Source organism: Pedobacter aquatilis, from assembly GCF_030409415.1.
Classification (GTDB): domain Bacteria; phylum Bacteroidota; class Bacteroidia; order Sphingobacteriales; family Sphingobacteriaceae; genus Pedobacter; species Pedobacter aquatilis.
Genome location: NZ_JAUFPW010000004.1, coordinates 1 through 57,671 on the forward strand (window position 1 = coordinate 1; position 57,671 = coordinate 57,671).

General features: G+C 35.6%; 48 protein-coding genes and 2 tRNA genes (1 of these 50 running past the window's edge). 32 read left to right on the top strand and 18 right to left on the bottom strand.

The window, feature by feature from the left end; translation table 11 throughout:
* Positions 1–186 precede the first annotated feature (186 nt).
* Positions 187–2,985 (top strand): lantibiotic dehydratase, encoded by a 2,799-nt coding sequence (locus tag QWY86_RS00460; RefSeq protein ID WP_290237476.1) that lies wholly within the window; start codon positions 187–189, stop codon positions 2,983–2,985.
* A 2-nt stretch (positions 2,986–2,987) separates the two neighbouring features.
* On the opposite strand, the gene QWY86_RS00465 is transcribed toward QWY86_RS00460, so the two are convergent.
* Positions 2,988–4,115 (bottom strand): sensor histidine kinase, encoded by a 1,128-nt coding sequence (locus tag QWY86_RS00465; RefSeq protein ID WP_290237478.1) that lies wholly within the window; start codon positions 4,113–4,115, stop codon positions 2,988–2,990.
* Between the two features lie 154 nt (positions 4,116–4,269).
* Between QWY86_RS00465 and QWY86_RS00470 the strand changes: the two genes are divergently transcribed.
* Genes QWY86_RS00470 through QWY86_RS00495 form a run of 6 tightly spaced genes read left to right on the top strand, consistent with a single transcriptional unit; the run spans position 4,270 to position 5,202 of the window.
* A complete protein-coding gene (locus tag QWY86_RS00470; protein WP_290237480.1) occupies positions 4,270–4,416 on the top strand; it encodes a hypothetical protein in 147 nt (48 codons plus the stop codon).
* Between the two features lie 4 nt (positions 4,417–4,420).
* Positions 4,421–4,564 carry a hypothetical protein gene (locus QWY86_RS00475; protein ID WP_290237482.1) on the top strand — a complete coding sequence of 48 codons (144 nt, stop codon included), beginning with the start codon at positions 4,421–4,423 and terminating at the stop codon, positions 4,562–4,564.
* Positions 4,565–4,568: 4 nt separating this feature from the next.
* Positions 4,569–4,712 (top strand): hypothetical protein, encoded by a 144-nt coding sequence (locus tag QWY86_RS00480; RefSeq protein WP_290237484.1) that lies wholly within the window; start codon positions 4,569–4,571, stop codon positions 4,710–4,712.
* A 4-nt stretch (positions 4,713–4,716) separates the two neighbouring features.
* Complete coding sequence (locus QWY86_RS00485) at positions 4,717–4,860, top strand: hypothetical protein (protein WP_290237484.1); 144 nt, start codon at positions 4,717–4,719, stop codon at positions 4,858–4,860.
* A gap of 4 nt (positions 4,861–4,864) precedes the next feature.
* Positions 4,865–5,008: a hypothetical protein gene (locus QWY86_RS00490; protein WP_290237487.1), complete on the top strand. Its 144-nt coding sequence runs from the start codon at positions 4,865–4,867 to the stop codon at positions 5,006–5,008.
* A gap of 47 nt (positions 5,009–5,055) precedes the next feature.
* Positions 5,056–5,202, top strand: a complete 147-nt coding sequence (locus QWY86_RS00495) for a hypothetical protein (RefSeq protein ID WP_290237489.1) — start codon at positions 5,056–5,058, stop codon at positions 5,200–5,202.
* Between the two features lie 2 nt (positions 5,203–5,204).
* On the opposite strand, the gene QWY86_RS00500 is transcribed toward QWY86_RS00495, so the two are convergent.
* Positions 5,205–5,945, bottom strand: a complete 741-nt coding sequence (locus QWY86_RS00500) for a LytR/AlgR family response regulator transcription factor (protein WP_231464519.1) — start codon at positions 5,943–5,945, stop codon at positions 5,205–5,207.
* Positions 5,946–6,300: 355 nt separating this feature from the next.
* On the opposite strand from QWY86_RS00500, the gene QWY86_RS00505 reads away from it, so the two are divergent.
* Positions 6,301–6,798 (top strand): type I restriction endonuclease, encoded by a 498-nt coding sequence (locus QWY86_RS00505; protein ID WP_290237494.1) that lies wholly within the window; start codon positions 6,301–6,303, stop codon positions 6,796–6,798.
* A 76-nt stretch (positions 6,799–6,874) separates the two neighbouring features.
* On the opposite strand, the gene htpG is transcribed toward QWY86_RS00505, so the two are convergent.
* The 6 genes from htpG to QWY86_RS00535 form a co-directional block, all read right to left on the bottom strand.
* The gene (gene htpG, locus QWY86_RS00510) at positions 6,875–8,761 is read right to left on the bottom strand and encodes a molecular chaperone HtpG (RefSeq protein ID WP_353958884.1); all 1,887 of its coding nucleotides are present in this window, start codon (positions 8,759–8,761) and stop codon (positions 6,875–6,877) included.
* A 611-nt stretch (positions 8,762–9,372) separates the two neighbouring features.
* Positions 9,373–9,762, bottom strand: coding sequence for a response regulator (locus QWY86_RS00515; protein WP_290237496.1), 390 nt, complete (start codon positions 9,760–9,762; stop codon positions 9,373–9,375).
* 91 nt (positions 9,763–9,853) lie between these two features.
* On the bottom strand, positions 9,854–10,717 hold the full coding sequence (locus QWY86_RS00520; protein WP_290237498.1) for an N-acetylglucosamine kinase: 864 nt from the start codon (positions 10,715–10,717) through the stop codon (positions 9,854–9,856).
* 17 nt (positions 10,718–10,734) lie between these two features.
* The gene (locus QWY86_RS00525; protein ID WP_290237500.1) at positions 10,735–12,045 is read right to left on the bottom strand and encodes a TolC family protein; all 1,311 of its coding nucleotides are present in this window, start codon (positions 12,043–12,045) and stop codon (positions 10,735–10,737) included.
* Positions 12,046–12,050: 5 nt separating this feature from the next.
* Positions 12,051–15,164, bottom strand: a complete 3,114-nt coding sequence (locus QWY86_RS00530) for an efflux RND transporter permease subunit (RefSeq protein ID WP_290237502.1) — start codon at positions 15,162–15,164, stop codon at positions 12,051–12,053.
* Positions 15,165–15,166: 2 nt separating this feature from the next.
* Complete coding sequence (locus QWY86_RS00535) at positions 15,167–16,255, bottom strand: efflux RND transporter periplasmic adaptor subunit (protein ID WP_290237504.1); 1,089 nt, start codon at positions 16,253–16,255, stop codon at positions 15,167–15,169.
* A 378-nt stretch (positions 16,256–16,633) separates the two neighbouring features.
* On the opposite strand from QWY86_RS00535, the gene QWY86_RS00540 reads away from it, so the two are divergent.
* Positions 16,634–18,463 carry a M61 family metallopeptidase gene (locus tag QWY86_RS00540; protein WP_290237506.1) on the top strand — a complete coding sequence of 610 codons (1,830 nt, stop codon included), beginning with the start codon at positions 16,634–16,636 and terminating at the stop codon, positions 18,461–18,463.
* A 380-nt stretch (positions 18,464–18,843) separates the two neighbouring features.
* Here QWY86_RS00540 and QWY86_RS00545 read toward each other — a convergent pair whose 3' ends face one another.
* Entirely contained in the window at positions 18,844–19,311 is a 468-nt protein-coding gene (locus tag QWY86_RS00545; protein WP_290237508.1) for a hypothetical protein, read from the bottom strand.
* Positions 19,312–19,560: 249 nt separating this feature from the next.
* Here QWY86_RS00545 and QWY86_RS00550 point away from each other — a divergent pair, with 249 nt between their 5' ends.
* The 3 genes from QWY86_RS00550 to QWY86_RS00560 all read left to right on the top strand — a co-directional run bounded on the left by QWY86_RS00550 (position 19,561) and on the right by QWY86_RS00560 (position 24,450).
* Positions 19,561–21,336: an AMP-dependent synthetase/ligase gene (locus QWY86_RS00550; protein ID WP_290237510.1), complete on the top strand. Its 1,776-nt coding sequence runs from the start codon at positions 19,561–19,563 to the stop codon at positions 21,334–21,336.
* Positions 21,308–23,026 carry a gamma-glutamyltransferase gene (gene ggt, locus QWY86_RS00555; protein WP_290237512.1) on the top strand — a complete coding sequence of 573 codons (1,719 nt, stop codon included), beginning with the start codon at positions 21,308–21,310 and terminating at the stop codon, positions 23,024–23,026. Before QWY86_RS00550 ends, ggt begins: the two co-directional genes overlap by 29 nt.
* 98 nt (positions 23,027–23,124) lie before the next feature.
* Complete coding sequence (locus QWY86_RS00560) at positions 23,125–24,450, top strand: OmpA family protein (RefSeq protein WP_290237515.1); 1,326 nt, start codon at positions 23,125–23,127, stop codon at positions 24,448–24,450.
* Positions 24,451–24,497: 47 nt separating this feature from the next.
* Here QWY86_RS00560 and QWY86_RS00565 read toward each other — a convergent pair whose 3' ends face one another.
* Complete coding sequence (locus QWY86_RS00565; RefSeq protein ID WP_290237517.1) at positions 24,498–25,472, bottom strand: hypothetical protein; 975 nt, start codon at positions 25,470–25,472, stop codon at positions 24,498–24,500.
* Between the two features lie 123 nt (positions 25,473–25,595).
* Between QWY86_RS00565 and QWY86_RS00570 the strand changes: the two genes are divergently transcribed.
* The 9 genes from QWY86_RS00570 (at position 25,596) to QWY86_RS00605 (ending at position 34,378) form a co-directional block, all read left to right on the top strand.
* Positions 25,596–26,030, top strand: coding sequence for a MarR family winged helix-turn-helix transcriptional regulator (locus QWY86_RS00570; RefSeq protein ID WP_290237519.1), 435 nt, complete (start codon positions 25,596–25,598; stop codon positions 26,028–26,030).
* A 9-nt stretch (positions 26,031–26,039) separates the two neighbouring features.
* Positions 26,040–28,445: a 3-hydroxyacyl-CoA dehydrogenase/enoyl-CoA hydratase family protein gene (locus tag QWY86_RS00575; RefSeq protein WP_290237521.1), complete on the top strand. Its 2,406-nt coding sequence runs from the start codon at positions 26,040–26,042 to the stop codon at positions 28,443–28,445.
* An 86-nt stretch (positions 28,446–28,531) separates the two neighbouring features.
* Entirely contained in the window at positions 28,532–28,657 is a 126-nt protein-coding gene (locus QWY86_RS20040) for a four helix bundle protein (RefSeq protein ID WP_353958885.1), read from the top strand.
* Between the two features lie 299 nt (positions 28,658–28,956).
* Entirely contained in the window at positions 28,957–30,132 is a 1,176-nt protein-coding gene (locus tag QWY86_RS00580) for an acetyl-CoA C-acyltransferase (protein ID WP_290237523.1), read from the top strand.
* A gap of 47 nt (positions 30,133–30,179) precedes the next feature.
* The gene (locus tag QWY86_RS00585; protein WP_290237525.1) at positions 30,180–30,530 is read left to right on the top strand and encodes a four helix bundle protein; all 351 of its coding nucleotides are present in this window, start codon (positions 30,180–30,182) and stop codon (positions 30,528–30,530) included.
* A gap of 61 nt (positions 30,531–30,591) precedes the next feature.
* Positions 30,592–32,373 (top strand): acyl-CoA dehydrogenase FadE, encoded by a 1,782-nt coding sequence (locus tag QWY86_RS00590; protein WP_290237527.1) that lies wholly within the window; start codon positions 30,592–30,594, stop codon positions 32,371–32,373.
* Positions 32,374–32,554: 181 nt separating this feature from the next.
* The gene (locus QWY86_RS00595; RefSeq protein WP_290237529.1) at positions 32,555–33,055 is read left to right on the top strand and encodes an FKBP-type peptidyl-prolyl cis-trans isomerase; all 501 of its coding nucleotides are present in this window, start codon (positions 32,555–32,557) and stop codon (positions 33,053–33,055) included.
* Entirely contained in the window at positions 33,056–33,511 is a 456-nt protein-coding gene (locus tag QWY86_RS00600; protein WP_290237531.1) for an FKBP-type peptidyl-prolyl cis-trans isomerase, read from the top strand. It begins immediately after the preceding gene.
* Positions 33,512–33,514: 3 nt separating this feature from the next.
* Entirely contained in the window at positions 33,515–34,378 is an 864-nt protein-coding gene (locus tag QWY86_RS00605; RefSeq protein WP_290237533.1) for an FKBP-type peptidyl-prolyl cis-trans isomerase, read from the top strand.
* On the opposite strand, the gene QWY86_RS00610 is transcribed toward QWY86_RS00605, so the two are convergent.
* The 3 genes from QWY86_RS00610 to QWY86_RS00620 all read right to left on the bottom strand — a co-directional run bounded on the left by QWY86_RS00610 (position 34,375) and on the right by QWY86_RS00620 (position 38,558).
* Positions 34,375–35,673 (bottom strand): cryptochrome/photolyase family protein, encoded by a 1,299-nt coding sequence (locus QWY86_RS00610; RefSeq protein ID WP_290237535.1) that lies wholly within the window; start codon positions 35,671–35,673, stop codon positions 34,375–34,377. The two genes, QWY86_RS00605 and QWY86_RS00610, sit on opposite strands and share 4 nt — an antisense overlap.
* A gap of 30 nt (positions 35,674–35,703) precedes the next feature.
* Positions 35,704–36,609 carry a TIGR01777 family oxidoreductase gene (locus QWY86_RS00615; RefSeq protein ID WP_290237538.1) on the bottom strand — a complete coding sequence of 302 codons (906 nt, stop codon included), beginning with the start codon at positions 36,607–36,609 and terminating at the stop codon, positions 35,704–35,706.
* Positions 36,610–36,947: 338 nt separating this feature from the next.
* Complete coding sequence (locus QWY86_RS00620) at positions 36,948–38,558, bottom strand: DUF4139 domain-containing protein (protein ID WP_290237540.1); 1,611 nt, start codon at positions 38,556–38,558, stop codon at positions 36,948–36,950.
* 167 nt (positions 38,559–38,725) lie between these two features.
* Between QWY86_RS00620 and QWY86_RS00625 the strand changes: the two genes are divergently transcribed.
* The 4 genes from QWY86_RS00625 (at position 38,726) to QWY86_RS00640 (ending at position 44,841) form a co-directional block, all read left to right on the top strand.
* Positions 38,726–40,000 carry a DASH family cryptochrome gene (locus QWY86_RS00625; protein ID WP_290237542.1) on the top strand — a complete coding sequence of 425 codons (1,275 nt, stop codon included), beginning with the start codon at positions 38,726–38,728 and terminating at the stop codon, positions 39,998–40,000.
* Positions 40,001–40,184: 184 nt separating this feature from the next.
* Positions 40,185–42,983 carry a 2-oxoglutarate dehydrogenase E1 component gene (locus QWY86_RS00630; RefSeq protein ID WP_290237544.1) on the top strand — a complete coding sequence of 933 codons (2,799 nt, stop codon included), beginning with the start codon at positions 40,185–40,187 and terminating at the stop codon, positions 42,981–42,983.
* Positions 42,984–43,089: 106 nt separating this feature from the next.
* Positions 43,090–44,316: a 2-oxoglutarate dehydrogenase complex dihydrolipoyllysine-residue succinyltransferase gene (gene odhB / locus QWY86_RS00635; protein ID WP_290237546.1), complete on the top strand. Its 1,227-nt coding sequence runs from the start codon at positions 43,090–43,092 to the stop codon at positions 44,314–44,316.
* Positions 44,317–44,481: 165 nt separating this feature from the next.
* On the top strand, positions 44,482–44,841 hold the full coding sequence (locus tag QWY86_RS00640) for a ribosomal maturation YjgA family protein (protein WP_290237548.1): 360 nt from the start codon (positions 44,482–44,484) through the stop codon (positions 44,839–44,841).
* A gap of 379 nt (positions 44,842–45,220) precedes the next feature.
* On the opposite strand, the gene QWY86_RS00645 is transcribed toward QWY86_RS00640, so the two are convergent.
* From QWY86_RS00645 to ileS, 4 genes are all read right to left on the bottom strand, one after another.
* Positions 45,221–45,748: a DUF4269 domain-containing protein gene (locus QWY86_RS00645; RefSeq protein ID WP_290237550.1), complete on the bottom strand. Its 528-nt coding sequence runs from the start codon at positions 45,746–45,748 to the stop codon at positions 45,221–45,223.
* 411 nt (positions 45,749–46,159) lie between these two features.
* Complete coding sequence (locus tag QWY86_RS00650; RefSeq protein ID WP_290237552.1) at positions 46,160–46,762, bottom strand: lipoprotein signal peptidase; 603 nt, start codon at positions 46,760–46,762, stop codon at positions 46,160–46,162.
* Positions 46,762–47,145 carry a TraR/DksA family transcriptional regulator gene (locus QWY86_RS00655; protein ID WP_290237554.1) on the bottom strand — a complete coding sequence of 128 codons (384 nt, stop codon included), beginning with the start codon at positions 47,143–47,145 and terminating at the stop codon, positions 46,762–46,764. Before QWY86_RS00655 ends, QWY86_RS00650 begins: the two co-directional genes overlap by 1 nt.
* A 30-nt stretch (positions 47,146–47,175) precedes the next feature.
* Positions 47,176–50,586, bottom strand: coding sequence for an isoleucine--tRNA ligase (gene ileS / locus QWY86_RS00660; RefSeq protein ID WP_290237555.1), 3,411 nt, complete (start codon positions 50,584–50,586; stop codon positions 47,176–47,178).
* 269 nt (positions 50,587–50,855) lie between these two features.
* Here ileS and QWY86_RS00665 point away from each other — a divergent pair, with 269 nt between their 5' ends.
* Positions 50,856–51,128, top strand: coding sequence for an isoleucyl-tRNA synthetase (locus QWY86_RS00665; RefSeq protein ID WP_290237557.1), 273 nt, complete (start codon positions 50,856–50,858; stop codon positions 51,126–51,128).
* Positions 51,129–51,440: 312 nt separating this feature from the next.
* Here the strand turns inward: QWY86_RS00665 and QWY86_RS00670 are convergent, their stop codons facing one another.
* Positions 51,441–53,792, bottom strand: a complete 2,352-nt coding sequence (locus tag QWY86_RS00670) for an efflux RND transporter permease subunit (protein WP_290237559.1) — start codon at positions 53,790–53,792, stop codon at positions 51,441–51,443.
* A gap of 124 nt (positions 53,793–53,916) precedes the next feature.
* On the opposite strand from QWY86_RS00670, the gene recO reads away from it, so the two are divergent.
* From recO to QWY86_RS00700, 6 genes are all read left to right on the top strand, one after another.
* Positions 53,917–54,642 (top strand): DNA repair protein RecO, encoded by a 726-nt coding sequence (recO, locus tag QWY86_RS00675; protein WP_290237560.1) that lies wholly within the window; start codon positions 53,917–53,919, stop codon positions 54,640–54,642.
* 63 nt (positions 54,643–54,705) lie between these two features.
* Positions 54,706–54,780, top strand: a tRNA-Val gene (locus QWY86_RS00680).
* 61 nt (positions 54,781–54,841) lie between these two features.
* Positions 54,842–54,916 (top strand) — tRNA-Val (locus tag QWY86_RS00685).
* Between the two features lie 294 nt (positions 54,917–55,210).
* Positions 55,211–56,122 (top strand): UbiA prenyltransferase family protein, encoded by a 912-nt coding sequence (locus tag QWY86_RS00690; protein ID WP_290237562.1) that lies wholly within the window; start codon positions 55,211–55,213, stop codon positions 56,120–56,122.
* 28 nt (positions 56,123–56,150) lie between these two features.
* Positions 56,151–56,783 carry a class I SAM-dependent methyltransferase gene (locus QWY86_RS00695; RefSeq protein ID WP_290237564.1) on the top strand — a complete coding sequence of 211 codons (633 nt, stop codon included), beginning with the start codon at positions 56,151–56,153 and terminating at the stop codon, positions 56,781–56,783.
* Between the two features lie 58 nt (positions 56,784–56,841).
* Positions 56,842–57,671, top strand: the 5' portion of a protein-coding gene (locus QWY86_RS00700) for an NAD(P)/FAD-dependent oxidoreductase (RefSeq protein ID WP_290237567.1). 73 nt of this gene lie beyond the right edge of the window; only the first 830 of its 903 coding nucleotides appear in the window; it begins with the start codon at positions 56,842–56,844; its stop codon lies off the right edge, out of view.

Genomic DNA, 57,671 nt, shown 5'->3' on the forward strand with positions numbered 1-57,671 from the left:
ATCCGAAAATCGAGACTACGCAAGATAGTTCAGTAGCTGAACCTCTTTAGAATACAAAAATACTTTTTTGTCTAAATATTTGGAATTTATAACAGTACCTTTTTTTATGCTTTGATTCTAAATAATGATAATCTTTTCTCATTAGATTAAATTAAAACTTTGTAATTTTCACCTGAAATCTACTTTATGAAATTAAAAATACATCCTAACATCATCTTCCGTACCCCTAAATTTTCTTACCTATCAAATCTGGAAGATTGCTGGGATGAGCTTAAAACAGCGATTTCTATTTCTTCTTCATCATTCTATGAAACCATTAAAGATGTTAAATCAGAAGAAATACATACCTTGCCACCAAAGATATTCTTTACAATTTGGAAGTATTTTAATCGGTCAAAATTCAGGTCAACGCCATACGGTACCTTTGCTGGTTTTAGCATTTTTAAGGATGGTTTCAATAACGCTACACAAAATCAAATCATTGTGGAGGAGGAGCAAATTGTACATGAATTTTTAGATTGGCCAGAAAAAAATAAAATTCAATTTTCGATTAGTAGATTAATAGAAAGCAATAGTTTGCTATTTGCAAACAGCAGTTATTACTTTACATCAAACAGTATTCGGTACATTGCCTGCTCAGATGGTTTATTTGAACTTGCAGAAATTGACAAGGATGATTTCGTTTATAAAATTTTGCAGGAATGCAAGAAGCCAATTCATTTTAGCCAACTTTTAATCAAACTTGAAGTAGACCAGGAAAATAGAGAAGACGTGATTTCCCTGCTTGAGGATATGTTATCACTACAACTATTATTTTGTGAAGCAGATGCAAATATCATCGGACAGGATTATTTTCAAAGAATTGGATATGGTATTAATTCAGAATCGCCAAAATATTTAATAGCAGAAAGAAACGTAAAAGGTGGCGGATTAAATGCAGATCTATTTAATGCAGTGCCAGGTTTGGTAAATTTAATGCAGCGTATTTTGCCAATTGATAGTAAGGATGCGCTTGTAAACTTTATAAATAAATTCAGAATTAAATTTGAGCAAAAGGAAATCCCTTTGTCTCTAGCTTTAGACCCCGAAATGGGCGTTGGTTATGATGAATTAGAACAGGCTGGACATGATGATGATTTTGTTACCCAGTTTAGAGGTAAAAGGTTAATTAAAAATGATGATTGGCGTAAGAAGATAAAGGGGGAACTACAAGATTTTATTTCTGCCGAAAAGTTCCAATCTGGCAAAGTTATTCAGTTAGAAAAACTTGGAATTCCATTAGATGAAAAACCAGCTCCAATTCCGAATTCTTTCAGCATGTTGCTTACATTGGTAGATGACTTAATTTGTGTAGATCAAACTGGAGGAAGTACGGCAAATGCACTTAGTGGTCGGTTTACTTTAGCAAGTGATAAGGTTTTGGAGCATTGCAAAGCCATAGGAAAAATTGAAGAAAGTGCAAATCCTGATATTATTTTCTTTGATGTAGCCTATATGGTAGAAACTAATGTAGATAATATTAATAGGCGCAAGCTTGTTTATAATAAACAGCTTTCTATATTAAATTTTGATACTTCGGCAGATCCGCTTACACTTGATGACATTATGCTTTCTGTGCAGGGAAGCGAAATTTTTCTAAGATCAAAGAGTTTAAATAAAAGATTAGTTCCTAGAATGGCTTCTGCCTATAACTATAGCCGCTCAGATTTATCAGTTTTTAGGCTATTATGCGATTTGCAACATCAAAACGTACAGACAAACCTTACACTTTTTCTCGAAAATCTATTTCCAGAGCTTTCCTATTATCCAAGAATTCAATATCAAAATATAGTGCTTGCTCAGCAGAAATGGCAAGTTAGCAAAGCTGATTTTAAGTCATTAAACATAAATGAGAGCAGAGATTTTTTAAAGAAAATTGGGGTAAATCGCTATTTTCGATGTGGCCTTTCTGATCAAACCTTGTGCTTTGATTTGCATAGCGATGCTGATTTATTTGCTTTCGAGTCTTACATGCAAAAACAGGATAAGGTTTATCTGGAAGAAGTATTATTGCCAGAATTCAGCGCTATTATTGATGAATCATCAAAGCCTTATCTTGCGCAGTTTATTCTAAATCTGTACCATGATGATAATGTTTACCGGGGATTTAGTAATGATAAGGTAATTCTAGAAACTGATGTAAAACAGTTTTTTCCACCTGGTAAAGAATGGTTGTACTTTGAGATATATTGCCATCAACAGCGTTCTGATGCTTTACTTTTAGGTCCAATTGCACATTTTGTTGAGCAATATCAAGCATATATTAAAAAGTGGTTTTTTATACGTTATAATGAAAATGGTTACCACATCAGATTTAGAATCTTATTAAACGATGAAAAGGAAAGTTATTTGCTTGCAAGTGCTTTTTCTGAGTATTTGGATGCCGATATTTCTAGCGGGCTGATTTCTGATTTGCAGATTAAAACATATAAAAGAGAGACTCAACGTTATGGAAATGACATTATTGAAGCTGTAGAAACACATTTTAATACCGATAGTAATTTTGTGTTATCACTATTAGAAAGTCAACCAGATGCATTGAGCAAATACAAATACTGTGCAGATTTGGTTGAAGTTATCCAAAAATCAGCAGTTTTTGAGGATAATAATTTTGTTGAAATCATAAAATTGATGTCAGATTCTTTTAATGAGGAACATAATTTGGATCCAACAGATTTTAAAAAGCTTAATAATCAGTATCAAACTTATCGTAAAACCGAATTTCAGTCATTAAGTGATGAGCAGTTAGCATCGTTCAACTATTTTGCTGCCTCATTCGTAGCGATCTTAAATAGTGTTAATTTATCAAGAAGAGGGCAACTGTTTAGCGACTTATTACATATGCATGTGAATCGCTTATTCAACAAAGAACAGCGAACACAAGAAATGATTATATATTACTTTTTATTAAAGGATGTGCAACGAAGAAAAGCAATGAGCAAATAATTTTAATTGCTTACCATTTGATTTAATCCTGCCATCGGATTTTCTACATCAACACGTATTTCTGTAATGTATCTATTGGTATCGTCTTTATAAAATTTAAAAGAGTATCTGTCTTTATAGAAGTTATTTAAACGCTTATCTATATTTTCCATACCAACATGGTGACTTTCAACTTCTCTCTTTTTCACATCATTTATCATATTGATGGTTGATACAACAAGGTTTTTTCGATCATAATTAATCTGAACAATACACGGTTGTGAAGAATGAGCAATATTACCATGTTTAAACATGTTTTCGACCAAGGTTAATAATATTAGCGGGGGAAACCTTAAGCCGAACAAATCATCATTAACTTCAAGATTGAAATTAATAGTATTTGCGGTACGAAGCTTGTGTAAATTAATTAAGTGTTCAATTTGCTCTACTTCCTCACTTAAAGGCACCAATTCTGAAGCCTCAGGGCGTTTTAATGCATACCTCATCATTTCCGATAAATTCATTATCGCATCTGCAGCCAAGGGTGCTTTCTTTCTTGCATCGTTATAGATAAAATTAAGCGTATTAAATAAGAAATGCGGATTTATTTGGCTCCTTAAGAAGTTATTTTGAGATTGAACTAAATCATTTTCTAATGCTTGTTTCTCAATTGTATTAACTAAGTTTTGTTTCTCAAGCTGCTGAACTCGTCTTTTTTCTCTTAATGAATTTAATAAGAATACGTATCCTGTACTAAATCCAATGAAATATAAAGCTCTCCAAACACTTCGCAAAACATAAACTTGATCAAATGATTCCAAGGTTGCTTTTGGATCAAAGTATATATAGGTAGACATTAAATAATCTATAGGGAAAGCAATACCTATATATAATGATAATTCTAATATCAGAAATGGTATAAATAGCCAATTTTTAAACCTTATTTGGCTATCCATTATTTTTCTTGTTCCAAATGCATGGAAATAAAACAAAAGAATGTTTAGTGAATAGTGAAAAATGTAATCACCTAAATTTCCCCACCTGCCACTAACAATTCCGGTAATAAATATCTCGTAAAGCATGAAAAATGCCCAAGCCTGGAGATGAATGATGTTCTGTCTATACCAGTTTTTTATTTTTTGAAAGTTCATTTAAATGGGTTTTATCTACTAAATCGAGGGTTTTATCTGTAAAAACAATAGGTTCATGTAAAAATTTCTGCACGCCCTCAATTTCGCTGCACCTTTACATCAGTTAATCGAAACAACAACAAATTAATTTAACAGCAATAAATATGTACATAATATGAAAGCGCAACACACTACAAAATTAAAAAAGAACACTGCATTTGTTTACAAAAATGTTAAGGCTCAAAATAACTTCAGCACCGACCCAACTGCAAATACAATTTTAATGACTCAATCTTCTTTATCAAACATCTTCAACAAGTAATACCATGAAAACTCAAAATATCAAATTAAAAAAGCACACTGCATTTGTTTACAAAAACGTTAAGGCTCAAAATAACTTCAGCACCGACCCAACTGCAAATACAATTTTAATGACTCAATCTTCTTTATCAAACATCTTCAACAAGTAATACCATGAAAACTCAAAATATCAAATTAAAAAAGAATACTGCTTTTGTTTACAAAAACGTTAAGGCTCAAAATAACTTCAGCACCGACCCAACTGCAAATACAATTTTAATGACTCAATCTTCTTTATCAAACATCTTCAACAAGTAATACCATGAAAACTCAAAATATCAAATTAAAAAAGAACACTGCTTTTGTTTACAAAAATGTTAAGGCTCAAAATAACTTCAGCACTGACCCAACTGCAAATACAATTTTAATGACTCAATCTTCTTTATCAAACATCTTCAACAAGTAATGCCATGAAAACTCAAAATATCAGATTAAAAAAGAACACTGCATTTGTTTACAAAAATGTTAAGGCTCAAAATAACTTCAGCACCGACCCAACTGCAAATACAATTTTAATGACTCAATCTTCTTTATCAAATATCTTCAATAAATAATTTTTCAGAATTATTTGAAATGTTAAAAAAAAGTGATAACTAGCAGTATGAAAGCTAATAACATTAATAAACTAAAAAAGAATGTTGCATTTGTTTACAAGAATGTGAAAGCTGCATCAAACTTCAGCACCGACCCAACTGCAAATACGATTTTAATGACCCAGTCATCATTATCAAATATCTTTAACAAATAGTTTTAACTTCTCCCAGATTTTAATAAACTACTTTGTATATAGGCGAAAAAAGCTTCTTTATAGCCTTCCCCAATTTGAATCATTTCATTATTTACTAATCGTATAATGTTCCCATCAACCTTCTTTATGGCCGCTTTAGCAACAATATTCGACTTGTTTACACGTATAAACGCGTGATTCTCCAAAGCCTTTTCTATCTCTTTTAAAGTTAGGTAAGTGGTGTTTGTTTCGGTTTTTGTAATAATTTGAATATAATTTTGCAATGCCCTGATGTACAAAATATCATCAATCAAAATATTTGAGAAAGCATATTTGTGATCTCCCTTTATGTAAAGCGCAGCAACCTGTTCTGTTTCTTTGGCTGCATTTTTAGCATTATTGGCTTCTTTCTTTAAAATTCTATCAATACCTAGCGCAAATTTAGCAAACGATATAGGTTTTAGCAGATATTGATCTGATTGAACATCAAAAGCTTGTAAAGCATAATCTGGATGTGCTGTTGTAAAAATTAAATATTTGGCCTTTTCACGGATATTTTTTGCAAGTTCGAGTCCATTAATTCCAGGCATATCAATATCCATAAATAACAAATCAATTTCATCACCCACACTAATTTCTGTTAAAGCCTGTACCGGACTAGTAAAAGTTTTGAAGACAGTTAAGCCAGGCATTTCAGCTATATGGTCAGTTAAAACCTCAATAGCATGCTGCTCATCGTCAATAACAACGCATTTTAAATTCATGATGTTTTACAAAGTGTGTTTGGAATGATTTGATCGCAAGATAACTAAAAAAAAAATTTCTTCATATAGCTCATTTGAAAATCTTTTCTGAGCTTTTTGGTCAATAATTTTAATGTTCATGTAAAATTCTGGATGGTTCATGTAAAAAAATAATCGGTTTTGCTTGATTTTTTAATCTTTAATATTGTTTGCCAAAAACGAATAATTGTTAGAGAACTCATTTTCTTTCAGTTAACAACATTTACCTATTCCTCGTTCTGTATAGCCTGTAAAAATTTATGTTTTTAAGGCCATACAAACTTGGGAAATTAGTGCAAAGAAAGAAGAAATACGTAGAATCTAAAAAATTTTTATCATGGAACTTAAAGACGAAATTGGTGAATTTGCCGTGAGAATTAAGAAAATGCTGCCTCAAGTTCAATCTGAAGATTTGACTAGAAATGCATTGGTTATGCCATTTATTCAAATTCTAGGCTATGATGTTTTTAATCCTTCTGAAGTTCAATCTGAAGCGGTTGCTGATTTTGGTGTAAAAAAGAGTAAAAAGGTTGATTACACAATAATGAAGGATGGTGAACCGACTATTCTGGTTGAATGTAAGCATCATGAAGATAATTTAGATATTAACGATTCACGTTTATCTAAATACTTCCGTAAAACAAAAGCTAAATACGGCTTACTAACAAATGGCTTAGATTATCGCTTTTACACAGAGAAAATGGTTAAAAGCAAAAAGAATCACGAACCTTTGTTTGAATTTAATATCAAAGATATGAAAGCAGCAACGATTGCAAAGTTGTTGGAAGAGCATAAAGATTATTTCAACGTAAATAAAGAAAATATTGCTGTATAGCAAAAAAGCCCTGATATTCTCGGGGCTTTTTTACAATATAATTAAAGGAGAAACCTTATGTTTCTCCTTTTTTATTTTAAATCAATTCAACACTTCTGCTTACAAATGCAGTTAATTCTGCACCAGTTAACATTCCTTGCGCCAACAAAGCTAAATCTACTGCTTGTTTTGCTAAGTTGCTTTGCTCTTCACCTTCTGCTTTTAAAATTTTACTCACCAATTTGTGGTTTCCATTAATGGCAACTTTGTAGCTGTCTGGCATTTGGCCGTAAAAACCCATTCCGCCGCCCATTGCAGCCATGTCTTTCATACGGCGCATAAATTCATCCATAGTAATGGTAACTGGTAACTCTTCTGGATTTAAGGCAACAACTTCTACTTGCATACCAGCCTTAGTTATTGCTTTCTCGAAAATTGAGGTTACTTCCTTAACCTGGTCTTCACTTAACACATGCTCATTAACTTCGTCTTTGTCTATTAGTTTATCAGCTACACTAGAATCAACACGCTTGATAGATGTTTTCTCTAACTTTTGCTCTAATTGCTGAATAAAGTGATTGTCAATTGGAGAATCTAGCACTAAAACATCGTAATCTTTTTTGTTAGCCGATTGGATAAAAGCGTCTTGTTTAGAAGCATCATTCGAATATAGATAAACAACAGTTCCGTTTTTATCAGTTTGTAAAGGCGCAACTTTATCTTTGTATTCGTTTAGTGTAAAAAGCTCATCTTTGGTGTTACCAACCAAGGCAAAATCTTTCGCTTTATCGTAAAATTTTTCTTCGCTAATCATACCATATTTAACGAAAAGACCAATGTCTTTCCATTTATCTTCAAAAGATTTACGGTCTTTAGCAAAAAGCTCAGCTAACTTGTCAGCTACTTTTTTAGTAATATAGTTGTTGATTTTTTTAACATTACTATCTGCCTGTAAGAAACTACGAGATACATTTAACGGAATATCTGGAGAATCAATTACACCGTGAAGCAGCATTAAAAATTCTGGAACAATATCTTTAACTTCATCCGTAATAAATACCTGACGAGAATATAGCTTGATTTTGTTGCGTTGCATTTCAAAATCGTTTTTCAACTTAGGGAAATACAGCACGCCAGTTAAATTAAATGGATAATCAACATTTAAGTGAATCCAAAATAATGGTTCTTCGCTAAATGGATATAACTCACGGTAAAAGTTTAAATAATCCTCGTCTGACAAATCTGCAGGAGCTTTCGTCCAAATAGGATTTATTGTATTAATGATATTATCAACTACAACATCTTTATACTTTTTCTTGCCTTCTTCATCCTCACCATCTTCTTCTGATTCTGTTTTAGTACCAAACTTAATTGGAACAGGCAAAAATTTAGCGTATTTATCAAGAATTTCCTGCAATTTCGATTCTTCTAAAAATTCTTCAGAATCTTTATTTACATGAAGAATAATATCAGTACCGCGAGTAGTTTTTGTGCCTTCAGTAATTTCAAATTCGGTACTTCCATCACAAACCCAACGAGCAGGTTCAGCTCCATCCTGGTAAGATAACGTTTGAATTTCTACCAAATCTGCAACCATAAACGCAGAATAAAAGCCTAATCCAAATTTACCGATGATTTCGTTAGCATCCTTTGCATCTTTAAATTTTTCAACAAATTCACTTGCGCCAGAAAATGCAACCTGGTTAATATATTTTTTAATTTCTTCGGCCGTCATACCCAAACCATTGTCGCTAATGGTAATGGTTTTTGCCTCCTTATCAACAGCAACCTGTACTAAAGGTGCACCAACTTCGCCATTAAACTGGCCTAATGAACCAAGTCTTTTAATTTTCTGAACGGCATCAACTGCGTTAGAAACCAACTCACGAAGAAAAATCTCATTATCTGAGTATAAAAATTTCTTAATAATTGGAAAAATATTTTCGGTATGTATCGATATATTTCCCTTTTCTTGAATGCTCATATGTAAATAAATTGTTTAATCTAGCCGAAACCTATCAAGGCTTGTTCCAAATCTATTTATTTGCCAAATTGACAGGGAGATAAAATTAGGGAATTAAATAAGTTTCATCGTATAGCTCTCTATGTCTATAGTTAATATGAGGTTTAGGTTAATTTATACGTATATCCGTCATTTCGAGCGCAGCCGAGAAATCTTTTAAATTAGGTACATATTGCTCGACTTCGCTCGAAACGATGATTCAGTAGTGATTATTAATCAAAACTATTTTTTTAAAACTCAGCCATTCCAAAAATTAAATCGCAAAAAAAAGCCGGCATAAATCCGACTGTATTTATTTTGGGGTAAATTTTAATTCATTAAATAAGTTTCATCATATAGCTCTCTATGTTTATAATTAATATGAGGTTTAGGTTAATTTATACGTATATCCGTCATTTCGAGCGCAGCCGAGAAATCTTTTAAATTAGGTACATATTGCTCGACTTCGCTCGAAACGATGATTCAGTAGTGATTATTAATCAAAACTATTTTTTTAAAACTCAGCCATTCCAAAAACTAAATCGCAAAAAAAAGCCGGCATAAATCCGGCTGTAGTTATTTTTGGGTAAAGTCTAATTCATTAAGTAAGTTTCATCTTGTTCTAAAGATAAAATTTTGCTAATTTTTTTCAAAAGCACATCCATTTGGAACGGTTTCGATAAGAAATCATCTTGTCCGTAATTTAAAGTCGTAAAATCTTTTGGGTCGTACAATCCAGAAATTAAAAGAATAGGAATTTTTGATGTACTATCGATTGATTTTAACTGTTCACACAATACACGCCCATCAATATTGCCAAGAGAGATGTCTAATAATATTAAATCAGGCTTAAAACTTTCAATTCGATTAAAAACTTCTTCACCATCGAGTAGCGCTGAAACTTTGAATCCACCTATTTCTAAAATTAATTGTATGGTTTCTAAAACCTCAACGTCATCATCAACTACTAGTATTCTCTTCATGTTATTCTTCCATTAGATGCTTTTGTAATTATAACAAAATGTTTGTTGTTATGTTTACAATGTTTTAAGATTTAATTAATACCTAAAACCGTTAATTTACCGCCTTAATTATTCCTTCTTTATTCAAAATATAGTTAAAGAGGTCTTCAATCGGCTTTTGTAAAATTTTGCCGGTCTCAATTCCATTATCAGCAAGTACACGCTTTAAGGTATTTTGGTAATAATAGGCAATTGAACCAACAAAATGGCATGGGAGAGATTTATAGTTGGGATAATCTTTAACGTTTGTATCAACAAATTCTTGAAAGCCTTTTCTCAAAATTTCTTCAATAAAAGGATGCTCTTGATTATCAGCCATGAATCTGCTAAAACCTGCTAAATAGATGTTAGGAAATGGTTTTTGATAAATATTAGTAATTATTTGTTCTTTTTCTACCGGGAAAGCTTTTTCAAATTCTGCTTGCAAATCAGATGGCATTTTCTTGTACAGATAACTTAACAATACTTTTTTGCCAAAGAAAGTGCCCGAGCCTTCATCACCTAAAACATAACCCAAACCATGATGGCCATCGTGGATTTTTTTTCCATCGAAATAACAAATGTTTGAGCCTGTACCTAAAATACAATTTAAGCCTTCAGTATCACCACAAGTTGCATAAACCGAACCTAATAAATCATGCTCTACAGAGGTAAAAGCATTTTGGAAAACTGCCGACAAACCATTTGAAACTACCTCATGCTTATCTGGCGAAGAACAGCCTGCGCCAAAAAAGTAAATCTCTTTAACGCTTTCTGCTAATGGTGCAATTATTTCGTTTTTTGAAATGATATTTGTGATTTCATGCTCATTTAAAAAGTATGGATTAATACCTTGGGTATTAAATTTAATTACTTTACCATTAAAATAACCCATCCAATCAGTTTTTGATGAGCCGCTGTCTGCAACAAGTATCATGGCAATAAATATAAAAATTAATTAGTTAAATCTATATTTCCGGTAATCTCTTTCAAAATAGTCTCGGCAATTTTTGCTTGAAATTCCATTTCAATAAAGCGATTTTGAGCATCGATGGAATTTCTTTGCGCTTCCCTTAATTCTAACGGTGGGATGCTACCAAGTTTATATTTGGCTAATGTAATTTCAAGATTTTCTTTAGCAATATCAACGTTTTTTTGCTCTAGCTTTACCAAATCTAAATAGGTAGCATAGTTTTGGTAAGCAGTAAGCAATTGTGAACTTACATCGAGTTTGGTTTTACTTAAGTTTAGGGTAGAATTTTCTATCTCGATTTTGGCATTTCTTTCCTGTTGTCTCTGTAAAAAACCATTAAAAATATTCAAGCTGGCAGTTACACCGTAGGTAAAACCATTTGCAGCAAATTTCTGGTTAAAGCCAGTTGGGCTGGTACTATTTGTTCTGCTGTAGCCAGAATTTAAGCTTACAATTGGATATCTTGCACCTTTTATCGATTTTAAATTTAATGATGCTACTCTTTGATTAATAAAAGCATTTTGAACGTTTGGATTTTGTTTATCGGCTAATTCTGCAAGTTTACTGTAAACTAAACTTTGGTCAATGTTTACATCATTAGTAGCAGAGAAAGTTAAATTCACATTTCTAGCCATAATCTGGTTTAATCTAACCTTTGCCACTTGCAAAGCATTCAATTGTTGCAAATAATTCGAAGTATCTGCGTTATAATCAACCTGAGCCGTAAGCACATCCAATTTGGAACCCCTGCCTAATTGAAGTTTAGTTTTCGCAATCTGCTCTCTAAAAACGGAAACATCAATAGCGCTATCTGCCGCTACTACTAATTTTTGTTGTCTTACAACATCGTAATAAGCAGTAATTACATCTGCTATGGTAGTTAAAATTGTTAAACGAGCATTTACTTCGCCTTGTTTTTCGAGTTCTTTTAACCTGTCGAAATTCGCAAACATTGTAAAACCATCGAAAATTGTCCAGTTTAAATCTGCACCAAGGTCGTTATTGGTACTTCTTGCTCCAGTAATAACCCTATCTGGTCCGGTTGCTGGTGTTTGGCGTGTATTTTGAAGACTTCCACCGTTTGCATAAGTTGCAGTTACATTTGGCAACATACCCGCATTGCCAATATTTGCATTGTTTTTGGCAATATTTATATTATTTTTGCTGATTTTAATATCGTAATTATTTTGCATTGCAATCGTAATCGCATCTTGCAAAGTCAGTATTTCCTGCGCCTTCGCAAAAGAAATAATGCTCAATAACAATACAAATAGATTTATTTTTTTAATCATCTTATTTATTTTGATGCGGCCTCCAAAGCTTCATGTTCAAAACGCTCTGCTTCTTTTAAATCTTTGTTTGGTTTGTAAGGTTTAGCCCAGTAAGAGTATATCGCCGGAATAACAAATAAAGTTAAAACTAACGAAAACATGGTTCCACCCACAATCACAGTTCCCATACTCATTCTACTTTTAGCAGCTGCACCTAAAGCCATGGCAATTGGTAGTGCGCCAATGGCTATAGCTAAACTTGTCATTAAAATTGGGCGCAAACGCGAAACTGAAGCTTCGCGAATTGCTTCCGGAATTGGAATGCCTCTTTCCTTTAACTGATTGGCAAATTCGACAATTAAAATACCATTTTTGGTTACCAAACCGATTAACATAATTGTTCCAATCTGGCTGAAAATATTCCAGCTTTGTCCGCATAGCCAAAGGGATAAAAATGCACCTGCAACCGCCATTGGTACGGTTAGGATAATGATTACAGGGTCTTTAAAACTTTCAAACTGTGCAGAAAGAATTAAGTAAACCAAAAGCAAAGCAAGGCCAAAGGCGAAAAATGTATTTGATGAACTTTCTTTAAAATCTCGGGATTCTCCACTTAAATCTGTAGAAAATGTTTCGTCCAAAACTTTGGCTGCAATCTGATCCATCGCATCGATGCCTTCGCCAATGCTTTTTCCAGGTGCTAAACCTGCAGAAACCGTTGCAGAAATGAAACGATTGTTTCTGTACAATTGCGGCGGACTACTTTCTTCCTTCGCAGCAACCAAATTGTCTAGTTGTATAAGTTCGCCTTTATCATTTCTTACATAAACGGAGCTTAAATCTAAAGGGTCTGCACGGTCTGCTCTATCAAACTGACCAATAACTTGATACTGCTTGCCATTCATAAAGAAATATGAAAAACGTTGTCCGCTCAAACCTAAATTTAAGGTTTGTGCAATTGCCGAAATTGAAACGCCCAGATTTTTTGCCTTGTCTCTATCAATAGTTAAATTAATCTCAGGCTTGTTGAATTTTAAATTCACATCTGATACAGTAAAGGTTGGATTTTTAGCAACCTCATCCATAAACAAAGGCACTTTCTCCCTAAGTTTTTCGAAATTCTGCGCCTGGATGATGTAGCTCACAGGTAAGCCACCCCGTCTACCAACCGAAATGGTTGGCTGCTGATTTACAATGGTTTTACCTTCACTATATTTTTTAGTGATTTTGGTAAGCATATCAGCAATTTCCTTTTGTGTACGTTTTCTATCGCCTGGATCTACCAAACCCATTCTAACGAAACCAGAGTTTGTGGCTCCAGCACCGCCAAAACCTGGTGAAGTGATGGTAATGTTCACATTTTTCTCTGGCACAGAATCTATTACCATCTGATTAATCTTCATAATAAATTTATCAGTGTAGGTAAAAGATGCACCTTCGGGAGTAGATACGTTAATGTTTATCGCACTTCTATCATCGTATGGAGCAGTTTCTTTCGGTAGAATTTTCCAAAAAAGGAAAATCATTCCCATACAAATCAAAATTATTGGCGCCGCCAACCATCTTTTATCTAGGAATTTATTCAGGTTCGATTCGTAGGCATCATTTAACTTTACAAAATATGGTTCAGTCCAATTGTAGAATTTGGATGGTTTATGCCCACCTTTTTTCATCAGGTAAGCATTTAACATTGGCGTTAAGGTTAACGATACGAAAGCCGAAACCAAAACCGCTGCGCCAATTACAACGCCAAACTCCCGGAACAGCCTGCCCACAAATCCTTGTAAGAAAATTACAGGAAGAAATACAGCTGCAAGGGTAATCGAAATTGAAATTACCGCAAAGAATATTTCATTAGAACCTTTAATTGCAGCTTCAAATGGCGACATGCCTTCTTCAACTTTCTTAAAGATGTTTTCTGTTACCACAATACCATCATCAACCACTAAACCGGTTGCCAAAACAATTGCCAGCAAGCTCAGTACGTTTATCGAAAATCCGAAAGCGTACATGATAAAGAAAGTAAAGATTAAGGAAACCGGAATATCAATTAACGGCCTAAACGCGATGCCCCAATCTCTAAAGAAAAGATAGATAATTAGGATTACAAGCACTAACGATAAACCGATTGTTTCTGCAACTTCGGTAACCGAACGCTTTATGAAAAGAGTAGTATCAAGTGCTACTTTAAGCTTAATATCTTGTGGGATATCTGCCTTTAACTTATCAAAACGCTTATAAAATTCCTTACTGATATCAAGGTAATTTGCACCGGGTTGTGGTATAATCGCAACTGCAACCATTGGTTTGCCCGATTCGCGAAGAATGGTTTCTTCATTCTCAGGGCCTAAAACCACAGTTCCAACATCCTTTAGTTTAACAACCTGATTACTATCTGATTTTAAAATTAAATTGTTAAACTGTTCTTCGTTAACCAATTTTCCCAATGTTTTTACCGTAAGTTCAGTCGTTGCTCCCGTAATTTTTCCTGATGGTAATTCAACATTTTCGTTATCAAGCGCCGTAACAATATCTTGGGAGGTTAGGCCGTAAGCACTAAGCTTATTTGGGTCCATCCAAATGCGCATGGCATATTTTCGCTGCCCTTGAATTTGTACGCTACTTACACCAGGGATAGTTTGAATCCTATCTGCAATTACATTTTCAGCAAAATCGCTCAATTCTAGCGTGTTTCTTTTGTCGCTCTGAATGGTCATTGATAAAATCGGGTCAGAGTTAGCATCCGCTTTGCTAACAATTGGCAAACCGTCAATATCTCTTGGTAAATTCCTTGCCGCCTGCGAAACTTTATCACGCACATCGTTTGTAGCTTCCTCAATGTTTTTATCGAGGTTAAACTCCACCGTAATGTTGCTGGTTCCCTGATTACTTGATGATGAAATGTTTCGGATGCCATCAATTGAGTTAATGGATTTTTCCAATGGCTCTGTAATTTGCGATTCAATAATATCTGAATTTGCGCCCGGATAAGAAGTTCTTACCGAAACTACGGTAGGGTCGATAGATGGATATTCTCTAACGCCTAAAAAATTATAGCCGATTACCCCGAAAAGAACAATCAAGAGATTCATTACAATGGCCAGAACCGGCCTTTTTATACTCGTGGTCGAAATGCTCATACTTAATTTTTTGCCAGACGAACTTTAACTGGTGAACCTTTTTTCAAAGACATTGAACCTGTAGTTAAAACAGTATCGCCAACTTTTAAACCAGATGTAATTACAATTTTTTCATCTGTACGAGTTCCTGCTTCTACACTAACTTCTTCAGCTTTTCCATCTTTTTGAATATAAACCACTTTTCCTTTCAAAACAGGGATTATCGCTTCATTAGGAACTAAAATTGCATCCTGTAATGTATTTAAAGCCATTTTAATTTTAGCAAAAGAGCCAGGAAGTAGCTTGTTTTCGTTGTTCTGAGCCAAGGCTCTAATCTGCAAAGTTCTGGTTGCTGCATTTATTCCGGGTTCTATTGCGTAGATCTTCCCAATGTTTATCATTGAAGAACCATCTGTTGTAAAAGAAATGTTGCCGCCCATTTTTATTTGTCCGGCGTATTTTTCTGGTACCGAAAAAGTAACCTTAACAGGATTTGTACTTACCAAGTTTGCAATCACAGTTGCTGGTGTTAAATAGGTTCCTGATGATATACTTCTTAAACCTACTTTGCCACTAAATGGTGCTCTAATTGTTGTTTTCGCAAGTTGAGCACGGATGAGTTGCGATTGTGCTTGTAGAGATTTTAAATCTGCAAGAGAAGTATCGTATTCTTCCTGACTTATAGCGCCCTTTTCTAACAGTTGTTTCGCCCTGTTTTCGTTTGTGCCCGAAAGTTTTTGTTTAGTTAGCGCTTCCTGTAATTGCGCCTGAATATCTCTATCATTTATTTTAACTAAAACGCTGCCTTTAGTAACATTAGAACCTTCCTTAAAATAAATTCCGGTTACTAAACCCGAAACCTCACTTTTTAATACAACAGATTCATTTGCTTCAATTGCACCTGTAACCTCTAAATCACTATCAAATTTTGATTGCTTAACAACAATTCCTTCAACGACTGTTGGCGGTGCCGAATTTCCATCTTTACCACCTTTGCTCGGTCCGGATGCTGCGCCCTTACCTTCTAACTTTTTATTTGCACTAATTCGATAATAAACAAGGTAAGCTAAACCTATTGCTAAAATCGCGTAAAAAATATACCTTTTCTTCATATTCGTTTGTGTATTGCTTCCTAAACACTATTTAAATGTATCAATTTAGAAAACAGAGCGTAAAAATATCTAATTAGTTCTTCCTAAAATTGTTGTATTAAGGATGTTACAGCATCTTGGGTTATTTATAAATTGGCAGTGTTTTATCTTGCAAGAATCATAGCTGATTTTGAAGCTAAAAGCCATTTGCATTACTAATTTTATATACCGACAACAATTTATTCTTCGGGTTTAAATATTCACAATTATTTTACAAGAGAAACAATTAAACTTTTTGCAACCACTTTTGTGTTAAACCACAATTATTTTACGCCACTTATTGTAATTTAATTTTAATCCATCGGCATAAAATATAAATTTGCGACAAAACAAATCAATATGTTTATTAAGAAGTCAATTTTAAATTTAGTTTTAATACTATTAGTGGTTATGGGAGCGAAGGCGCAGGTAAAAATAGGTTTTGAGGTTTCCTTTAAAGAGCCACAAGCACATTATGCCGAAGTTCAAATGAATATTTCGGGCATAGCAAAAGATTATGTTGATGTAAAAATGCCAGTTTGGACTCCTGGTTCTTACTTAGTTCGTGAATTTGAGAAAAGTGTTGAAGGATTTACTGCATCAGCTTCTGGTAAAAGCTTAAAAGTGCTAAAGGTTAGAAAAAATACCTGGAGGGTTTATTCGGCAAAAGCGAACAACATTAAAATCAACTATCGTGTTTATGCTTTCGAAATTTCTGTACGTACGCCTTTTATTGATGAATCTCATGCATTTTTATCGCCAACAGGAATTTTCATGCATCCTGATGGGATGATTAAATCGCCAAGTACTGTGAAAATTATTCCATTTAACACCTGGAGCAAAGTTTCTACAGGTTTAACACCAGTTGCTGGCGAAAAATTTACTTATACTGCCCCTGATTTTGATTGGTTATATGATAGCCCGATTGAAGTTGGGAACCAGGATACATTTGAATTTATGGCTTCGGGCGTTCGCCATGAAGTGGCTATGTATGGCGGTGGAAATTACGATAAGGAAAAGTTAAAAGTTGATATGGCTAAAATTGTTGAGCAAGCTACAGCCGTTTACGGAGAAAATCCAAATAAATATTATTTGTTCATCGTTCATAATTTTAATCGCGGTGGCGGAGGTTTGGAGCATTTAAACTCAACAACGTTAGGTGCAACCAGAAATGCATATAATACTGCAGCCGGTTACAAAGGTTTTTTAAGTTTAGTTGCACACGAATATCATCACCTATGGAATGTAAAACGTTTACGTCCTGTAGCCTTAGGCCCGTTTGATTACGATAATGAGAACTATACAACCAATTTATGGATTGCTGAAGGTTTTACATCATACTATGAAAATAAATATATCTTAAGAGCTGGTTTTGAAGATCCGAATGGTTTTGTTAATGGTTTGGCTGCGGCAACTGCAACGGTTCTAAATACACCGGGTGCAAAAGTTCAGTCTGCGGCTTCATCAAGTTACGATGCATGGATTATCGGCTACCGGCCGAATGAAAATTCAAAAAACAGCGCAATTTCTTATTATAGTAAAGGCGAAGTTGTTGGTATTTTGATGGATTTGGAGATTATCAATGCAACTAAAGGTGCTAAAAGTTTGGATGATGTGATGAAAGCTATGTATTTACAATGCAAAACTTTAAAAAGAGGTTACACTGATGCGGAATTTAAAGCAATGGTTGAGAAAATCTCAGGCATTAGCTTTACCAATTTTTGGGAGAAATATGTTAATGGTGTAGTGGATGCTGAATATGTTAAATATTTCGGTTATGCAGGCGTCAACGTCTCAACAGAAAATGCTACACCAGATAAACCAGTTACAGGTGCAGCTGCGCAATTAACAAATGATGGTTTAGCCATTACAAGTACAATAAGAGGTTCTGCCGCTTGGGATGCAGGCTTAAATGTGAACGATGTAATCATTTCGCTTGATGATGTTACTGTTAGTGATGCATTATCAAATATAAAATTGCGTACGCCAGCAGTTTCTCTAGAATCTTTGCCTTTGGTTGCAAAAAAGAACATTGGCGATACATTGAAGCTTAAAATTAAACGCGATGGCATTGATAAGGAAATTTCATTAACCTTAAAAGCAAATCCAAGTGTACGTTTAAAGGCAACTATTGATGAGAACGCAACGGCAGCACAGAAGGCTGTTTTGAAAAAATGGATGGGGATATAGTAAGAAAGTCACCTGCCTAAATCTGGCAAATATCTAAGAAAAAGCATCGGTACATTTTGTTGCCGGTGTTTTTTTTTTGGTCTTAATTTTTTGAGTTTATAAATACACCTTTATCATCAACTCAGACTAAAATCCGACTTCGTATAATGTTGTTTTTTCTATTGTTCTTTGGTATGCTTTATTGCACCTTATAGGGTACTTCTTCGAACGTTCTTCGAGAAATAGGTGCTTTTTTCGAAGAAGTCTCGAAGAAGCTCCGAAGAAAATGCATCTTTTTTGTGTTTGATAATTAATTTTAAACAGGAATTTTAGTGCTGATAGAGCAAAAAAAATCCCATTAGAACATTTGCCTAATGGGATTTTTTTTAGTTTTATTAGATTTAGAAAGTATATCTGAAACCTAAACCAAATCTTCCAGCGCTAAAATCGCTACCATTATCTCCTAAATAGATTCTAGGTCTCCAATCTAAAGCAATAGCCAAAGGTGCACCACTAATTTTGTAATCTAATCCAGCCATCGGAACTAAATAGAAACTAGAACCTCCATCATATAACTGAAGTGATGGACCACCGCCAGCATAAAAATCTAATCCGTTAGCACCTTTTATCGGTGTGTTGTATTGAAGAAACGCTTGGATAAATGTTGAGTTTCCTCCGAATAAAACCTCACCTTGTAGAGCAGCATGTCTGCTAAAATGGTGTCTTAAAGATGGTCCAACTAATGTTGCTCCATCCCCGAAATCGATGCCTAAACCTACACCAGTTTTGTAATTCTGAGCTTTAACATCAGAAGTCGTTAATACAAATAATGCAGCGCATCCTAATAAAGTAAAAAATAATTTTTTCATAATAAGAGAATTATAATGTTTTTTAAAGTAATATCTGCCTAACAACTTTAATGCCGTTTATGTTTTCTAGGTAAAAATTATAAATGATAAAAACAATGCTTGCATAGTAAATTTGTAATTGCTAAGTTTATTCCAATAATTTGTACATCAAATTCGTTTTAATCTAAATAGGAATAAATTATAGATTTATTTATAATAAATTGATTGCCCATTTAGATGAAATTTTAAACTTAACCAAATACTATTCATATGGCTGCTGAAATCACACGTGTATTCGATTTATTGAAATTTAGTCTTGAAAAACCGAAGGCAGAATTTATTAGCGGTAAAATAAATGGCAAGTGGATAAATTTCAGTACACAAGAATTTTGTGCTGCGGTAGATAATTTAAGTCGCGGTTTAGTTAAAATTGGCATCAAAAAAGGCGGCAGAGTGGCTGTAATGTCGCACAACCGTCCGGAATGGAATATTGCAGATTTCGCTGCAAATCAAATTGGTGCTTATCAAATTCCCTTATATCCAACATTAGCCGATCACGATGTTCAATTCATTTTAAAGGATGCGGAAATTTCCATCATTTTTGTGGCTGATGAGGATCTATACAAAAAGGTTAAGCCAAATGTTGAGGCTATAAATCCCCAGATAAAAATATACACCTTTAATGAAGTTAGGGGTGCAGAGAATTGGAAAGCGCTAACTGAAGATGGTGAGAAAAGCTTTGAAATTAATTTAGATGAATATCGTGAACAGATTAAACCTGATGATATTCTTACCCTAATTTACACATCAGGTACAACAGGAACACCAAAAGGTGTAATGCTAACGCATAGCAATTTGGTTTGTAATTTTGTACACTCTGCTGTAGTAATGCCGGAGGGTGTTAACAAAGGTTTGAGCTTTTTACCGCTTTCCCACATTTTCGAACGGATGATTATTTATTTATATCTGTTTAATCGTACAGATGTTTACTATGCAGAAAGTATGGAAACAATTGTTGCCGATATCCAGCATGTAAAACCAAATGCATTTTCCACTGTACCCCGTTTACTCGAAAAAGTGTACGATAAAATCATGGAAAAGGGTAAATCCTTAACTGGGATTAAGAAAGGCATTTTCTTTTGGTCGGTTGCGCTAGCCGAAAAATATAAAATTGATGCCGGAGCTTGGTATAGCTTCAAGCTGTCCATCGCCCGTAAATTGGTATTTAAGAAATGGCAAGAGGCATTGGGCGGCGAAATTGTGGTAATTGTTTCTGGTGGTGCGGCCTTAAATCCTCGATTGGCAAGAATTTTCTGGGCTGCCGGAATGCCTGTATTTGAAGGTTATGGTTTAACAGAAACTTCGCCGGTAATTACGGTAAATCATTTCGGTGGAACAATGTTTGGCTCTGTCGGTGAGGTTATTGATGGAGTAGAAGTGAAAATTGCCCAAGATGGCGAGGTATTAACCCGCGGTCACCAAGTAATGAAAGGTTATTATAACCGCCCTGATTTAACAGATGAAGCCATTGATAAAGATGGTTGGTTCCATACTGGTGATATTGGCGAATTGGTAGATGGTCGTTTCTTAAGAATCACCGACAGGAAAAAGGAGATGTTTAAAACTGCCGGAGGTAAATACATTGCCCCGCAAATGCTCGAAAATAAATTTAAAGAGTCGATTTTTATCGAGCAGATAATGGTTTTAGGCGAAAATCGAAAATTTCCATCGGCTTTAGTTGTACCAAATTTCGAAACGTTAAAAACCTGGGCCGGACGTAAAGGGATATCTTTTACCAATAATGACGACATTATTAAAAATGAACAAGTTTTAACAAAATACAACGAAGTAATAGAAGCGGCAAATGTTGGTTTTGGTAAATGGGAGCAAATTAAACGTATTGCACTACTTCCAAAAGAATGGAGTATCGACGGAGGAGAGCTCACACCTAAATTAAGCCTGAAAAGAAAAGTTATTACTGAGAAAAATAATGCTATAATTGAAAAAATTTATAAAGATGCAGAAGACTTTAAAGCTTCAACTTAGTGTAATCCTTTCAGGATATTTTATAATCGTTTCAATATTATCTGGTTGTGTTAGCGGGCAACTCAGTAAAAGAAATAGCGATGAATATAGAAATGGGATGGTGGTTTCTGCGCATCCAAAAGCATCAGAAGTAGGTATTGAAATTTTGAAAAAAGGCGGTAATGCTGTAGATGCAGCGGTTGCCGTTCAGTTTGCCTTAGCTGTAGTTTATCCAAATGCGGGTAACCTTGGCGGCGGAGGCTTTATGGTTTATCGCTCATCAAAAGGAGTGCTAAATACACTCGATTTTAGGGAAAAAGGGCCTGCTGCCGCGAGTAGAGATATGTATTTAGATTCTGTTGGCAACCCGATTGTAAGCAAAAGTTTGTATGGCCATTTGGCAGCTGGTGTTCCTGGTTCTGTAGATGGTATGATTGAAGCCCATAGTAAGTATGGCAAGTTAACATGGGCACAAGTTGTTCAACCTTCTATAGATTTAGCCCAAAATGGCTTTCAAATCACTAAGCGTCAATCTGGTGAACTAAATGGACTACACAGAAGTTTTATGAAGTTTAATCCGGATGGAACGGCTTTTGTAAATTTACAAGGCACCTGGAAGGAAAATGATATATTGGTACAGGAGGAACTTGCAAATACCTTAAAATTAATTCGGGATAAAGGGAGATCAGGATTTTATGAAGGCGATGTTGCCGATTTTATAGTTGCAGAAATGCAAAAGGGAAAAGGCCTTATCACAAAAGAGGATTTGAAGAATTATCATTCTGCATGGCGTAAACCACTAACCGGAAATTACAGAGGATATAAAATTATAACCATGCCACCAACTTCAAGCGGCGGTATTGCACTAATTCAATTGTTACAATCTGTAGAACCTTATCCACTAAAAAAGTGGGGTCATAATGCAGATTCTACAGTTCAACTGATTGTTGAGGCGGAGAGAAGGGTTTATGCAGATAGGGCTACACATTTAGGCGACCCAGATTTTTATAATGTTCCTAAAAATGAATTAACCAGCGCTAAATACAATAAAAACAGGATGGCAAATTTTAACTGGTCCAGAGCAACCTTGAGTAGTGAAGTTAAAGCAGGCGAAGTTAATGCTAAAGAACACGAAGAAACTACGCATTTTTCTATTGTTGATAAAGAGGGTAATGCAGTATCAATAACAACTACACTTAACGGTTCTTATGGTTCGATGGTGGTGGTAAAAGGCGCAGGCTTTCTCTTAAATAATGAAATGGATGATTTCTCTGTTAAGCCAGGTTCACCAAATATGTATGGTTTAGTTGGTGGTGAAGCAAATGCTATTGCTCCTAATAAAAGGATGCTAAGTTCCATGACACCAAGCATTGTAGAAAAAGATGGTCAACTTTTTATGGTAGTTGGTACACCTGGAGGCTCTACCATAATAACATCAGTTTTCCAGACAATTATTAATGTTATCGATTTTGATATGTCGATGCAATCTGCGGTAACAGCGAAAAAATTTCATCATCAGTGGTTGCCAGATGAAGTGTCTGTAGAACCACAGGCTCTGGACAGTTTAACAATTGAAAAATTAAAGACTAAAGGTTATAAAATTGTGCCTCGCGGGCCCATTGGCCGTATTGACGCAATACTTAAAACCAAATGGGGATATTATCAGGGAGGGGCAGATCCAAGAGGAGATGATAAGGCTATAGGATACTAATTGTTAAAAAGTTAAAAAAATATTTAGCCATCTTAAACATTTTGGTATGACGATTGTAATAAGTGGGCAACGCTTACTAACGTTAAAACTAAAATAAGATGAAATCAAATTTATTTAAATCCCTACCGGTGGTATTAGCCGGATTATTAGTTGGATCGGCAGCGATGGCTCAGGAGCCTACTGCATCAACAGCAACTCCTTTCAGAACCTGGTCGATTGGCGTTAACGCCGGAGGTTTAACTCCATTATCTCCATTAGGTGGAAGAAATGATTTTAGCAACAACAAAACAAGTTTTGGTTACGGATTATACGTTAAGAAACAATTAACTAACTACTTCTCTTTACGTTTAGATGGGGTTATGGGCAAGTTAAAAGGAGATAACTCTGAAGCTTATGACAGTGGTTTTTCAAACACAAGCACTGTTTCTGCTTTTGACACTAAATTAAACTATTCTGCAAGTTTAAACGCAGTTTTCAATATGTTTAATATTGATATGTTTAGAAAAGAAAACGCCGTTCAACTTTATGCATCAGCAGGTGCTGGTTTAGCTGGTTACAAACCAACTATTACAACTGCAGGCGGTTCATCTGCCTATGCTGGTGGCAAAACTATTAACGAATTAATCATTCCGGTAGGTGTTGGTGCAAAATTCAAAGTTTCTGATGGTGTTAATATCGATTTAGGTTGGACAATCAATTATGTTGATGGCGACAACTTAGATGGATTATACAGAAACGGAAATAATGATAAATACAACTATGCTTACGCTGGTTTAGAGTTTGCTTTAGGTAAAGGAAAACAATTGGCTTTCCACAATCCGGTAGCTGCTACTTATGATGAAGCGCTTGCTGCAAAAAATACAGCTAATGCATTAAAAGGTGATTTAGATGCTCAGAAAGCTGAAAATGCTAAATTACGTTCTGAAATGGCTGATTTATTAAAAGATACAGATGGTGATGGTGTGGCTGATAAATTAGATAAATGCCCAGGTACACCTTCAGGTACAGTTGTAGATGGTTCTGGTTGTCCTTTAAAAACTCCTGAAAAAGTTGTAGAGAAAGTTGTAATTACTGATGAAGATCGTAAAGTTGTTAATGAGGCGATTAAAAACTTAGAATTCGATTTAAATAAATCTACTATCCGTGCTAAATCTTTCGCATCGTTAAACAGAGTCGCAGGATTATTAGTTCAGAAAAACTTCAGCTTAAAATTAGCTGGTCACACAGATAACACTGGTTCTAAAGAATTAAACTTGCGTTTATCAAAGGCTAGAGCAGAATCTGTAAAAGCATACTTAGTTTCACAAGGTGCAAATGCATCACGTATCGAAGCTACAGGTTACGGAATGGGCCAACCAATTGCAACTAACAAAACTGCAGCTGGTCGTCAGAAAAACCGTCGTGTAGAGTTTACTTTATACTAGTAATCTTTAAGCGAAAAAAATGCCCCTCGATTTTCGAGGGGCATTTTTTATTTAATTGTTTTTATCAATTTTTGAATACTACTTAAATCATTCATCTCGAAATTTAAGGTATTCGGAGAAAATTTTTGATAGATAATCTGATGATCCCGGCTATCATAAACACTAATAATTTTATCGTTTCCACGCTGTGTGTAAATAACATACTTAATCGGGGTGCTTTTATCCAGAATCAAATTATCTAATTCATTGTATAAGGCAAATTTTAATTTGTATGTGTAGGGTTCTTGTATGGTCGAGGCGTTGTAATTGCTTACAGCACCAGGGGTTGTAATTGTACTAAATGCTCGTTTTATATATTCAGGAACATAAAGCGTTTGCGTGGCCAGTTGTGGTAACCTTACTTTGTTGTAAAATTCCAGTTCCAAAACCCTGTCATCATTGGAGTTTATGCCATCATTTATTTGCTTTAAGTATCCTGTCAAAATCCCTGGCGACCAATTATAAAACGTTGCCCGGTTAAATAAATCGCCTAATAATCTCGATTTTTTTGCTCGTTTCGAACCTGATTGTTCATCCATTGTATTAACTTGGAAGTTTGTATAGGTATCTGCAAAAAGCGTTACGGTAGCTAAAATCGATTCTTCTTTTTCTTTTGGCTTTTTGCCAGGGGTTGCCAATTTTAAAACATAAACAACATTCGCTTTAGCAGTTTCATCAATCTTTTCGCTGTAAGCATCAAAATAAAAGAAAGAATAATTTGCCGTTGTATCATACTTCGCCAAATCTTCCGGTTTAATAATTTTGTAAGGTGTAATGGTCCAACTTTTTTTTATCGCTTCATCGAATTTTTCCAATTCAGCGTAATCTTTGTATTGTAAGGTAAAGAGTGTTGTTGTCTTCTTAAATATCTCAAATTTATCCGCTGGGATAGATTGTTTTCCAAAGTAAGATACCTGCGCAACGCAAATACTATGGAAAAAAATAAACAAGCAAAGTGTAGAAATTTTTCTTAAAACTGGCATATGGTATTTTTCATTTGTGTTAATTCAATTATAAGCATCTTTTGACAAATATTTTCAATTTTCCTATTGCATTAACAAAATACATTCATTAGCTTTGTTATGCAAGCATAATAAATTACTTAAATGAAGCAACAGCAAACGATTGATTACCATGTTAAGTTTGCATGGCAAAACATGTTTAATAAGTACAATCAAATGGCATCAAGTTTTGGGATAACCCAGGCCATTGGTTACATGCTTATTAACATTAACGATGAAGAGGGGACTGCTGTTTCAAACCTTGCAGGCTTGCTTGGCGTTAAGGCTACAAGCCTGTCTCGTATGTTAAATAATATGGAAGATGCGAATCTTATTTACCGTGAAACATCAGTAGGAGATAAGCGCTCGGTAAAGGTTTTTTTAACTGATTTTGGGAAGGAAAAGAAACAATTGGCCAAAGGCGTTGTTCGGAAATTTAACGAATACTTAGATGAACATTTCACCAAAAAAGAGAAGGAAACGTTCATCAATTTATTAATAAAACTAAATGATATAACTGTAGCATATACTGTTGATTAAACATTACTTATGAAACGAAGCATTAATAAAGTTGCTGTTTTAGGTTCAGGGATTATGGGTTCGCGTATTGCTTGCCATTTCGCCAATATTGGTGTAGAGGTTTTGCTTTTAGATATTGCCCCAAAAGAACTTCTTCCAGAAGAGCAAGCAAAGGGGTTAACTTTAGATAAACCAGCGGTAAAAAATCGAATCGTAAACACTGCTTTGCAAACGGCTATAAAAACCAATCCGTCGCCTGTTTATTCTAAGAAGGTATTAAACAAAATTAAAACTGGGAATTTCGATGATGATATGTCGAAAATTGCAGGTTTTGATTGGGTGATTGAAGTTGTGGTTGAAAATCTTGACATCAAGAAAAAGGTTTTCGAACAAGTTGAGCAATTTCGGAAACCTGGAACTTTAATTACATCAAACACCTCAGGTATTCCAATTCATTTAATGGCCGAGGGTAGAAGCGATGATTTTAAAGCACATTTCTGTGGCACACACTTTTTTAACCCACCACGTTATTTAAAATTGTTGGAAATTATTCCAACGCCACATACTAAGCCAGAAATTGTAGATTTCCTGATGCATTACGGCGATAAGTTTTTAGGTAAAACCACGGTTTTATGTAAAGATACGCCCGCGTTTATTGCCAACCGTGTTGGGGTTTATTCAATTATGGCTTTACTTCATCTGGTTGAAAAATTAGATTTAACCGTAGAAGAAGTTGATAAATTTACTGGTCCAGCCTTGGGCAGACCAAAATCGGCAACTTTCCGTACTTCGGATGTGGTAGGTTTGGATACCATGATTAAGGTTGCCAAAGGACTTTACGATAATTGTCCTGAAGATAAAGCACACGATTTATTTAAACTTCCTGCTTATGTGCAAAAAATGGAGGAAAATAAATGGTTGGGCGATAAAACCAAACAGGGTTTCTATAAAAAAACTAAAACTGCTGATGGTAAAACAGAAATTCTGGCGTTAGATTTAAAAACACTGGAGTACAAACCTCAGCAAAAGGTTAAATCGGCCACCTTAGAAATGACTAAGCCCGTTGAAAATCTTCGCGAACGCATGAAGATTTTTGCGAAAGGAAAAGATAAAGCAGGTGAATTATTCCGCCATTCTTCTTTTGGTTTGTTTGAATATGTTTCGGATAGAATTCCTGAAATTTCTGATGAATTGTATCGTATTGATGATGCCATGCGTGCAGGTTTCGGCTGGGAGCTTGGTCCTTTTGAGCTTTGGGATGCCGTTGGTGTTAAAGAAGCAATTGAAGGAATGGAGCAGTACGGAAACAAAGCTGCAGGTTGGGTTCATGAAATGCTTGATGCGGGGAATACTTCATTCTATAAAGTTGAGGGCGGTATTAAAAAGTATTACGATATTCCATCAAAAACTTATAAAGTATTACCAGGAACGGATGATTTTATCATTTTAGATAACATCCGCGAAAATAAAACGCTTTGGAAAAATTCTGGCGTTTCGATTATCGATTTAGGTGATGGCATTTTAAATGTAGAGTTCCATACCAAAATGAATACTATTGGTGGCGATGTAATATCGGGTATCAATAAAGCCATCAATATGGCCGAAAAAGATTATCGTGGTTTGGTAATCGGTAACGATGGTGCGAATTTCTCTGCCGGTGCAAACGTAGGTATGATTTTCATGATGGCGGTAGAGCAGGAATGGGATGAGTTGAATATGGCCATCCGAATGTTCCAGAATACTTCGATGCGCATTCGTTATTCTTCTATACCAGTTGTGGTTGCACCGCATAATTTAACTTTAGGTGGTGGTTGTGAATTTAGTTTGCATGCCGACCATGTTCAGTTATCAGCAGAAACTTATATGGGTTTGGTTGAGTTCGGTGTGGGTGTAATTCCTGGTGGTGGCGGAACGAAAGAGTTTGCTTTACGTGCTTCTGATGAGTACAAAGACGACCAGATTGTTCAAAATGCGTTAAAAGATCGTTTCCTAACCATTGGAATGGCGAAGGTTTCTACTTCTGGGTATGAGGCTTATGAATTGGGTTACCTGCAAAAAGATAAATTCTCGATTTCGATGAACCGCAATCGTTTATTGGCTGATGCAAAAGCAAAAGCAATTGAGTTGGCTGATGCAGGGTATACAAAACCTGTTCATCGTACAGATATTAAAGTGTTGGGTAAACAAGGTTTAGGAATTGTTTATGCAGGTGCGAATAGTATGTACGCGGGTCATTACATTTCTGAGCATGATAAAAAAATCTCCGAAAAATTGGGCTACGTAATGTGTGGTGGTGATTTATCATCTCCTACAGAAGTAAGCGAACAATATTTACTGGATTTGGAACGAGAAGCATTTTTATCGCTGGCAGGAGAAAGAAAAAGTTTAGAGCGAATTCAATCGATAATTACAAAAGGGAAACCGTTGAGGAATTAGTAGGATAAAGGAGTAAGGAGCAAAGAACAAAGACAAACAACTAATAGGATGCACAATTTTAGGCAGTTACAAATTTGGAAAAAGGGTTGGCTGTAGCAAAGTCAATCTACTTATTAATTGGTGATTTGCCTTCAACAGAGAAATTTGGCCTAATAACTCAAATTTCTCGATGTGCAGTATCTGTTTCCTCTAATATTGCAGAGGTCTCTTGAAGGTCTTTAAGTACAGAATTTGCTCATTTTTTATCAATTGCTTTGGGCTCGTTGTTTGAACTTTAGACGCTAAATACTACTCTCAATTGATTTGGGCTTTATATCGTTTGAAAAGGTATAACCATTATTAAGTGAGATTATACAATTGCAAAAGAAAATATCAACATTTAAGAAAACACTTATATAACTAAAACGTATTATAGAACTTGGCCTTATTCCTTGTTCTATAATCTTTAATCCAAAATTTGATTAAGCACTTGGTCCTTATTCCTTGTTCCTTAATCTTTAATCCAAATTAAATGGAAGCATACATTATAGCAGGATATCGTACAGCAGTGGGCAAGGCGCCACGTGGCGTATTTCGTTTTACAAGAGCCGATGATTTGGCTGCGGAAGTGGTTAGGGCTTTGGTGGCGTCGGTTCCGAATTTAGATAATGAACAAATTGACGATGTAATGGTGGGTAATGCTACGCCAGAAGCGGAGCAGGGCTTAAATATTGCCCGTATGATTTCGCTGATGGGCTTAGATACCGACAAAGTTCCAGGCGTTACGGTAAACCGTTATTGCGCATCGGGCTTGGATACCATTGCGACTGCAGTTGCGAAAATTAAAGCTGGTATGGCCGATTGCATCATCGCCGGTGGGGTTGAAGTAATGAGTGGAATGCCCTTTGGTGGTTGGAAATTGGTTCCAAATGCCGAGGTGGCTAAAAACAACCCTGATTGGTATTGGGGAATGGGTTTAACAGCTGAAGCCGTTGCGAAAGAATATAATGTTAACCGTGATGACCAGGATGCTTTTGCTTTGAAATCTCATGAAAAAGCCATTCATGCCATTAAAAATGGTCATTTAAAAGATGGTGTTCTGCCAATTACGGTAAACGAAAATTATCTTGATGAAAACCTGAAAAAGAAAACGCGTTCTTACCTGGTTGATACAGATGAGGGTCCGCGTGCAGACACAACTTTAGAGAAATTGGCGAAATTAAAACCAGTTTTTGATGCGGTTGGAAGTGTTACGGCTGGTAACTCCTCACAAACATCTGATGGTGCAGCATTTGTTTTAGTCGTTTCTGAAAAGAAAATGAAAGAACTAAATGCGGAGCCGATTGCAAGATTGGTGAGTTATGGTGTTGCAGGTGTTCCGCCAAGAATTATGGGTATTGGTCCGATTGAGGCGATACCAAAAGCGCTAAAACAAGCAGGTTTAAAACAAAGTGATATTGATTTAATTGAACTGAATGAGGCTTTCGCTTCACAATCTCTAGCAATTATCAGAACCTTGGATTTGAATCCTGATATCATTAACGTAAACGGTGGTGCAATTGCATTAGGTCATCCACTGGGTTGTACTGGCGCAAAGCTAACCGTGCAAATGATGAATGAGCTGAAAAGACAAAACAAAAAATATGGCATGGTAACGATGTGTGTTGGTACTGGACAAGGTGCAGCGGGGATTTTTGAGCTTTTATAGGATGAAGGAACAAAGAGCAAGGAACAAAGATAAAATAGCTTTAACGAATGCATAATTTTAGACAGCTACAAATTTGGAGAGAGGGTATGGTTATTGCAAAAGCGACATATTTGCTCATTAATAATATGCCGTCGGTAGAAAAATTTGGTTTAATATCTCAAATTTCTCGATGTGGAGTTTCTGTTCCTTCTAATATTGCGGAAGGCTCTTCAAGGTCTTCAAATAAAGAATTTGCCCACTTTTTGTCAATTGCTTTAGGTTCATTATTCGAGCTTGAAACTCAGATATTACTATCTGTTGATTTGGGTTTTCTCACTTCTGAAAATGTCGAATCATTATTAAGTGAGATTATTCAGTTACAAAAGAAAATATCAACATTTAAGAAAACACTTATATAACTACAACAGGTTAAGGAACAATGTCATTATTCTTTGCTCCTTAATCTTTAATCCTAACTAAATGGAAAATAAAATTAAAGGCGGCGAATTCTTAATTAAAGAAACCGTTTATCAGGATGTGTTTATCCCTGAAGAATTTGATGAAGAGCAACAAATGATTGCGCAAACTTGTCGCGATTTTTTAGAGGCTGAGGTTTATCCTAATTTAGATAAAATTGATAAACAGGAAGACCCAGAATTAATGCCAACGCTTTTAACCAAAGCGGGTGAATTAGGCATTCTTGGCGTTTCTGTTCCAGAAGAGTATGGCGGTTTTGGCAAAAACTTCAATACCTCAATGTTGGTTGCAGATGTTGTGGGCGCTGGTCACTCTTTTGCGGTAGCACTTTCGGCACATACCGGAATTGGAACTTTACCCATTCTATATTATGGTAATGAAGAACAAAAAGCTAAATACATTCCTAAATTAGGTTCTGGAGAATGGAAAGCGGCTTATTGCTTAACAGAGCCGAACTCGGGTTCGGATGCAAACTCTGGAAAAACCAAAGCCAAATTGAGTGACGATGGAAAACACTATATTATCAACGGCCAAAAAATGTGGATTACCAATGGTGGTTTTGCTGATATTTTTATTGTTTTTGCGAAAATCGATGATGATAAAAATCTAACCGCTTTTATTGTGGAGAAAGATTTTGGTGGCATTACCATGAATCCCGAAGAACATAAAATGGGTATCAAAGGTTCTTCAACCCGTCAGGTTTTCTTTAACGATTGTGCAGTACCTGTTGAAAATATGCTGAGCGATAGAGAAAATGGTTTCAAAATCGCGGTAAATATTTTAAACATCGGTCGTATAAAATTATCTGCTGCGGCAATTGGCGCTTCAAAGGCAACTTTAAGCACAGCAATTAATTATTCAAACGAACGTATTCAATTTGAAAGACCAATTTCAAAATACGGTGCAATTCGCTTTAAAATTGCAGAAATGGCATCAAAACTTTACGCTGTGGATGCAGCGAATTATCGTGCGGGTCAAAATATTGATGATACTTACGATGCTTTGGTAGCTGGTGGAATGGAATCGGGCAAGGCCAGGTTAAAATCTGTTGAGCAATTTGCAGTTGAATGTGCGATTTTAAAAGTTTGGGGTTCTGAAGCGCTGGATTACACCGTTGATGAAGGTGTTCAAATTTACGGTGGTATGGGCTTTAGCGCAGATGCGCCGATGGATAGAGCGTACAGAGATGCCCGAATCAACCGAATTTTTGAAGGTACGAATGAAATTAATCGTTTACTAACGGTTGATATGATGCTGAAACGTGCCATGAAAGGGGAACTGGATTTAATGACGCCTGCTACGGCTGTAGCTGCTGAATTAATGAGCATTCCTGATTTTGGAGAAGAAGACACCACATTATTTGCAGCGGAGAAAAAAGTTTTGGCAAACCTTAAAAAAGCAACTTTAATGGTTGCTGGTGCTGCGGTTCAAAAACTAATGATGACCTTGAGTAAGGAGCAGGAAATTTTAATGAACATTGCCGATATGGCTGGTTATGTTTACGTTTTAGAATCAGCTTTGCTTAGGACAGAAAAGTTAGTTTCGATACGTGGCGAAGCAGCTTGTTCAGGACAATTAGATTTATTAAGAATTTATATGGTTGAGGCTGTTGATGGTGTATCAAAAGCAGGTAAAGAAGCGCTTTGGGCTTTTGCCGAAGGCGATGAACAACGTATGATGTTAGTAGGCTTGCGCAGATTTACAAAAGTAGAACCATTTAATGTTAAAGATGCTCGTCAACGAGTTGCACAACAACTAATTGATGCGAATAAGTATATTTTTTAAAGGCTAAAAAGTCTAGGCTAAAAGGTTTAAGGTTTGGGTGCGAGATATCTAAACCTTAAACCTTTTTTTGTTAACACACATTACTTTAAACATTTAACTTTTTAACCTTCAACTTTTAACTGGAATGTTAAATTTGGTTAAAAATTGCCGCAACCACATTAAAAGCTTATTTTTGCAAACTATGCTTAAGATAAAACATTTTTTAATAATGGTTTGCATTGCAGGATGCTTTGCAGCCTGCAAAAAAATAGACGCTGGTGCGCCCTATGATCCAATTCCACAATTTAAAGCGGATACAACTGCCATTAGAGCTTATGTTAAGGCCAATAATATTGCAGTTTTAAAAAATGAGCAGTATGGTGTTTTCTACCAAATTATTGCACCAGGCTCTGGAAATATTGAATATAAAACCACCACAGCAATATCTGTAGATTATGATGGCAAAGTAATGAATGGTGGATTATTTGATTCATCCAAAGGCGTAACAAAATCATTTATTTTGGGTAATCTAATTCCTGGCTGGCAGATAGGTTTACCATATATTCAAAAAGGTGGTAAAATCAGACTTTTCATTCCTTCGTATTATGGTTATGGTGATGTAGCCAGAAATGCACCAGAATCAGTTATCCCAGCTAATTCAGTGCTCGATTTTACAATTACATTAAATGATGTTTCCAACTAAATGAAGAATAATTTTTTAAAATTCGCAGCATTCAGTTTTTTAATCGTTTCCGTTTTATTTACATCTTGTAAAAAGGATGAGGATGCTGAAAAACAAATCACAGAATTCATTGAGAAAAACAATATACAGGCTACTAAACATGCTTCAGGATTATATTATCAGATTGTAAAACCTGGTACTGGCTCTTCAACTTATCCTTCGGGAACTAAAATCACCATAAAATATGTGGGAAAATTACTCGATGGAACGGTAATAGATGATGGGGGGAAAGTAGAAAACACATTTGTGCTTGCACAACTAATAGAAGGCTGGAGAATTGGAATCCCTCTTATTCAAAAGGGTGGAGAAATTCGGCTAATAATCCCATCAGAACTTGCTTATGGAAGTCAGGCTACCGGACCTGTACCAGCAAACTCTGTTTTAGATTTTACGATACAATTAATAAACGTACAATAATTAATGAAAAACTTCACAAAAATCAGCCTTCTTGTTTTATTAGCGGCTGTATTATTTACTGCTTGTGAGAAACAATATGATTCGATTCAGGTTGTTGATGACAATGTTATACAAACTTACATTAAGCAGAATAATTTAACCATGACAAAAGATGTTACCGGTTACTATTATAACATAATTACCCCAGGAATAGGAAGCGACTTAAAAAATCCCGATTCTATTTTTTACTCATACAAATTTAGATTGTTCAATGGAACTGTATTAAATAATACTTCTGAATATAGAATACCAGGAACTTTCTTGGGCTATACAGATAGATTTACAATTGGAGGAACTAGTTATATGTTCACTCCTGTGAGAGAAGTTTTATCTAAACTGAAAAAAGGTGGAACTGCAACTTTAATTTTACCATCAAATTTAGCTTTTGGTAGAAATGGTTTAACTGCAATAAATGTTGGCTCAAATGAAAATATTATTGTTGATTTAGGTATTTACAATTTATCAAAAAAACATGAAGTTGATGAATTCGAGATTAATAAGTTTGTTTCAAATAATAATTTAACAGTAATAAAAGATCCATCTCGTGCACGTTATAACATAATAACTCCTGGTACTGGAACCGATATAATTAATACAAATTCAACAATTGTTGCAAAATATACCGTTAGATATTTGGATGGTTCTGTTCTTGAATCCAATACTGATGGAAGTTTTAGTGCTGTACTTAATTCATTATACAAAGGCTGGCAATTGATATTGCCCGGAAAAGTTACAGCAGGCGGTAAACTACGTTTAATTTTACCTTCTGATTTAACAAATGGTGAGGCCTTAGATTTTGATATTGAAATTGTAAGCGTTACGAATTAAGATAATGCATCTTTAAAAACTTTAAGCACTCTTTCTCGTGCAAATGTATGCTCAACTATTGGTTGGGCATATTTTTTTGTTCCAAATTCGGGCACCCATTTCTTTATGTATTCAAATTTCGGGTCAAATCTTTTAGCCTGCAATTCAGGATTAAAAACCCTGAAATAAGGTGCTGCATCATTACCAGAACCTGCTGCCCATTGCCAGCCACCAACATTACTTGCCATTTCATAATCAAGCAGTTTTTCAGCAAAGTAAGCTTCACCCCAACGCCAGTCTATCAATAAATGTTTAGATAAAAAACTTGCAACAACCATTCTAACCCGATTATGCATCCAACCAGTTTCATTTAGTTGTCGCATACCGGCATCTACTAACGGATATCCGGTTTCACCTTTGCACCACATTTTAAATTCTTCTTCGTTATTTCGCCATTTAATTTTATCGTACTGCTTTTTAAAAGAATCGAAGCCGGCATATGGGAAATGCCAAAGAATCATCATGTAAAATTCCCGCCAAGCCAATTCAGATAACCAAACATTAGATTTTGCTTCAATGGCGTCGGCAACGGCTTTCCTGATGCTTAAAGTGCCAAAACGTAAATGCAAGCCAATGTGGGTAGTGCCATTTACTGCAGGAAAATCCCGTTGCTTTGCATAATCATCAAGTTTGGATTTATAACTTAAGGCAGGAAATTTTTGCTCGCTTTTCTCAAAGCCCATATGTTTAATTGATGGCATTGGTAAGTGAGTAGTTTGAAAAAGATTTTTAAAGTATTTTTTTGTGGGATATTCCTTATAGTAGAATTCTTTAATTTTCGCTTGCCATTGTTTGTAATAAGGCGTAAATACAGTGTATGGTGTTTTATCGGCCTTTAAAATTTCATTTCTTTCGAAAATTACCTGGTCTTTATAGGTTTTAAAAAGAATCTTCTCGCTTGTTAAAAATTCTGCAACACTATCATCACGCTCTTTTGCATATGGTTCATAATCATGGTTGGTGTAAACTTCCTTAACCTCATAATCTTTTAAAATTTTAGGCCATATTTTTTCAGGTTTGCCATATTCTATTAAAATATCAGAGTGTTCCGTTTGAAGTTCGCTTTTGATATCCTCTAATGTTTGAAAAATAAAGCTAACTCTTGCATCATTTTTAGGCAGCTCATCTAAAATATTCTTATCAAAAATGAATAGCAGAAGAACCGGATTTTCACTCCTTAAAGCATGATACAAAGCAGCATTGTCTTCTAATCTCAAATCTCTACGTAACCAACAAATGTTAACGGGTTTCTTCATTATAACTAAACTTTTTCTTTGGGGATAAAATTAACCTTTATAGATGTTTTTTAGGGCATCTTGAAGTTGGGTAAATTTAAAAATATAACCAATATCCAAAAGTTTCTGAGCGGATGTATTGTTGCTCATAATTATGGCTTCAGTTCTTTCTCCCATTACAATTTCCAAAACTTTTTTAGGAACATTAATCGGCCAAACTGGTCGGTTTAATTCTTTAGCTATGGCTTTAGTCAGGCCTTTATTCGTTACAGGAAAAGGAGCGCAAGCATTATAACTTCCCTCCATTTCAATGTTTTCCAAGGCTTCAACATAAATCGAAACCATATCATCAATATGTAACCATGGCACCCATTGTTTGCCGGTTCCTATTGGTGCCCCGGCAAAAAAATTAACAGGTAAAGCAAGCTGAGGCAGTGCACCACCATCTTTGCTTAGTACAATGCCTGTTCTAATTTTCACAACTCTTAAGCTGTGCTTTTTGCCTTCATCAACCGATTGCTCCCACAGGTAGCAGCATTTTGCCAAAAATCCAAATCCATTTGGGCTTTCTTCAGTCAAAATTTCATCACCACAATCGCCATAATAACCCACTGCAGATGATGAAATGAAAGTTTTGATTTGATGATTTTTGTGAGTAGCAATCGTTTTATATAATAGTGCTGTCGATTTTACCCTGCTATCAATAATTTGCTGCTTTCTTTCTTCAGTCCACTTTTTGTCGGCAACTCCTTCACCAGCTAAATGAATTATAGCATCCACACCATCCAAGCAATGACTGTCAATTTCGCCTTTGTAAACATCCCATTTATAAGCATTCGTTTCATTTTTAGGTGTTCTGGATAAAGTATTTACTTCATAGCCTTTGCCTAAAAGTTCTTTTTTTAATGCAGAACCTACTAAGCCACTTGCGCCAGTTATTAATATCTTTTTTGCCATATTTTAACAACAGTAAAGATACAAAAGGGTTTTTAGGTGCAACTCTATTTTAAAATTCGATTTCAATGTTTTTTTTTCACAACCATTCGATTTTTACACGTAATTACACTCACCAAGCCGTCATTCCCGTGTATGCGGGAATCTTAAGCTAATGATTAGCGTGCTGCTTTTTGATATATTTAAATCAATATATAGTGATAATCTATAGTCAATTATAATATTATCAAGTCATCACTCCTTTAACGACTAATAAAAAGCAAAAGTGAGATAAAAAATGCTTTTTGATTCCCTATTAAATAGGGAATGACGACTTGATTAGAAACGTTTTAGGGCAAAAATCAAAGCCCTGCAACTACCTTATTTTTTGGAGCCTTAACTGAATAGCTTAATTTAATGGTTCTGGTTTCGTTTGGTGCAAGCGTTAAATTCCAGCTCAGCATTCCTGTTTCTTTATTTACTTCAGCTTTGCTACTTTCTAAAAGTTCTACCTCTATATCGCTCTGCGTAGAAATTGGATATTGATCTTTTAAAGCTAATTCTACAGATTCTTTTTTGGTATTTCTGATTTTAATCAAATAGGTAAAAACCTGCTTTTTGTTGCTTCCAATAACTTTAGTGCTGCTAAAATCTTCTTGTTTTTCTTTTGTAATTAAAATTTTCTTGTCTTTACCCATGCTTAAGCTTAGGGTGTCAGCTAAGTTAGCTGGGTTTATAAATGATTTGCCAGTGTAAGTGCCCTCAAAAATAATATTAGCGTTACCGGCTTGCAGATTAAGCTTTTCCCAATCTAAAACATCAGCTAGTAAATATGCATCGTTACTAATTCGAGGTGCAGCATAATATTTATATTTTGCGGGTACATCATATTCCTTAAAGGATACCGTGTGTGGTTTATTGTCACTATTAATATCATATGGAATATCAATATCGAATGTGACGCCAAGCTGTGTTTCATTTACTGATGTATAATTGTTAACTGTAGAAACAGATGCAGCTACTGCTTTTTTCTCCGCTTTGCCATAACCCACAACTACTACATCGTTAAGCATTTGTTCATTAGCAACCGGCGATGCCATACCTCTTATACGGATTTGAGGTTGATTAGTTGAAACAAACCAAGGGTTTAAAGTTGGTGCAGTAATATTATAATTTGGGTTTCCGGTTGATAAAGAAAGCCTAACTTTTTTCCAATCTAAACCCGTGTTTTGGATAATTGCGCCTTTATACACTATGCTTAACGGATTAGAAGTGTTAGCCGCTTTGATATCGTAACTGGCAGACCAAGTTGCGCTTGGTGTAACATAAGAAACATTATAATTGGCGTTAATATTTTCTTTGGCCATAAGTTGTAAAACCAGTTGCCCTAATTGTTGATTTGGATTATTGCGTAACTCCGCTAACTGTTGTTGCAATGCGTTCAGTATTTTAGTCTGCTTTTCTTCTGTAGCGGTAATTGCCAAAATTGCATTACGTACTTCGGTGCTTTTTGTGCGATAATATTCTGCAAGTTTTACCAGTTCGGTAACATTAGTGCCTGTGCTTGTGCCGCCAGATTTTCTGTTTTCATCAAGTAAAACTAAAGTTTGCTCTTCGATGGTTTTTGCATTTTTGGTTTTAGAAAGCGCTGTGGTTACGATTTTAATGCTATCATTTAGAAGCTTTATTTCAGGATTTGAGGCATCCGAGTTTAGAAAATCTCGGTTAAACTGTACAGCCAAAATGGTTACACCCGCAGAAACGCTAGCTTGAATTGAACTTTCGTTAACTCGACCTGAAATATTATTAATCACAATTTCTGATGTCCCGAGCGGAAGATTAACCTTACCAGTATGCGTAAGTTGTGCGCCGTTGTTATAAACGGTTACACTTTCCAAGGCTGCCTTTGTTTTTATTTGCTGTTGTGCAAAAACACTAAGTGGAAATAATAGGGTAATTAAAATTCGTTTCATATTGCGATGTGTTTTATAATTTCATTGGAATGATGTTCTGTTGGATGCTTTTCCATAAGCAAATTTTATTTTGTTGTGCTTTTGTAAAGAATTCGGCAGGGTTTTGATGCGGAGAAAAAATAAGATAAATTTGTAATTACGCTCATCATACTATTTCTACAATAAGGATGTCTAAAAAAATTTTAGTCTGGTTTAGAAATGATCTTCGACTTCACGATAACGAGATGTTGGTTGAGGCAATCGCTAAATCAGATTCAATTTTACCCGTTTATATTTTTGATTCTCGTTCTTTCGGTGAAACCAAATATGGTACACAAAAAACTGGAAGCATCAGAGCGCAGTTTATTCTGGAAAGTGTTTTGGCACTAAGAAATTCTTTAAAACAAATTGGAGGGAATTTACTTGTTGCCAATGGTAAGCCAGAAGATATTATTCCTGCTTTGGTGCAAGAATATGAAATAAATGAGGTGTATCATCACCGGGAGGTAGCCGAAGAAGAAACACAAATTTCAGGTCAGTTAGAAAACGAACTTTGGAAACTGCGCATCAATTTAAAACATTTTATCGGCCATACACTTTACAATAAAGAAGATTTACCCTTCCCGATAAAAGATATTCCTGATGCATTTAATCAATTTAAAAAGAAAATAGAGCGGGATGCAATTATTAAACCTTGTTTTGCTGCACCCGATAGAGTCAACGTAGCCGAAGTTATTGATTGGGGTAATATTCCAACTTTAGCTGATTTAGGCTTGAGTATCCATAAAAAGGATAATCGCTCTGATTTTGAATACGCTGGTGGCGAAGCCGAGGGTTTGGCAAATTTGCAAAAAGTTACGGTTGCCATGCAGCAGGCAGCAACTACCAAAAATTTAATTCTGGCCTCTAAACTTTCTGCATGGTTGGCAATGGGCTGTTTATCGCCTAGAAAAGTTTACTGGGAAATTAAAAAGATGGAAAGCTTTCCGAATACAAAAGCCATGTTTAACCATGTTTTGTTGGGCTTGCTCTGGAGAGATTATTTCCGCTTTATGTTTAAGAAGTACGGTAATAATTTTTTCAAACCTAATGGATTTGGTAGTCAGGGCATTGTTGATGAAGCAAATACCACAGAAAATCTTCAGAATTGGAAAAACGGACAAACCGGTTTTGCAATTGTTGATGCTGTGATGACGGAGCTAAATCAAACTGGTTACATTTCAAACGTTGCCCGTCAAACTGCTGCGCTTTACTTAATTAATAATTTGGAAGTTAGCTGGGTTTTAGGTGCCGCATATTTCGAAGAAAAGTTGATTGATTATAATCCGGCAAGTAATTGGGGTAATTGGGCAAACATGGCTGGTGTTGGTAACGATCAAAAATCTAAAAGTGTTTTTGATTTCGATAAGAACCTTAAAAATCTTGATCCGAAAGGAAATTATGCGCTCACTTGGGCTTCGTAAATATTGATCGAGTTTTTAAGTTTGATAGATTGAATTTATCTGCCAGTGGCTCATTCTCTAATCCAAATTTAATCCAATCAGAGAAAATAAATCTTTATTTAATAAATCTCATTTTAATCGACTTTTTTACCAATTATATAAGGTAAAATTCTAATTTTGTAGTGCTTATAGTAAACAGTTAATAATGGGTAGTTTATCTTATCTTAATGGCGCAAACGCCGAATATATAGATTCTTTATATCAGTCGTATCAGCAGGATCCTGAATCAGTTGAATTTGGTTGGCAAAAGTTTTTTGAAGGTTTTGATTTTGGAAGAGGCTCTGAAGCCACAGCAGTAACTGCAGAAACGCCAGAGCAATTTTTAAAAGAGGTTAGTGTTTTAAATTTGATTGATGGTTACAGAAGTCGCGGTCACTTGTTTACACACACAAATCCGGTCCGCGAAAGACGCAAGCATTTACCATCTTTAGACTTAGAAAATTTTGGTTTATCTGATGCCGATTTAGAAACCGTTTTTAACTCTGGTGTTGAGATTGGTATCGGTGCTTCAAAATTGAAAGACATTGTTGCTTTTTTAAAGCAAACTTATGCCAGCTCTATCGGGGCTGAGTTTAAATTTTTACGTACACCAGAAGTTTTGAATTGGATTCAAGGCAAAATGGAGAGTGCACGTAATACACCTAACTTCTCTATAGAAGAGAAGAAACGTATCCTTAGAAAATTAAACGAAGCCGTAAGTTTCGAAAACTTTTTGGGTACAAAATTCTTAGGTCAGAAGCGTTTCTCTTTAGAAGGCGCAGAGGCTTTAATTCCGGCATTAGATTCAGTAATTGAAAAAGGTGCAGATTTAGGAATCGAAGAATTTGTAATTGGTATGGCACACCGCGGTCGCTTGAACGTGTTGGCCAACATCATGCAAAAAACCTATAAAGATATTTTTACCGAATTTGAAGGTAAAAGCTATAATCCAGACACACCATTTGGTGGTGATGTTAAGTATCACCTGGGTTATTCTACCGATGTAACTACGGTTGCAGGCAAAAGTGTTCACTTAAGCCTTTGCCCAAATCCATCGCATTTAGAAACTGTTGACGGTGTGGTAGAAGGCATGAGCCGTTCAAAAATTGATTTTAAATACGGTGGTGATAACAGTCGTTTAGCACCAATTTTGATTCACGGTGATGCTTCAGTTGCTGGTCAGGGTATTGTTTATGAAGTAATACAAATGGCTGGTTTAGATGGTTACAAGACGGGTGGTACTATCCATTTGGTAATTAATAATCAAATCGGTTTCACTACAAATTATAAAGATGCCCGTACAAGTACCTATTGTACAGATATTGCGAAAGTAACTTTATCGCCGGTTTTCCATGTGAATGGTGATGATCCTGAAGCTTTGGTTTATGCAATTAATTTGGCAATGGAATATCGCCAGAAATATAAAAACGATGTTTTTATCGATATTTTATGTTACCGTCGTTTCGGCCACAATGAGTCTGATGAGCCAAAATTCACGCAGCCTTTATTATACAAAACAATTGAAAAACACCCCAACCCTAGGGAAATTTATATAGAGCAATTAACTAAAGAGGGCAAGTTGGAGGCAGGCTTGGCAAAAGAACTGGAAAAAGATTTCCGCGGAATTTTACAAGAGCGCTTAAACGAAGCTAAAGAGTTTGTTGCAGGAGATACTGAAGTTAAATTTGGTGGTGCATGGGCAGATTTGCGTATGGCTACACCAAAAGATTTTGAAAAATCGCCCGTTACAGCAGTAAAAAAAGCAACGCTTTTAGAAATCGGTAAACGAATTACCACTTTGCCATCAAACAAAAAGTTCTTCAAGAAAATTGAAAAATTATTTGCTGAGCGTACGAAAATGGTTAATGAAACCAATGTTTTCGATTGGGCAATGGGCGAGCAATTGGCTTATGGTACATTATTATCAGAAGGTAAACGTGTACGTTTAAGCGGTCAGGATGTGGAGCGTGGTACGTTCTCTCATCGCCATGCGGTATTAACTTTGGAAGATAGCGAGGAAGAATATGTACCGTTATCGAACATTTCAGACCAACAAGCACCCTTCGATATTTATAATTCGCATTTATCAGAATATGGTGTTTTAGGTTTCGAATATGGTTATGCGATGGCTAATCCGAATGCTTTAACCATTTGGGAAGCGCAGTTTGGAGATTTCTTTAATGGAGCACAAATTGTAATCGACCAATATGTTGCGAGTGCAGAAACAAAATGGCAACGTGAAAATGGTTTGGTGATGTTACTACCTCACGGTTACGAAGGTCAGGGACCAGAGCATTCATCGGCACGTATTGAGCGTTTTATGGAGCTTTGTGCAGATTACAACATGCAAGTTGTGAATTGCTCAACTCCGGCAAACTTCTTCCACGTTTTACGTCGCCAGTTTAAACGCGATTTCCGTAAACCATTGGTTGTATTTTCACCTAAAAGCTTATTACGCCATCCGGCTTGCGTATCTAAAATAGACGAATTTACCGAAGGTGGCTTTAAAGAAGTAATTGATGATGTAAATGTTAAAGTTGCAGATGTAACTCGAGTGGTTTTCTGTAGCGGTAAAATTTATTACGAATTGCTTGAAAAACAACAGGCAGATAAAGTTAAACATGTAGCAATTGTACGTGTTGAACAATTATATCCAACGCCTGTTGACCAAATGGAAGCGATTAAAACTAAATACAAAAATGCAGATGAAATTTTCTGGGTACAGGAAGAGCCAGAAAACATGGGCGCATGGCCGTATTTATTCCGCAAATTATATAAAACAGGTTTAAAAGGTATTGATGTAATTTCTAGAAAAGAAAGCAGCAGTACAGCAACTGGTTTTGCGAAACAACATGCCAACCAACAAGCTTATATTTTAGCAAAAGCTTTAGAACTTCCTGTTAAAAAAGAGGAAGTGCAAGAAGCAACTAAAAAAGCGACAAAAAAAATGGCAGAGGCCGATTAATTTGAGGTAAAGAGTTTCAAGGTTTAAGGTAGAGGGTTTGCGCCCAAAACATTCCAACTTTGCAACTTTAAAACATATAACAACAAAAAATAGAATATTAAACATTATGAGTTTAGAGATAAAAGTTCCACCAGTTGGTGAGTCGATTACCGAAGTTGTTTTATCACAGTGGTTAAAACAAGATGGCGATGTTGTTGAGATGGATGAAGTTATTGCTGAATTAGAATCAGACAAGGCTACATTTGAATTAACAGCAGAGCAGGCTGGAACTTTAATAACCATAGCTGCCGAAGGCGATACTTTAGCAATTGGCGCAGTAGTTTGTAAAATTGAAGATGGTGGCGCAGCACCTGCAAAAGCTGAAGCTCCTAAAACTGAAGAAAAAGCGGTTGTTGCTGAAGATAAGACTTCTGCACCTGTTGCAGAAAAATCTGGCGAAAGTTACGCAACGGGCACTCCATCGCCTGCTGCTGGTAAAATTCTTGCAGAAAAAGGTATTGAAGCTGGTGCTGTAAAAGGTACTGGTGTTGATGGTCGCATTACCAAAGATGATGCTGTAAAAGCAGAAGCTGGTAAAAAAGCAGAGGCTCCAAAAGCAGCTGCGGCTCCAGTTGCTGCTGCGCCTGCGGGTGCACGTTCTGAGCGTCGTGAGAAAATGTCGCCTTTGCGTAAAACCGTTGCAAAACGTTTAGTTTCTGTTAAAAATGAAACCGCGATGTTAACTACTTTCAACGAAGTTAACATGAAACCAATTATGGATTTACGCGGTAAATACAAAGATTCTTTCAAAGAGAAACATGGTGTTGGTTTAGGTTTTATGAGTTTCTTTACTAAAGCTGTAACTGAGGCTTTGAAAGATTTTCCAGCTGTAAATGCTCGTATTGATGGCGAAGAAATTGTTTACAATAACTTTGCTGATGTTTCTATCGCCGTTTCTGCTCCAAAAGGATTAGTGGTTCCGGTTATTCGCAATGCAGAAAGCATGAGCTTAGCTGAGATTGAAAAATCTGTTTTAGCTTTGGCTTTAAAAGCTCGTGATGGTAAACTAACTATCGAAGAAATGACAGGTGGAACATTCACAATCACAAATGGTGGTGTGTTTGGTTCGATGATGTCTACGCCGATTATTAACGCACCACAATCGGCTATTTTAGGTATGCACAACATTGTTGAGCGTCCAATTGCAGAGAAAGGTGAGGTTGTGATTCGTCCGATGATGTATGTTGCTTTATCTTACGACCACAGAATTATTGACGGACGCGAGTCGGTTGGTTTCTTAGTTCGTGTTAAACAATTATTAGAAGACCCAGCGAGATTGCTATTAGGCGTTTAAGTCTTTAATTATCTTAAAATATAAAGCCTTAACATTTTGTTGAGGCTTTTTTATTTATAATCAACTACGTCATTGCGAGGTACGAAGCAATCTCTCTATACAAAGATTGCAAAAGATTTCTCGGCTTCGCTCGAAATGACGGTATTTCATTTGATATATTTGGAGATGAAATTAACGTTCAACTTAAAGTTTCTTCTCATCTTCTTTGCCATTTTTATCATTGAAGTTTTGATTGCGAAGTATGTGGACGATGCCTATATCCGTCCGTTTGGTGGCGATGTTTTAGTGGTAGTTTTAATGTATGCTTTCCTTAGGATATTCCTTAAAACAAACAATAAAAGGCTTGCGTTAGGCGTATTAATTTTTTCCTTTGTTATTGAATTTTTGCAATTAGTTCATTATGTTGATTGGTTAGGTTTACAGGATAATAAGCTTTGGAGCATCGTGCTCGGAACGTATTTTTCGGTTTATGATTTGTTAGCTTATTTTGTTGGCTATCTGATTTGTTTAATGTTTAAGGATTAATTATCGTGACTAGTCCGTTTATGATGTAATCGTCATTTCGACCGTACTAGAGAAATCTTTGAAACTTGAGTATCTATAGCATAGATTACTCCATTACGTTGATGCTCTAAAAAGTTTATTATTTGTTTTTTGTCCTGGCCGGACGGGCGTCTTTCTTTTTGATGTCAAAAAGAAACAAAAAACACCGGCTGAAAATTTTTCTTTTGAAGTTAGTGGTGGGGCTTGGATAAGCTATGCCGAAAAATTTGTTAGGCCGGATTTAAGGTTAACGAAGATGTATTGCTAGAGACTTGTGTGGTTTGAATTTCAATTGTAAAAAGTATTTTGGAAAGTTTGAGCATTTTGCTTTACCGCCACGTTTTACCGTTACAGGTTTGGGCTAATTTCCACTTAATTCCAACTTCAAAAGTTCCTCATAAGGATTTCCACCTAAACCCAACAACTTTGCAAAAGCTGATTCGGTTTTAAAACCTTGTTTTTTAAGTTCAATAACCTGTTGTCTAAAACTTTCACCCTTTTCTAAAAGTAATTGATATTCAATGAGCATGTGTCGATAAGCGTTTTGTTGTTGCGTTGGAATGTTTTGTCCGAATATTTCGAACTCAAAATCATCTATAAAGAAATTGGCTTTAATGGAATTTAACGTTGGATTTTCTGAAAGGTTAAAATCTTTTTCTTTATTGAAACACCTTGCTAAAGTTTCAATGAAATCGTTTCTATCTTTTACAAAGCAAATAATATCTAAATCGCTGCTTTCGATATCGATGTTAATCGGAATGGTACCAACCAGAATAGGGCTGAAGCTTTGCAGTTTTTCTAACACCTGATTGTTAACTAAAGCATGATAAGCTTCTTGCTGCCTTTGATTTCCACTTTTTAAGTAAGATATATCTAGAAAGTTTATCATTTGCGTTTTGCAACTTTGGTTTATTGCAGTAGCCAAAGTTAATAAACCCGATAGTATGAATGCCAATGCGTGTACCTCTTTCTTCGTTTTTTACACCAAAGATTGTTGGAGTAAAAGCCTCATTGGCAGAAAGGATAGCGGGGAATGACGTTGATTTTAGTAGAATTTTGCTTTTCAAAAAAATATTACACTCGTCATTGCGAGGCACAAAGCAATCTCCTTTGGACTGATACTATTTTAATAAATTAGAATGTAAAGATTGCTTCTCCGAATCCTCGGAGCAAGCTGTACCTCGCAGTGACGACCGACGTAGGTATAAAAAAAGCCTATCTCAATTAAGAGACAGGCATTAAATTTTATTTAGAACTAGCAATTTTAATCGTAATTCGTAAATCTAAAATCGTAAGCTTCTTAGTCTTCTACAATTTCGCTGTTGATGCTTACTTCATCCTTTACATCTTCTTTAAAATAGTTTTTCTGGAAGATTAGGATAAGAATTACGCCAACCGAAATTGCGGCGTCGGCAAGGTTAAAAACCGGGCGGAAGAATACAAATTCATCGCCGCCCCATATTGGAATCCAACTTGGGAAATGCCCTTGTGCGATTGGGAAATACAGCATATCGACCACTCTACCATGAAACCAGGTTTCGTAGCCATAAATTTTACCGTAAAATACCGAATCGATGATGTTGCCCAATGCGCCTGCAAAAATTAAAGCAACGTTAATAATCAATCCGCGGTGGTATTTATGCTTAATTAAATAATGCAAACCATAACCAATGCCAACAACGGCAGCAATACGAAATAATGATAAAGCCAGCTTTCCAAACTCACCGCCAAACTCCATACCGAAGGCCATACCATTATTTTCGGTAAAATGGATGATAAACCATTTACCAATAATATTGAATTCCTGACCCAGGTACATGTTGGTTTTAATCCATGTTTTAAGTGCTTGGTCGGCAAGTAAAACCAAAAAGATAACTAATAAAGGTTTTGTATAGCCTTTCATTAATTCTGTTTTAATTTAGCTTCCATGCTTAATGTAGCGTGTGGAACAGCACGTAAACGTTCTTTTTGAATTAATTTGCCAGTTTCGCGGCAAATACCGTAGGTTTTATTTTCGATGCGAACCAAAGCATTTTCTAAGTTATCGATAAACTTTTTCTGGCGAGCAGCTAATTGATTGATTTGCTCTTTTTCCATTGTAGCAGAACCATCTTCTAATGTTTTGTAAGCGCCTGATGTATCTTCTGTACCATTTGCGTTTGGATTACTTAATGATGAAGTTAATGCATTAAGTTCTTCTTTCGCCATGCGTAATTTATCTTGAATTAATTCTTTAAATTCTTGAAGTTCACTGTCTGAGTAGCGAGTTTTGTTATTATTTTCCATGCTTTTAATTTAGTTTTCTAATATATGGATTTATATTTTAGTTACTGAAATGCTTAACTCAACATCATCTATAGTGATTTTGTTTGCATTAGTTACAGTATCTGTTAATTCTAGTTCATCGGCTAAAATTTCTGCGCAAATGTATGCCTTGTTTTTAGCAACTGCATCGCTTACCAGATTATCATTTTGTAAAGAAACCTTAATTCTATCGGTTACCTCGAAGTTTAGTTCCTTACGTAAATTCTGGATTCTGTTAACCAACTCGCGAGAAATTCCCTCTTGCTTTAGTGCCTCGGTAATGGTTACATCTAAAGCAACAGTTAAGCTGCCCAAATTTGTAACCTGCCATCCTGGAATATCCTCGGCAATGATTTCTACATCAGAAAGTTGCACATCGTATGAAATACTTTCGCCAAGTTTTGCATCGGTTACGATATTAATTTGTGCTTCTTTTTCTAAAGTTGCAATATCTTCCTGAGTGAAATTATTAATTGCATCGGCAACGGCTTTCATGCTTTTGCCAACCTTTGCGCCTAAAGCCTTAAAGTTAGGTTTCACTTTTTTCTTAACGATGCCATGCGTATCGGTAATAAACTCGATGTTTTTAACATTCGTTTCTGAAAGAATATAATCGGCAACCTTTGAAATTTTTTGCTCGAAATCGCCATTTAAAGATGGGATTAAGATTTTTTCTAATGGTTGGCGAACGTTGATTTTTGAAATTTTACGTAGCGATAAAACCATCGATGAAATATCCTGAGCATAAACCATGCGTTCATTCAAATCATTGTCGATTAAGCTTTGGTCAGCCTCCTTCCACAATGTTAAATGGACAGACTGTGCTGCAGTTTTATCGGTAACTGTTAAGTTTCTGTATAACCAATCGGCAAAGAATGGCGCAACAGGACTCATCAGCTGTGCTAAAGTTTCTAAACAAGTGTAAAGTGTTTCGTAAGCGGCACGTTTATCATCGGTCATTTCGCCTTTCCAAAAACGGCGGCGACTTAACCTTATGTACCAGTTACTTAAGTGTTCATCAACAAAATTTTGGATGGCACGGGTTGCCTTAGTAGGTTCGTAAGTATTGTAACTTTCATCAACTTCGTTAATTAAGTTTTGCAACAACGATAAAATCCAACGGTCTAGCTCCGTTCTGTCTTCAACCTTGCTTAAGTTATTTTTATCGATTTCGAACTTATCGATGTTTGCGTATAGGGCAAAGAAAGCATAAGTGTTGTAAAGCGTTCCGAAGAATTTACGGCGAACCTCTGCAATGCCTTCAATGTCAAATTTTAAGTTATCCCAAGGGTTTGCGTTCGAAATCATATACCAACGTGTGGCATCTGCTCCGTACTCGTTAATGGTTTGGAAAGGGTCAGCAGCGTTGCCTAAACGTTTAGACATTTTCTGTCCGTTTTTATCCAATACCAACCCATTAGAAACCACATTTTTATATGCTACCTTATCAAAAACCAATGTAGAAATGGCATGTAAAGTGTAAAACCAACCACGGGTTTGGTCAACGCCTTCGGCAATAAAATCTGCAGGGAAATCCTGGTTTGCATCAATGGTTTCTTTGTTTTCGAACGGATAATGCCATTGTGCATAAGGCATTGCGCCAGAATCGAACCAAACATCAATTAAATCGCTTTCGCGGTGCATCGGTTTGCCCGATGGAGAAACCAAAACAATTTTATCAACCACGTTTTTATGCAAATCGATTAAATCATAATTATCTTCGCTCATGTTTCCAATTTCAAAACCTTTAAAAGGATTTTCTTTCTGGAAGCCAGCTGCGATAGATTTTTCGATGCCGATATACAATTCTTCAACCGAGCCGATTAAAACTTCTTCTTTTTTGTCTTCTGTTCTCCAGATTGGTAAAGGAATGCCCCAATATCTCGAACGCGATAAATTCCAATCGTTAGCATTTTTAAGCCAGTTACCGAAACGACCCTCGCCAGTAGCTTTTGGTTTCCAGTTAATGGTTTCGTTAAGGTCGAACATTCTGTCCTTTACATCCGTAACTTTAATAAACCAAGAGTCTAAAGGATAATATAAAAGCGGTTCATCAGTTCTCCAGCTGTGTGGGTAACTGTGTACGTATTTTTCTACCTTAAAAGCTTTATTCTCTTCCTTTAGTAAAATGGCAAGCTCTACATCAACCGATTTTTCAGGTGCTTCACCAGCTTCGTAATATTCATTTTTAACATATTTGCCCGCAAACGGACCAACATGTTTGGTAAATTTTCCTTGTAAATCTACCAAAGGCACCAATTCGTCGTTATCATTTAATACCAGCATTGGCGGTATTTCTGGCACCGCTTCTTTGGCAACTTTAGCATCATCTGCACCAAAAGTAGGGGCAGTGTGCACAATACCAGTACCATCTTCGGTAGTCACAAAATCTCCGGCAATAACGCGGAAAGCATTTTCCGGATTATTGTGTGGTAAAGCGTAAGTTAAAAGTTGTTCGTACTTAATGCCAACCAAATCAGTTCCTTTACACTCTGCAATAATTTGATATGGTATTTTTTTGTCGCCAGCTTTAAAGTTTGTAAAATCTTCGGCTTCATTGCTTTCAAAGAAAATTTTACTGAATTGTTTGCCAACCAGGTTTTTAGCTAAAATTACGTTGGTTGGTAAAAATGTATATTGGTTAAAAGTTTTAACTAGAACATAGTCAATTTTTGGTCCAACAGTTAAAGCCGTATTCGATGGTAAAGTCCACGGTGTGGTGGTCCATGCCATCAAGTAAACATCGCCAAAGGCTTGTAAAAAAGCTGGCAAAGTGTCTGCCAACGCTTTAAACTGCGCAACAATAGTTGTATCGGTAACATCGCGGTAAGCACCTGGTTGGTTTACCTCATGCGAACTTAAACCCGTTCCGGCTTTTGGCGAATAAGGCTGAATGGTGTAACCTTTATAGATTAAACCTTTATCGTAAATCTGTTTCAAAAGCCACCAAACCGATTCCATGTATTTCGATTTGTAGGTAATATATGGGTCGTCCATATCCACCCAATAGCCCATCTTTTCAGTTAAATCGTTCCACACATCGGTGTAACGCATTACTGTTTTTTTACAAGCTTCGTTGTAATCTTCGATAGAAATGGTTCTGCCGATGTCTTCTTTGGTAATACCTAGTTCTTTTTCGGTACCCAATTCAACAGGCAAGCCATGCGTATCCCAACCAGCTTTTCTTTTAACCTGGTAACCTTTAATTGTTTTGTAGCGGCAAAAAATATCTTTTATAGCACGAGCCATTACGTGGTGAATCCCCGGCATGCCATTGGCAGATGGTGGTCCCTCGTAAAAGGTAAACGGGTTAGATTTCGGACGAGAAGAAATGCTCTTTTCAAATATGTTTTCTTCTTTCCAAAAATCCAGTATTTCTTGCCCTATTTTGGCAAGGTCTAATTGTTTAAATTCGCTATACATCAATCAAGTACCTCAAAAAATTAAAGGATGCAAAGTTAAAGTTTTTCGCTCAAATTTGGTAGTTTAGATGTAAATACTTTTAATGTGAAATTATTTAATATAGGTTTAATACTGATGGTTTTGGCCGTAATTGCCTTACCCATAGTGGCGGTAATAAATTCATCCAATCGCGATTTTGTGCTGTACGCATTTTATTTCTGCGGCCTGCTAGAACTAATTGGACTCATCTTTGTTTTAGTTCATATCATCAAACTAAAAAGAAACCTACCATGATAAAGTTATTTAAGTTGCAGAAAGCCGTTTTTATACTAATTCTTGGTGTGCTTTCGTTTATTGCATACCGAATTTTAGCCGCTAACGAAGTAAGTTGGGCCCGCTATATGCAAATTCTATCGGGTGTTTTGGTTATGGTTGGCGCATTTTGGATGTTATATCCTATTCTTTTCGCCAAAAATGATGGCGATGGTCAGGCAGAAATTCTAACCGACCCAACTGTAGAAGTTCCGGTTGATGGAGAAGAACAGAAGCCAGCTGCCGAATAGATTTTATTTTACCATTTTACAAATATTATTGCATTCAAGCTCAGTTTCTAAATTGCGGGTTTATATTTTCTTAAATTATATGGTTATGAGAAACATTTGAAAAGTAAAACCTGTATTTCATTTTAGCGTTCGTCCTGCTGTTCGCTTTACTCGCTCCATGAAAAATTTCGCTCGTGCACGCTACCATCAGGTTTAATTAACTTAAGCTTGAATAAAATACTGAAACCTGCTTCCCTCAAATTGCCAATAAAAAAGCCCACGATTAAAATCATGGGCAATATGTTCATACTACGAGCTCAAAATTCGCAGCTATTAATGGTCAAACTCACCAGCATTCTTTGCCGATTCTTCATCAGATACTACTTTTCTAACTTTCTTTTTATCCAACCACAAAACCAAGGCAGGTAACAAAGTCAGGTTAAAAATCAAGGCTACAAATAAGGTTATCGATAAGAGCAAACCTAAAACAACAGTTCCGCCAAAGGTAGATGCTGTAAAAATTCCGAAGCCAAAGAATAAGATTAATGCAATATGCGTCATGCTTACGCCTGTTTCCGTAATCGTATCTGTAATCACTTTAGGTACAGAAAAATTGGTTAAATTCAGTTCTTGCTGATAGCGGGTTAAGAAATATATGGTTTGGTCTGATGCTAAACCGAAGGCAATTGTGAAAATTAAAATGGTTGATGGTTTTAGCGAAATTCCAAAATAGCCCATAATTCCAGCTGTAATAATTAGCGGAACAATATTCGGTAATAAAGAAATAAACATGATGCCTAAACTTTTAAATTGGGCCAAACGTAAAAGCGAAATTAACACAATCGCCAAGCCAATACTTTCAAACAAATGTTTAAGCATGTAATCCGTTCCTTTCGAGAAAATTACACTAGAACCAGTTAGCTCAACATCGAATTTTTCGGGAGGTAAAATGCTATCAATTCTTGGTTTAAGCTCGGCCATAATTGCATCTAAACGTTTCGAGCCTACATCAGCCATTTGGAAACTAATTCTTGTGCTTTGATTATCCTTGCTTACAAAATTGGTTAACAAGCTTGCATTACCTTTACCGCCGCTGGCAATATAAGCCAGAATAAAGTTTTTCTCCATATTATCCGGCAGGCGGAAAAACGTAGAATCATTATTATAAAAAGCTTGCGTAGCGTATTTCAAACCCATATTAACCGAAATAGAACGCGAAAATTCCGGATAGGATGAAATCATTTTTTCCATCTTTTCCATTCTTTTCAGATTAGTTAAGTTGAAAACACCATTCTTTTTCTTGGTATCCACACTAACTTCTAAAGGTAAGATGCCTTCAAAGTTTTTTTCAAAGAATTTTAAATCGGCTAAAATAGTCGAGCTTTTTGGTAAATCATCAACCACATAACCATTCACATTGATTTTCATTACACCTATAAAGGCGATAATTGAAATCACAATCGTGGCAACGTAAATTAGGCCGCTTTTTTGTTGAACAAGCTTATCGGTTTTAACTAAAATCTGATGTAAAAATCCTTCCTCAACATGTGTTTGGGCTTTAAGTTTTGGAGCAGGCAAGTAGCTGAAGATAATCGGGATTAAGCATAAACACATCAACCAGGTAATCATTACATTTATCGACGCAACACTACCAAATTGCATCAATAACTCACTACCTGTAAAATATAAAACGCCAAAACCAATTGCTGCAGTAATGTTCGCGATTAAAGTGGTAACCGCAATTCTTTCAATAGTAACGCTTAATGCTTTTTCTTTCGAAATGCCTTTTCTTAATTCATTTTGGTACTTGTTCAACAATAAAATACTATTTGGAATGCCGATAATTACAATTAGCGGCGGAATTAATCCAGTTAAAATGGTTAGCTCGAAACCGAATAAAACCAAAGTTCCGATACTCCAGATTACGCCCATGATTACCACCAGAATAGGGAAGAAAACCGCATAGAACTTTTTAAAGAAAATTAATAAAATTAATGCAGATACCAGGATGGATAAACCTAAAAAAAGCACAAACTCATTACTAACTAATTTGCTCACTGCCGTACGGATGTATGGTAAGCCTGAAATGTGAACCTGAATTTTCGTGTCTTCTTGAAATGCCTTGGCCTTTGCTTCTATTTCCTTTAATATCGGATTACGTTCGGCAGTGTTTAAAATTTTAGTGTCGAAGGTAATGGCCATCAAAGTGGCATTCTGTTTATTGTAAACTAAACCCTCAAAAAATGGGGTATTGTATAAAGTACTTTTAATGGAATCCATTTCCGCATCCGAATTTACCAATCCGTTGGGAATTGCCTTTAAAACAAATTTTTGCTCAACCGTGTCTTTCTCCAATTGAAAAATTTTACCCGATGATAAAACGGCTTTAATGCCCTTAAGTTTCTGAATATCATTAGAAAGCTGAACCCACTTATTGTAGGTTTCTTTTTTAAAAATGGCTGGCGATTGAATACCGATAACCATTACGCTACCATCTTCTCCGAAGGTTTTTTTGAAATTATTGTACTTTATAAAAGCGCTATCAGTAACGGGTAAAATCTTGCTTCCGGTATAAGATAGCTTAACGTTTTTGGCTTGGTAAGCCATGAAAATCGTTCCAAGTACAAAAAATAAAATAATTGCAATACGGTTCTGAAGAATAAACCTGGATAGCTTAACCCACATGTGTAATCTAGTTTTAAATTATAATGATAACGGCAAAACTAATCTTATTTATAAAATCAGAATGATTTTTTGCGCAATTAAATTTGCACAAATAACATACTTTTGAAAAAATTGTTTGATTAACATGTTGCATAAGGTAAGGGGTATAGTATTGAAAACCACAAATTACAGTGAAAGTAGTGTAATTGTTCAGGTTTTTACCGATAAATTTGGGATGCAATCTTACCTGATTAATGGTGTAAAAAAGCCAAAAGCAAGGGTTAAGATGAATATGCTACAGGCTTTGCATTTGCTGGATATGGTTGTTTACCATAAAGCAAATACTAATATCCAGCGAATTTCGGAGGTTCGCCAGGTGCCTGTATTTAAAACAATACCTTACGATATTGTAAAAACAAGCATTGTGATTTTCTTAAATGAAGTATTGTATAAAAGTATTCGTCAGCAATCTGCTGATGAGGGCATATTCGATTACATATTTAGTGCTATAGCTTGGTTTGATGAAAGTGAAGAACTTAACCCAAACTTTCACCTGTCGTTTCTGCTTAAATTGACACGGTTTCTGGGTTTTTCCCCTAACGAAAAAAGAAGAACTGACCAGGTTTATTTCGATTTGCAAGAGGGAGAGTTTTTATCCAGAACGCCAATTCATACCAATTATTTGCAATTGGAAGATGCGTTAGGCTTTATAGCGCTGTTTAATACACCGCTTGAAAAAATTTCTGATATAAAAATGAGTAATACTCAACGTCGCTTTTTATTAGATAAGATATTGGTTTTCTATACCTTACATACGGCCTCATTTGGCGAAGTACAATCGCATAAAATACTGGAAACTTTGCTTAGCTGAAAAAAAATAAAAAAGATTTGCGAAACAAGATTATAGCGCTATATTTGCATTCCCAAAAGGAAAGGGAAATTAGCTCAGCTGGTTCAGAGCACCTCGTTTACACCGAGGGGGTCGGGGGTTCGAACCCCTCATTTCCCACACAAACCTTTCAAGGAGTTGAAAGGTTTTTTTATCACATAATGCAATCCTTTAAATAAATGGGAAATTAGCTCAGCTGGTTCAGAGCACCTCGTTTACACCGAGGGGGTCGGGGGTTCGAACCCCTCATTTCCCACACAAAGCCTTTCAGGAAACTGAGAGGCTTTTATTTTTACTGAAATTAACTCAGCTGATTCATAGCATCCCGACATTTCAGTCGGGAGGTTTGTTCCGATTTAATAATCGAGATCATTTCCCACACGAAAGCCTCTAAGAAAACTGGGATGCTTTTTTTATACTTCGATTTTTTGAATAACATTTCTACTATTGTCATGCTCAGCTTGTCTAAGCACTATGAATAAATAATTTTTGGCTGATGCTTTTTCATTTATATATCCGAAATTGCGTTTCAAGAAATGCCTTGCCTTAAATGCTAAATAAAATCATCAGGTTTATTTTTTTTGGAAACTATTTTGTGGGCATTTTGGCCGTTGCATTAACTTTAGAGGCCACCCAGCAGTTGCGCTTACCCTATAATTCAGTTAATTATTTTCTCTTGTTATTTCTGGCACCAATAATTTATTATACCTATGCTTACAATAATGTTTCTACTGTTCCGTCAAGTACAAATCCTCGAAATCAATGGTATTATAAACACAAAACCTTTATAAATTGGAGCCAGACTATTCTGTTTCTGCTTTGCATGGTTTTAGCCATCAATTTATTATATCAAAACTTTTATAATATTCTAAAACTCCCCCTCAACTATTGGGTTGCAATCCTGATTATTATTACAGCCGGGGTTTTATATTATGGATTATTGCCCAAATCTTTCATCAAATTTAACCTTAGAAACACAGGTTGGTTAAAAGCTTTTGTAATTGGATTTGTATGGGCTTGCTGTGCTAACGTTTTACCTTTAATTATGTTAAAAATTGAAACAGGCATTGGTTATCATGATTCTGTTCTGTGGACATGGCTTTTTATCAAAAACTGGATGTTCTGTACCGTAAATGCGATTATTTTCGATATTAAGGACTATCCAACAGATTCAAACAGGCACTTAAGAACCTTTGTTGTAAGATACGGATTACGTCGAACAATTTTCAATATTTTAATCCCGTTATTGCTAATCGGGTTGGCCTCTTTAGGCATTTTTGCCTACTACAAAGGCTTTGGCTCTCCTCAGGTTTTCTTTAATATTTTACCGTTTGTATTAACTATTTATGTGGCTTATTCCATGCATCGCCGTAAAAATATTTTATATTATTTGATGGTGATAGATGGATTAATTCTATTTAAAGCCATTTGTGGAATAATAGGTATGCAATTTGTAAAATAGTTATGGTTTAACTTTCAATTTTTAAGTTTTGGCAAATAACTACGATAAAATCGCTACACAATATGATGCATTAAGTAGGTTGATATTTGCTAAAGCCCAAGTTAACGCACAGATTAATCAGCTAAATTATATCCCTGCCAATAGCTCAATTTTAATTGCTGGCGGTGGCACAGGGTGGATTTTAGAAGAATTGTCAAAAGTTCATTCTTCAGGTTTAAAAATTGTATATGTAGAACTTTCAGCCAAAATGATTTTGCTCTCTCAGGCCAGAAATTGTAAAAACAACATCGTCGAATTTGTTAATCTACCAATCGAAGAGTTTAGCACAGACAATTCTTTTGATATTATTTTAACACCTTTTCTATTTGATAACTTTACATCAAAGCAGGCTGAATTGGTTTTCTTCCAATTGAATCATTTGTTAAAAGATAATGGCAAATGGTTTTTAGTTGATTTTACTCTCGAGCATCATACCGGCAGATGGTGGAAAGCTCTCTTGCTAAAATCGATGTATCTTTTCTTTCGATTTTTTAGAATGATTCAAACGTCACACTTAATTGAGATGAAGCCTTACTTTTTTAATCATCATTACCAAATCATAGAGGAGCGCTATTACTATAAACATTTCATCAAGGCAACTATTTTTAAAAAAAAGAAATGACAGTAATTAAATGCAACACAATTGCATTTGCTATTTTATTTCGTATTTTTGAAAAAAAATGAACATGATATACGATGTAATAATTATTGGAGGCAGTTATGCCGGTTTATCTGCCGCCTTAGCCTTGGGTAGAGCCAAACGAAATGTTTTGATAATCGATTCAAATAAACCATGCAATAAGCAAACACCGCATTCGCACAATTTTTTAACTCATGATGGAGATAAGCCCTCAGAAATTTCAGCAATAGCGAAAGCCGAAGTTTTAACATACCCAACGGTTAAATTTATTGATGGTGAAGCAATTTCTGCGAAGGAATTTAATAATAGATTTGAAGTGACTTTAGCAGATGAAAGTATTTTTACTTCAAGAAAAATTTTGCTGGCCACTGGTTTAATGGATGTTTTGCCTGAAATTCCTGGCTTTAAGGAATGTTGGGCAATTTCGGTTATACACTGCCCTTATTGCCACGGTTATGAAGTAAAAGATGAAAAAGTTGGCATCTTATTAAATGGAGATATGGCCTTTGATATGTCTAAAATGATTCATCATTGGAATAATGATGTAACACTTCTAACAAACGGTTTATCTCAATTAACTGAAGAACAGTCTTCATTACTAAAATCCAAGTCAATAAAAATAATTGAAACTAAACTATCTGCTATTCAACATCAAGATGGTTATTTAAACAATATTGTTTTCCAAAATGGGGAAAAGTTGAATCTAGCGGCGCTTTATGCGAAGCCAAAAATGGTTCAACATTCCGATATATATGCTAAACTAAATTGCGAAATAAATCAGAACGGATTGCTCGTTGTCGATGCTTTTCAAAAAACTACTAATTATGGCGTTTATGCTGCTGGAGATTGTACCACAATGTTTAGAAGCTT

Bases quoted from the DNA above. Each gene is read 5' to 3' on its own strand.
- QWY86_RS00460 (WP_290237476.1), top strand. From the start codon at position 187: ATGAAATTAAAAATACATCCTAACATCATCTTCCGTACCCCTAAATTT.
- QWY86_RS00465 (WP_290237478.1), bottom strand. From the start codon at position 4,115: ATGAACTTTCAAAAAATAAAAAACTGGTATAGACAGAACATCATTCAT.
- QWY86_RS00470 (WP_290237480.1), top strand. From the start codon at position 4,270: ATGAAAGCGCAACACACTACAAAATTAAAAAAGAACACTGCATTTGTT.
- QWY86_RS00475 (WP_290237482.1), top strand. From the start codon at position 4,421: ATGAAAACTCAAAATATCAAATTAAAAAAGCACACTGCATTTGTTTAC.
- QWY86_RS00480 (WP_290237484.1), top strand. From the start codon at position 4,569: ATGAAAACTCAAAATATCAAATTAAAAAAGAATACTGCTTTTGTTTAC.
- QWY86_RS00485 (WP_290237484.1), top strand. From the start codon at position 4,717: ATGAAAACTCAAAATATCAAATTAAAAAAGAACACTGCTTTTGTTTAC.
- QWY86_RS00490 (WP_290237487.1), top strand. From the start codon at position 4,865: ATGAAAACTCAAAATATCAGATTAAAAAAGAACACTGCATTTGTTTAC.
- QWY86_RS00495 (WP_290237489.1), top strand. From the start codon at position 5,056: ATGAAAGCTAATAACATTAATAAACTAAAAAAGAATGTTGCATTTGTT.
- QWY86_RS00500 (WP_231464519.1), bottom strand. From the start codon at position 5,945: ATGAATTTAAAATGCGTTGTTATTGACGATGAGCAGCATGCTATTGAG.
- QWY86_RS00505 (WP_290237494.1), top strand. From the start codon at position 6,301: ATGGAACTTAAAGACGAAATTGGTGAATTTGCCGTGAGAATTAAGAAA.
- htpG (WP_353958884.1), bottom strand. From the start codon at position 8,761: ATGAGCATTCAAGAAAAGGGAAATATATCGATACATACCGAAAATATT.
- QWY86_RS00515 (WP_290237496.1), bottom strand. From the start codon at position 9,762: ATGAAGAGAATACTAGTAGTTGATGATGACGTTGAGGTTTTAGAAACC.
- QWY86_RS00520 (WP_290237498.1), bottom strand. From the start codon at position 10,717: ATGATACTTGTTGCAGACAGCGGCTCATCAAAAACTGATTGGATGGGT.
- QWY86_RS00525 (WP_290237500.1), bottom strand. From the start codon at position 12,045: ATGATTAAAAAAATAAATCTATTTGTATTGTTATTGAGCATTATTTCT.
- QWY86_RS00530 (WP_290237502.1), bottom strand. From the start codon at position 15,164: ATGAGCATTTCGACCACGAGTATAAAAAGGCCGGTTCTGGCCATTGTA.
- QWY86_RS00535 (WP_290237504.1), bottom strand. From the start codon at position 16,255: ATGAAGAAAAGGTATATTTTTTACGCGATTTTAGCAATAGGTTTAGCT.
- QWY86_RS00540 (WP_290237506.1), top strand. From the start codon at position 16,634: ATGTTTATTAAGAAGTCAATTTTAAATTTAGTTTTAATACTATTAGTG.
- QWY86_RS00545 (WP_290237508.1), bottom strand. From the start codon at position 19,311: ATGAAAAAATTATTTTTTACTTTATTAGGATGCGCTGCATTATTTGTA.
- QWY86_RS00550 (WP_290237510.1), top strand. From the start codon at position 19,561: ATGGCTGCTGAAATCACACGTGTATTCGATTTATTGAAATTTAGTCTT.
- ggt (WP_290237512.1), top strand. From the start codon at position 21,308: ATGCAGAAGACTTTAAAGCTTCAACTTAGTGTAATCCTTTCAGGATAT.
- QWY86_RS00560 (WP_290237515.1), top strand. From the start codon at position 23,125: ATGAAATCAAATTTATTTAAATCCCTACCGGTGGTATTAGCCGGATTA.
- QWY86_RS00565 (WP_290237517.1), bottom strand. From the start codon at position 25,472: ATGCCAGTTTTAAGAAAAATTTCTACACTTTGCTTGTTTATTTTTTTC.
- QWY86_RS00570 (WP_290237519.1), top strand. From the start codon at position 25,596: ATGAAGCAACAGCAAACGATTGATTACCATGTTAAGTTTGCATGGCAA.
- QWY86_RS00575 (WP_290237521.1), top strand. From the start codon at position 26,040: ATGAAACGAAGCATTAATAAAGTTGCTGTTTTAGGTTCAGGGATTATG.
- QWY86_RS00580 (WP_290237523.1), top strand. From the start codon at position 28,957: ATGGAAGCATACATTATAGCAGGATATCGTACAGCAGTGGGCAAGGCG.
- QWY86_RS00585 (WP_290237525.1), top strand. From the start codon at position 30,180: ATGCATAATTTTAGACAGCTACAAATTTGGAGAGAGGGTATGGTTATT.
- QWY86_RS00590 (WP_290237527.1), top strand. From the start codon at position 30,592: ATGGAAAATAAAATTAAAGGCGGCGAATTCTTAATTAAAGAAACCGTT.
- QWY86_RS00595 (WP_290237529.1), top strand. From the start codon at position 32,555: ATGCTTAAGATAAAACATTTTTTAATAATGGTTTGCATTGCAGGATGC.
- QWY86_RS00600 (WP_290237531.1), top strand. From the start codon at position 33,056: ATGAAGAATAATTTTTTAAAATTCGCAGCATTCAGTTTTTTAATCGTT.
- QWY86_RS00605 (WP_290237533.1), top strand. From the start codon at position 33,515: ATGAAAAACTTCACAAAAATCAGCCTTCTTGTTTTATTAGCGGCTGTA.
- QWY86_RS00610 (WP_290237535.1), bottom strand. From the start codon at position 35,673: ATGAAGAAACCCGTTAACATTTGTTGGTTACGTAGAGATTTGAGATTA.
- QWY86_RS00615 (WP_290237538.1), bottom strand. From the start codon at position 36,609: ATGGCAAAAAAGATATTAATAACTGGCGCAAGTGGCTTAGTAGGTTCT.
- QWY86_RS00620 (WP_290237540.1), bottom strand. From the start codon at position 38,558: ATGAAACGAATTTTAATTACCCTATTATTTCCACTTAGTGTTTTTGCA.
- QWY86_RS00625 (WP_290237542.1), top strand. From the start codon at position 38,726: ATGTCTAAAAAAATTTTAGTCTGGTTTAGAAATGATCTTCGACTTCAC.
- QWY86_RS00630 (WP_290237544.1), top strand. From the start codon at position 40,185: ATGGGTAGTTTATCTTATCTTAATGGCGCAAACGCCGAATATATAGAT.
- odhB (WP_290237546.1), top strand. From the start codon at position 43,090: ATGAGTTTAGAGATAAAAGTTCCACCAGTTGGTGAGTCGATTACCGAA.
- QWY86_RS00640 (WP_290237548.1), top strand. From the start codon at position 44,482: ATGAAATTAACGTTCAACTTAAAGTTTCTTCTCATCTTCTTTGCCATT.
- QWY86_RS00645 (WP_290237550.1), bottom strand. From the start codon at position 45,748: ATGATAAACTTTCTAGATATATCTTACTTAAAAAGTGGAAATCAAAGG.
- QWY86_RS00650 (WP_290237552.1), bottom strand. From the start codon at position 46,762: ATGAAAGGCTATACAAAACCTTTATTAGTTATCTTTTTGGTTTTACTT.
- QWY86_RS00655 (WP_290237554.1), bottom strand. From the start codon at position 47,145: ATGGAAAATAATAACAAAACTCGCTACTCAGACAGTGAACTTCAAGAA.
- ileS (WP_290237555.1), bottom strand. From the start codon at position 50,586: ATGTATAGCGAATTTAAACAATTAGACCTTGCCAAAATAGGGCAAGAA.
- QWY86_RS00665 (WP_290237557.1), top strand. From the start codon at position 50,856: ATGATAAAGTTATTTAAGTTGCAGAAAGCCGTTTTTATACTAATTCTT.
- QWY86_RS00670 (WP_290237559.1), bottom strand. From the start codon at position 53,792: ATGTGGGTTAAGCTATCCAGGTTTATTCTTCAGAACCGTATTGCAATT.
- recO (WP_290237560.1), top strand. From the start codon at position 53,917: ATGTTGCATAAGGTAAGGGGTATAGTATTGAAAACCACAAATTACAGT.
- QWY86_RS00690 (WP_290237562.1), top strand. From the start codon at position 55,211: ATGCTAAATAAAATCATCAGGTTTATTTTTTTTGGAAACTATTTTGTG.